We start from the raw sequence: 53,221 nt of genomic DNA, 5'->3' as shown, positions 1-53,221 counted from the left end.
GCCCTTGCCACGAGTATCCTGACGGCGCAAAGCCGGGCTTATATATTGCGCGGCACATCCTAAGCTGGGATGTACCGGATTGTGCGTCGTACCCTATTGACAGGTGTGGCCCCATAAAAGTGTGAGACGGCAGCTTTCCTGCCGTATCGGTATTACTATGGGAGGGCATGACAGCCGATCTTGCAATGGCAATCAGCCCACCACCTCAATGATTCTTATTCGGCCCCTTGCCGGTGGTGAAGCTGCAGGTCTTGATCTTGCAGCTGGGATCGTCGCTCGTCGGAACGCTGGCGCTGCTCATCGCGCCCTGGCCGAGGCATGCCATCGAGTTCGAGACGGTGCGGCTGTACATCATCAGGCCCGGATGATGAGACGGGTACCTCAACACGATCGAGCCTTCCTGTGCCATCTTCTCATGCACGGCTGCACAGGTCATCGATTTGGAATTATAGGCCGACATGGCCATTGCGTTGGTGGACATTAGTCCGATTGCCGCAAGTATGATAATCGTCTTCATGGGGCTTCCTTTGGTGGCACCAAATAGCGCTAGAAAGGATGAGATATCCCTTCATTAGCTTTACATTTATGACAGTGAGCCGACTTCCCTTTGTCAGCTGTATGGGTCGCGATCGTGAGCGATCGCTCGGCAAGCTCGTGGTTCGGATACTCTCGAGCCGAAAGCCGTCTCGCCTTGCATCATGCCGATTGGCAACATGCTGGCGAACTAGGTTTTCCAATCACCTCGGAGTGAGGCAAGCAGGGCCTGATGCGAATACCAGGCCCCATTTCGGAGAAGGTCAAGCCAAGTCGACCGACCTCAGAAGGTCCGCTCGAAGCGCAGGATACCCGAGAAGGTATCATCGCTCGGCAGATCATAGTGAACGTAGGTGAACTCCGGCTCGACCAGCAGGTTCTTGACCGGGTTGAACTTGACGTTGGTCGTTGCCTCGAAAATCTTGGAGTCGGTATAGGCGAGCTGAACGTTCCACTTCAGCTTGTCATTGATCGGAACGCCGACACCGCCCCAGACTGCCCAGTCACCCCAGCCGCACTTTGCACCGTGAACGACGCCGTCGGAGGTCGTGCAGGCCGAGACGTTCTGGTTCGAGCCGGCATACTGGTTGAGCTTGTCGCCATCGGTGTTCCAGCCGCCCATCAGGAAGGCCGTGAGGAAACCGAAGTCGGCGTCGACACGAGCCTTGATGGCGCCTTCTTCGACGATCGAGTCGTAGCCGCCGACGACCTTGAAGCCGAACATGCCGGCCTTGTAGCCGAGACCGGCGACAACGTTCGGAGCGTAGTGATCAGCCTTCGAGAGCTGCCAGCTGCCGCCATAGGCGCTTGTGGTCGTGCCGGAATTGCTGTCTTCGAGCGAGATGACGCCCGTGAAGCCCGTGCCGCTGTCGTAATTATAGGTCAGCTGGTTCAATTCATACGGACCGTCATAGATGACGTCGTCCTGGATCACGTCGCCGGCATAGCCGACGAACTGGTTGTACTGCGAGTCAGTCTTACCGACGGTGAAGCCGCCGAGAGTGATGTAGGCCCACAGCAGGTTCGTAGAGGTCGAGCCGCCGTCGTTCCAGTCCCAGCGAACGATGGTTTCGGTCTTCAGCGGACCATATTCGGTGTCCGTCGCGGTATTGAGGTTGAGTTCGGCGCGGGTATGCCACTTGGTGCCGAAGTTGCTGTCGCGATTGTAAGGATCTTTCCACTGGCCTTCGGTGCGGACCTTGCCGCCAACGCGCAAGCAGGTTTCCGTGCCGGGTATGAAGAAATAGCCGGCGCCGAACGCGTCACAGATGCGCACATATTCCAGCGGCTCCGGTTCGGCGGCGACGATAGCGTCAGCCGCATGAGCGCCAGATACGACGCAGAGGGCCGCAGCCGAGCCGATAAGCAAGCTCTTGATGTTCATTGTAACTCCATTCTTCAAATGAACTTGCGCGAGATACGAACCTGGGGGCCGTCCGACATCAAGTTTCAGTGCCTAACTCGAAGCACAAGGCCTCGCTTCCACATAGTAAGCTGCATTTACTATTTTGCTTTTACAAGGATTTAAGAAGGCTCCCCACATATGTGACAGCACCTACATACGGCGTGTTGCTCAAACGACGCACATGTGTATGAACGATGACAACCAGGTAACAACCAGATGACAAATACAGGCAGCCAAGCCTGATTTGCCATGCTCTACCGAGATGCATTGCTGGACTGGCAGCGATGAGTCTTGTTAGACTTGAAACCGCACAAACAGCATATCCACCCTTGGCAAATCGCAGGCAGGATCATCATGCCGAAGATCGATGTTGCAGCCGTGCCGGAAATCAAGGGCACGCGCTATCCCGCCCCTTTCAATGATCACTCCACCGAGCGCGTCAGGCAGCGACTGGGCGATGCCGGCGGCCTCAGGGATTTCGGCGTCAACCTGATGCGGCTGCCGCCAGGCAACTGGTCGAGCCAGCGGCATTGGCATTCGGAGGAGGATGAATTCGTCTATGTGCTGGAAGGCGAGCTGACGCTGATCGAGGATGATGGCGAGACGGTGCTGCGCGCCGGCGATTGCGCGGCCTTCCCGAAGGGCTCCGGCAACGGCCATCATATGATCAACAAATCGAATAGCACGGCCATCTATCTCGAGGCCGGTACGCGCTCACCGACCGATCTCATCACCTGCTCGGACGTCGACATGATGAGCTCCAGCACGGACGGTCGTTTCGTGCATAAGGATGGCATGCCCTATCCGGACGGCTAGTCCTGTTCGCCGGCGCTCGCCACCGGCAGCTTGAAGGACAGGAGATGAGTCGGCGCTCCATGCAGCATGACCTCCCGCTCGAAGCCGAAACCGCATTTTTCCAGAACGCGCCGAGAGGCAACATTGACGGGCCGCACCAGCCCTATAACGCGTTTCGCCCGCAGATCATGCCGGGCGAAGGCCAATGCCTCCGTCACCAGTTCCGTTGCGTAGCCGCTTCCCCAATAATCGGGGTGCAGGTGATAGGAGAGATTTAGCCCCTCGAATTCCGTAGAGACGGTAACGCCGCCAAAGCCGATCAGCCGCCCTTCCGTTTCGATCGCCCAGCGCCCGAAGCCGTTTACGCGCCAGTGCGCCTGATCCCGAGCGAGCCGCCGGGCACTTTCCGCAGGCGAATCCGGCGTTGGATCGGGCCGATGGGCGACCAGCTCCGGCCGCGCAAACAAAGCCGTGACGAAGTCGAGATCCCGCTCCTCCGGTACGCGCAGGGACAGGCGCGGCGTATGCCGGATCATCGTCCCTCTCCTCGAAGCATCATACCGCCTCGGCAAGTTCAGGCGGATCGTAGCAGCAGGCATCCGTGGAGACGCCCATGCGGCACCCGCTGGCCTCGAGCGCTTCCTTGACGACCTCGACAAAAAGGCGGCGGAACCATACCGAACGGCTGTCAGCCTGATCGACGCGGCGATAGAGCATCGTCACCGGATCGGCCGGCAGCTCGAACGGCGGCTCTGAAATCGTCAGGTCGTGCAATTGTGCCATGCAGCGGGCAATGGCTTCTGGAACCGTAGCAATGGCGGGAATGGCTTGCAGCGTCGACGGAAGGGCAGAAAAGCGGGGAACAGTCGCCACCACCTGCCGGCGATGACCGAGACGAGCGAGCGCGACATCGACACTAGTGGATATGGAGCCTTCAAGCGAAACGGTCACGTGCGGCGCGCTGGCGAAATGCTTCAGGCTCAGCGGCGTCGCGCATTTGAGATGCCGGCCATCATAGATGCAAAGCGAAGCCTGTTCGAACAGCGGCGCGCGAACATGCCAGGAGGCCGGCTCATCATGCACGGAGATGCTGAATTCGAAGGCGCCTTCGTCCAGCAGCCGCACGGCATCACGCCGGTCGAAGGCAACGCTGGTCAGCCGGGCATTCGGCGCGAGCCGGCGCAGCCGCGCCGCCAGCGGCCCGAAGAAGGATGATTCGAGATTGTCGCAGAGTCCGACGCGGAATTCCCCCTGCCAGCTTCCCGGATCGAAGGCTGCCGGTGGACGAATGGCACGCTCGATGCCGGAAAGCGCATCTTCGATTGCCGGCGCGATGGACAGCGCCCGCGGCGTCGGCTGCAAACCGCGCCCGACGCGCACGAACAATTCATCGTCCAGCGTCTCGCGCAGCCGGCGAAGGGCTGCGGAAAGACCAGGCTGGCCGAGCAGCAGCCGCTCGGCCGCGCGGCTCACGTTCCGCTCCTGCATCAGCACGGAGAAGGCGAGCAGCAGATTGAGATCGATCTTTCGAAGCGTCGCATCATTCATCATCGTCAGTAATACCTGACATGGTTACTATCAATTTGCAATAGGGTTTGAAGATGTACATTTTCTCGTTCCCTGCCGTTTTCAACCTCCCAAAAAGGCGGCAGCACAGAAAGGAACGATCCCGATGACTTCTTCCCAAATCCGAAGCGGGGCGGGATTGGCGTTGCTGCTGCTATGCGCCGCCAATTTCCTCGACGCCATGGACGTCTCCACCATTGGGGTGGCCCTGCCCGCAATCCAGAAAGAGCTCGGCATGCAGGCGACCTCGCTGCAATGGGCCGTTAGTGCCTATGTGCTCGGCTATGGCGGCTTTCTGCTGCTCGGCGGCCGCGTAGCCGACCTTTTCGGCCACCGCCGCGTCTTCCTGTGGTCGCTCGGCATCTTCGCCGCCGCCAGCATTGCCGGCGGCTTCGTCGACAGCGCGCCGACCCTGATCGCCGCCCGTCTGATCAAGGGCATCGCGGCCGCCTTCACAGCGCCGGCGGCACTGGCCCTTCTTCTCTCCGTCTTCGGAGACGGCAATGCCCGTGCCAAGGCGCTCGGCGTCTTCTCCTCCACCGGTGCTGCCGGCTTCGTGCTCGGCATGGTGCTGGGTGGAGCGGCAACCCTCATCAGCTGGCGCGCGACCCTCGTCATGGGTGCTCCCATCGCCATCCTGGCGCTGATCGTTGCTCCGCTCGTCCTGCCAGCCGATCACAAACGCGGCGGCCCGCAGGCCCGCTTCGACTGGGCTGGCGCCCTGACGATCACCCCCGGCCTACTGCTCTTCGTCTTCGGCGTCACCAATGCCGCCGCCGATGGCTGGCAGGCCTTCGCGACCTGGGGCTCGCTCCTTGCCGCATTGATCCTGATCCTGCTGTTCCTGGTCGTAGAGTCGCGCCATCATGATCCGATGGTGCCGCTTGCCATGTTCCGCCGCACCAAGCTCAGCCATGCCAATGCCGTCGCCGCGCTGTACCAGGGAGCCTATGTCGGCTTCCAGTTCATTGCGACGCTCTATTACCAGACCGTTGTCGGCTGGTCGGCCTTCGCCACGGGCTTCGCCTTCGCCATCGGCGGCACTTGCGTGATGTTCCTGGCACCGCGCTTTGCGACGATAGGCCAGAACCGCGGTACGACCCTGCTGATGACCTTCGGCGTGGGATTGCAGGCCATCAGCTATCTCTTCTGGGTGCTGTCGGCCGGGCATATCGATACGATGGTACTCGTCGCCATTTCGCAGCTCCTGCTCGGCGTCGGCTACGCCATGACCTATCCGTCGATCCAGGTTGCAGCCCTCTCAGACGTCGGCGACGATGAATCCGGCCTGGCTTCGGGCATGCTGTTTGCCTCCTTCCAGATTGGCGGCGGCATCATCCTGGCGGCGGCATCGGCCGTCTTCAGTGCGGCTCCGAGCTTCGGCTGGAACCCCTATATTGCCGGCATCGGTTTCGTGACGATCCTCGCTGCAGCCATCACGTTGCTCGCCGCCGTCGGCCCGCGCTCATCCGCGGCAAGGGCCACGAACTATCAGGCTGCAGAATAGTTCAAAGCAAGATGACCCGCCTCTCCGGCGGGTCAATCCTTCCCTGTGTCGGCGGCGTCGGCGGCTTCGGCAGCACGGCGCATCAGAAAATCACGCTCTCTCCGATTTTCAGCAAGTGCGGCCGCCGCCTCAAAGGCTTGCCGCGCTTCATCGCATCGGCCAAGCTTGCGGAGAAGATCACCGCGAACGCTCGGCAGAAGATGATAGTCCTTCAGCGCAGGTTCATCGCGGAGACCGTCGATGATGTCTAACGCCACCTCGGGACCCTCGGCCATGCCCACGGCGACAGCGCGATTGAGTTCGACGATCGGGGAAGGAACAAGCTCGGCAAGTTCCGCATAGAGATCGGCAATCCGCCTCCAGTCGGTTTCATCAGCTGTCCTCGCTCTCGCGTGACAGGCGACGATCGCGGCTTGCAAGGCATAAACTCCCCCGGCGCCGCCAAGTTCCTGTACCCGTCGCAAGGCCTGCAGACCTCGCTGGATCTGCAGTCGATCCCAGCGGCCGCGATTTTGATCGAGCAGCAAAATCGGATTGCCGTCGGCATCCGTCCTGGCCGACGCGCGGGATGCGTTCAGCTCCATCAGGGCCAACAATGCATGTGCCTCCGGTTCCTGCGGCGCGACGGACGTCAATATTCGCCCGAGCCGCAGCGCTTCGCTGCACAATTGCAGCCGCATCCAATTCTCGCCGCGCGCGGCCGTATATCCCTCGTTGAAGATCAGATAAACCACCTCCAGCACCGAGGCGAGACGCTGCGACAGCTCCTCGCCGTGTGGCGTTTCATAGGAAAGTCCCGATTCCGACAATGTCTTCTTGGCGCGGACGATGCGCTGCGCGATCGTTGCCTCCGACGCGAGAAACGCCCTGGCGATTTCCTCGGTCGTCAGACCGCAGATCATCCGCAAGGCAAGCGCCACCCGCGCCTCGCGCGAGATCAGCGGATGGCATGCCGTGAAGATCAAGCGCAGCATTTCATCGCCGATGTCGTCATCGAGAGGGGTGTCTAGGTCGGGCATGATCTGCTCTTCCTCCTCCATCTCTCGAACGATCATCTCGTGCTTCTGGTCGAGCATTCGCCGGCGACGCAAATGGTCCAGCGCCCGACGCCTGGCAGTGGTCATAAGCCAAGCGCCGGGGCGCTCGGGGATGCCCGTTTCCGGCCATCGCTCCAAGGCGACAACAAGCGCTTCCTGTGTCAGATCCTCAGCCAGCGGCACGTCGCGCAACAATCGCGCCAAGCTGGTGATGAGCCGCGGTTGTTCGATCCGCCAGACGGCAAGGATCGCTCGGTGGGTGCCGGCGGCTGTCAAGGCCGCCCGCCCCGGTCACGAACCGAAAGCATCATGCCCTTGCTTCGGCGAGCGGGTCACATACACCTTCGGCATTTGGCTCGAAGTAGGCGCGCACCTCACATGTGCCTTCCCAACCGGGCATAAAATCCTTGTGCAATTGCATGAACTCGACTGCCAGTGCCACGGCCTCCTCCTTGCTCTGCAGTTCGAAGATGGCATAACCGCCGACGACCTCCTTGGCCTCCACGAAGGGACCGTCGACGACACTCAGCTTGCAATCCTTGATCGTGACGCGGGCGCCCGTCGCAAGAGGCATCAGTCCCGCCGTATCGATCATGCGGCCGGCCTTGATTTCCCGATCGGCGAGCTTGTGCATGGCCTCGGCAAGCTCCGGCGTCGGATGCATGAAATCGGTGGATGTGACGATAGACATGAAACGCATGGAAATGTCCTCCGGAAGCGAGGCGCCGGCACCATTGCCGCTCAATAAACTCGCTCATATTGACGACGAAGCTGCTCTCCGGAAATCGACAGTCGTTTTGAAAAATTCGTATCGCGGCCGAGCATCGAAAAATCCCCCTCCCAATCCGCTGATCTCACCGGGAGCGGCATCCTTCGACCATTTATAGACGAAACACCCGGGGCAAGCGACTGGACGGCCCATCGCTTCGTTTTGTTGACTTCCCATGACCGTTGCAAGATGGTGAGACGAATTCGACCTGCGGACTTTCGAAAGCCGGCGCTTCTCCAGGGCGTACCTTCCGCAAAGCTCTGCAGACAACACGGCAGGAGCTCGTTTTCATGTTCGACCATATTTCGATCGGCGTCAAAGACCTGACGCGGGCGCAGAAATTTTATGACGCAGCCCTTTCTCCGCTTGGCTACGAGCGCGTCACCAACTTCGATGGCACGGTTGGATATGGGGCGGAGCGTGCCCAGTTCTGGGTCAGTGAGGTGGAACGTCCCGTTCCCGCCGATCGCGGTTCCGGCCTGCATTTCTGTTTCGTGGCGCCAAGCCAGGCAGCCGTCGACGCCTTTCATGCCGCCGGCATCGCCAATGGCGGCGAAGACAATGGCAAGCCGGGCATCCGGCCCGACTACAGCCAGTTCTACTATGCCGCCTTCGTTATCGATCCCGATGGTTACCGGCTGGAAGCCTATTTCAAGACCGGCGAATAACTCACCGCACACAATAGAGAAAGGCACCGTCAACCGCTGCAGTCGCTTTAGCGGGCTACCGAGCCTCAAGAGACTTTCTTAACCGTTTGATCTTTCAGGTTACTGTCAGGCTTCTGTCATAAAAGACGCCCGATAGTGGCCTTTGGGCGTTTGCACAACGCGAACGGGCACTTGTTTTGAACCTGTTCAGACAGTGGCCAGCGTCTACGATGTACGACAACTCCATTGCTTACACAAAACGGACCGCTCCTGTCAGCAGATCCTTTTTTGTGTTTCTCGCGCTCTTCGCGCTCTGGTGGGTGCTGCTGTTCGTCTTCTATCGATTTCCCAATATCGATCTCGTCGTCGCGAAGAGTGTCTTCACTGCTACGCCCTGCGCATCCGCCGTCATTCCGGGTGAAGTCTGCGGCGCCTTTGCGTTGGCCAAGAACCGTATCTTCGAGATCGTGCGAGATGTGACGCTCGCCCTGCCCTATATCGCCGTCGTCGTCCTGATTGCCAACCTAATCTCGTCCTGGCGCAAATTCGGTGCAGGCTGGCGGACGCTGAAAACGGATCGGTACATCGCTGCACTGATATCGCTTGTCATCGGCTGCGGCCTCATCGTCAACACGCTGCTTAAGAGCTACAGCGGCAGGCCGAGACCGCGCAGCACGGATCTTTTCGGCGGCTCGCTGGATTTTGTCCAGGCAGGCTCGTTTGCCGGCCGGTGTCTTGGAAATTGCTCTTTCGTCTCCGGCGAGGCGTCGTCTGCCGGCTGGCTGCTTTGCCTCGTCTTGCTGCTGCCGCCGCGCCTGCGTTTTCCGCTCGGCATTCCCCTGGCTGCCGTCTCGATCATGATGCCGATCATGCGCGTGATGACCGGAGCCCACTATCTGTCCGACGCGGTCCTGGGCTGGCTCTTGTCGTTGGTGGTCTTTGCCGCAACCATCGCTGTGCTCGATCTCCTGCGGTCGGGAACGACAGCCCGGCCCTGAAAGCCGTCGGCTCAGCCAGCGTTGCGCATGCGGATCAAGCGGCGGCGTCTTGCCGCCTTGCGTACGCGAACCGCCATCTCGCTTAGCGCAAAAGGCTTCACGAGATAGTCGACGGCACCGATATTCATGGCCGTCATCTGGTCCGACAGCTGATCATAGGCCGACATGACAATGACTGGGGTCGTTTCCCCGCGCGCTTCCATGAGCTTGAGCAGATCGAGGCCGCTGCCATCGGGCAAGCGAAGATCAAGTAGCATCACGTCGTGGGCTTCGGCCGCGACGGCCCCCCTGGCGGATTCCAAATCCATGGACCAGTCGACCGACCACCCCTCCGCACGCAGATGATCCTGTACGGCATTGCCTATGAGTATATTGTCTTCGACCAATAGAAGCCGCACGATTGCATCCCCAGTTGCAATCAAGCAGCTATGATGCCTATTTCTGACGGCGACCTGAACTCCGGATATGAAGCCGGCAAAAAAGACGACAATCGGAATCAGGTCCGAAATAGCCCTGCACAAAAGCTTGTCATTCAGGTAAATGTCAGGATTGGTAACCATGGTGGCCGGCTTCAACAGCCAAAGCGCCATCCTGCAGTGATGGGTTTACAGGCACCCCGCCGATAGCCCACGCCTCGGAGACAACCATTGACCAGCGAAAACGCATCATCTGGCCGACAGATATTCCGGCCAGCAATCGGCAGTGTCACACTGTGCCTTATAGCCACGCTTTATGTACTTCTTGTGACAAACAAGATGTTCTGGACGAAGTCCTATGGCTATTTTATCGCTGACCCGGCCGCTTTTGCCGCCTTCGTCATCGGTATTTCCGCAGCCATCATGGCGCTCTTCACGCTCTTCTCCGCCAAATACGTCACGAAGCCGGTCCTGATCTTCTTCATTCTGGTGGCATCGGTATCGTCCTGGTTCAACGACCAGTTCGGCGTCATCATCGACAAGGAGATGATCCGCAATGCGGCTGTTTCGACAGGCGCGGAAAGCGGCCATCTGATTACGACGCGCTTCATCACCTATGTTTTGCTGACAGGCATCTTGCCGTCGCTTGTCGTCGCATGGGTCCGGATCGTCCATCGCCCGATCTTCAAGAAACTCGCCTACAATACCGCCGTCATCCTCGCCTGCTCGGCGATCTTCGTCATCGCCGGGACGACCTTCTATAAGACTTATGCTGGCGTCGGCCGCGCTCATCGCGACCTGATGGATACCCTCAATCCGGTGATGCCGATCACAAGTGCGGTGCGTTACGTCATAGATACGCAAAGAAACGCAAACGTCGTCGCACAGCCATTGGGCACGGACGCCCATAGGGTCGGCGTCGTCGACAAGGGCAAGCCGCGCGTCACGATCATAGTCGCCGGAGAGACGGCCCGCGCACAGAACTTCTCGCTCGGCGGCTATGCCAAGATGACCAATCCGGAACTGGCAAAGCGCAATGTCGTCTACTTCCCCAATACCACCAGCTGCGGTACGGCGACAGCAACCTCCATACCCTGCCTCTTCTCGGTCTACACGCGCCAACAATACAGCCATCGCAAGGGGCTAGAGACGGAAAACCTGCTCGATGTCCTGACCCATGCCAAGGTCGACGTAACCTGGCTCGACAATGACACGGGCAGCTACAACGTCACCGATCGCGTTTCCTACACCTTTCTGCCGCACTCTGCCGATCCGCGCTTCTGCCAGGACGGCGAGTGCAAGGACGAGATCCTCGTCGACAAGGTCGACGGCTGGCTGGACAAGGTGAAGGGCGACAGCGTACTGGTGCTGCACCAGCTCGGCAGTCACGGCCCCGCCTACTATCAGCGCTACACGGAAGAATTCCGCCGGTTCCGGCCGGATTGCCGCTCCAACGACTTCAGCTCCTGCTCACAGGAGGAAATCACCAACGCCTATGACAATACGATCCTCTATACGGATCACATCGTCGCCATGGTGATCGACAAGCTGAAGCAGCGCTCCGACTCGATATCCGGCTCCGTGCTCTATTTCTCCGATCACGGCGAGTCGCTCGGTGAAAATGGCATCTATCTGCACGGCACGCCCTATTTCATCGCTCCTTCACAGCAGACGCATGTGCCGATGCTGGTATGGATGGCCGACGATCTCGCCAAGACCGCCGGTTTCGACATGGCCTGCCTAGCCAAGCAGGCCGCCGAGGGCACCTACTCTCACGACAACATCTTCCACAGCGTTCTCGGCATGACGGACGTCTCGACGAAGGTCTATGATCCGAAGCTGGATGTTTTCGCGGCCTGTCGCACGCCGTCGAACAAGCTGGCGCTGAACTGATGGACTGGGCAATGTCCGGCAGCCCTTTTTGACGGGCGGCCGGACCATCGGGATCGTTTAAAGATGCTTGGGCGCGCGGATCGTCCGCTCGTTTTCGACATTGCCGGTATTGAGCGTCGTATTGCGCTCGAACAGCACGACTTCGCAGGTCGGCTCGGCGACCGGACAATGCTCCACCCCATGCGGAACGATGATGTATTCGCCAGGGCCAAGGACGATATCGCCGCCATTTTCCTCGCGCAGCTTCATGCGCAGCGTGCCTTTGACGACCAGAAAGAGCTCGTCCTCTTCCTCATGATGGTGCCAATGGAATGCACCTTCCAGCTTGGTGAGCTTGACTTGGAAATCGTTGATATCGCCGCCGATGCGCGGACTCCAAGTCTCATCGAAGGCTGCAAAGGCTTTGGTAAGGTTCACCTTTTTCAGCGCGACCATATGTTTCCTCCTTGATCCAACTGCGCTCAGGTCGAAGCTAATATTGGCGTGACCGCCACCGATCGCAACGCCGGTATTACCGAATACCGCCGGTTACCATCGGCATATCGAATTCTTCGAAGATTTCAGCCGAAACTTTCCGGGTAGTGGATGGTCGGGAGCGGCACTACATGCTGTCTCAACATTATCATTTCGATAGATGACAGGAAAAATCATGACGACAAACAATGTCGAATTCGGCCTGGACACTTTCGGCGATGTGACCTTCGACGATAAGGGCGCACCGCTGCCGCATGCGCAGGTGCTGCGCAATGTCGTCGAGGAAGGCGTCCTTGCCGATCAGCTCGGCATCGACTTCTTCGGCATCGGCGAGCATCACCGCGAGGATTTTGCGGTCTCCTCGCCCGAAACGATCCTGGCCGCCATCGCCAGCCGTACATCGAAAATCCATCTGGGTTCCGCCGTGACGGTGCTAAGCTCGGACGATCCGATCCGCGTGTTCCAGCGCTTCTCCAGCCTGAACGCGGTTTCGGACGGCCGTGCCGAGGTCATCCTAGGCCGTGGCTCGTTTACGGAGTCCTTCCCGCTGTTCGGTTTCGAGCTGTCGCAATACGAGCAGCTCTTCGAGGAAAAGCTCGATCTGTTCGCGGCTCTTCTTAAAAATGAGCCGGTGAACTGGCAGGGCAGCATCCGCCCGCCGTTGCGCAACCAGAAGGTCTTCCCGACCATCGAGAGCGGCCAGCTGAAGACCTGGATCGGCGTCGGCGGCAGCCCGGAATCGGTGGTGCGTGCGGCTCACTATGATCTGCCGCTGATGCTGGCGATCATTGGCGGCAGCCCCTATCGCTTCCAGCCCTATGTCGACCTCTATCACCGCGCCTACGAGCAGCTCGGCAAACCCGTCAAGCCGATCGGCATCCATTCACCCGGCTATGTCGCCGAGACGGACGAGCAGGCGCGCGAGGAGCTGTGGCCCTGCTTCAAGGCGATGCGCGACCGCATCGGCCGCGAGCGCGGCTGGCCGCCCATGACGCGCGCGGAATTCGACAATGAGATCGAAAAGGGCTCGCTCTATGTCGGTTCGCCGGAAACGGTCGCCGCCAAGCTCGCCCCTGTCGTCAAGACGCTCGGCATCAGCCGCTTCCAGCTGAAATACAGCGCCGGTGCACTCGGCCATGACAAGATGTTACGTTGTATCGAACTCTACGGCCAGAAGGTGATCCCGGCGGTGCGCGCCGCTTTGGCGGAATAGTCGCAGCCTGCTCTCCGCGCTTGCCTTTCAACGCGATCAAAAAGGGCGCTTTGCAACGGTGCGAAGCGCCCTTTGTTTTGCGCTGTCATTCTTTTGCAGTAAATGCTACAGATAATATAATTGGTAGCATTCACTACAAAGATCCGATGGCAGAAGCGACACGGAAACCTCGCACTTTCGAAAACCGCGTTCTCGATGTGATGGAAACGCTGACACCGGCCGAGCAACGCATCGCCCATTTCTTCGTCGATCAGAAGCAGGCCGCACTGTTGAATTCGGCCGCCCAGATCGCGCAGCTCGCCGGCAGCAGCGACGCGACGGTCGTCCGCACCGCCCGCGCCCTCGGTTTCGAAAGTCTGTCGACGCTGCGGGCCGCTCTGCTTGAGGAGTTGACCGGAGCGCCATCCCCCGGAATGCGGATGCAACGCACGCTGGCTGAAACGGGCAGCCAGGCCGGCGATGCGCTTCACCATGTCATCGGCATGCACGAGCAGGCTTTGGATGTTCTGCGACGCGAGGAATTTGCCGCAAGCTTCGAACGTTGCGTCGATAGTCTTGCCAAGGCAGCCCGACGTCATGTCTTCGGCATCGGCCCGTCGGGCGCCATGGCAGATTATGCCAGCCTGCAGTTCAACCGCATCGGTCTGCCGACCAATGCGCTCTCGGCAGCGGGCATTGCCCTGGCGGACCGTCTGCTTGGGATAAGCAAAGGCGACGTCGTGCTGATGATGGCTTATGCCCCGCTCTATCGTGAGGTCGAAGTGCTGCTGGAATACGCCGGCAAGTATGAGGTGCCGGTCATCCTCATCAGCGATGATCTCGGCTTACAGATTGCCGACAAGGTGACGGAAGTCCTGCCCGTGCCGCGCAGCAATGCCGGCCACCTCGCCATGCATGGTGGTACTATGGTGTTGATCGAATCCCTGATCGTCGCGCTAGCCGCCAAGAGAAAGGACGCCGCCATCGATAGCCTCGATCAGCTCAGCCAGCTGCGTGGCGCGCTTGATAAATCATGGAGCAAACGCGGCACGAGGAAACGCAAGTGAATGGTAACCAGATCGCCAAGCCGGAGTGTCTCACGTGCGAGTTCATTCGACACATGAGGAACAGCAGTCCGGAAAATACCGTGTGCACTCAAAGCCCTAACCGAATTTTGGGAATCATCTCATGAACAGCCTCACACCCATTCTATCTACGGTGACGGCGTCGTTCCTCGGCTCCTTCGTCGAAGTCGTCGAAGCCTTCACCATCGTCCTTGCTGTCGGCGTCACACGAAGCTGGCGCCCGGCGCTCACAGGTGCCATGCTTGCCCTTGCGGTGCTGGCAGCTCTCGTTCTCATCTTCGGACCGCTGCTGGCGCTGATCCCGATCGAGATCCTGCAGTTCGTCGTCGGCGTTCTCCTCATCCTGTTCGGCATGCGCTGGTTGCGCAAAGCCATTCTCCGCTCGCTCGGCGTCATCGCCCTGCACGACGAGGAAGCAGCCTTCTCGAAGGAGACGGCCGCGCTGCAGGCGCAGTCGACCGATCGCCGCGCCGATTATCTCGCCGGGCTTGCCGCCTTCAAGGCGGTGCTGCTCGAAGGTGTCGAAGTGGTCTTCATCGTCATCGCCGTCGGCGGCGCGCATGGCCTGACACTCTATGCCGGCCTCGGTGCGCTCGCCGCCTTCGTGCTCGTCATGCTGATCGGGCTGATGGTGCATCGCCCGCTCGCCACCGTGCCGGAAAACACCCTCAAATTCGTCGTCGGCCTCATGCTGACAAGCTTCGGCATCTTCTGGACCGGTGAAGGCATTGGCGCGCATTGGCCGGGCGAGGATCTCGCCCTGATCGCCATCTTCGCGATCGTCTCGCTTGCCTCCTACGCCATCATCCGCGGCCTGCGCGGCAATCCAACAGCAAAGGCAGCCCAATGAATGTCCTGCGTATCGCCCTATCCGAGCTTATCGGCATGTTCATCGATGACGGCAGCCTCGCCACGCTCTGCCTCATCCTCATTCTCGTGATTGCCGGAGCGGTGGAGTTTCTCGCCTTGCCACCGCTCGCGGGTGGGTTTCTCCTATTGGTCGGCTGCCTCGCCATTCTGCTCTACAGCGTTCGCCGCGCCGTGAAACGATGAGATTCACAACCCTCTGCAAGAGCTTGGATTTGCAGAGGGTTGTCGGGTCAGCTGCCAATCCGCTTTAGCTCTCGACAGACGCTTTCGCAGATGCGAAGAATTTCGCACGGCAAATGCAAAGGAGAAACGGCATGAGCAGCGCCTATCCCGAAGTCTATTTGGTACGCCACGGACAGACGGAGTGGAGCCTCTCCGGCCGGCATACCGGCCGCACCGATATTCCCCTGACCGCTGCCGGCGAGGAAGCTGCCCGCAAGCTCGCCGCTCGCCTACCCCAGATCGATTTCGCCGCCGTCTGGTCCAGCCCGTCGCAGCGCGCACAAAACACCTGCGCGCTGGCCGGCTTCGGTGACCGCCGCGTCGTCAAGGAGGATCTGGCGGAGTGGGATTACGGCGCCTATGAGGGTATCACCACCAAGGCGATCCTTGCCGAACGTCCCGGCTGGCAAGTCTTCCGCGACGGCTGCCCGAATGGAGAAACAGCCGCCGATGTCGGCGCGCGTGCCGATCGGATCATCGGGGAACTTCGGGGTATTGAAGGCTCTATCCTGATCTTTTCCAGCGCCCATTTCCTGCGGGTCTTCGCCGCCCGCTGGGTTGGCCTGCAGCCGGAAGGCGGTGAGCATTTCATCCTCGACACCACGAGCATCAGCGTGCTTGGCTACGAGCATGATCTGACCGAGCCGGTCATCCGCCGCTGGAACGAAATCTGACGGCCTGCGCCTGCCCGCCAATCTCCACAAACGCTTCGAGCGGCCCAAGGCCGCTCGATGTCTTTTAGAAAATCAGCCTTCCGCTGCTTACCAAGGCTTGAGGCCCAACAGCTTTTCACCGAGCGGCGTCAATTTGGCCGTCGTCGCATTGTGCTTTTCCCATTCGCGAGGATCGCCCGGAAAGGCGTCGCGCTTCGGGGAATCCAGTTCCCTCCACAGGCGGATCCGTTCCTCGCGCTCGGCGATATTGTCGTATTCCGCCGGATGCATGGAGATATATTGCGCCATGCGAACGCGGTTCTCCGAATGGTTCGGACGAACGCCGTGCGCGAGCAGCGAGTTGAAGATCATCAGGTCGCCGGGCTCCATCTCGATATTGACGACCGAGAGACCCGTCATGTCAGGATGCATAGGATCGCGATCCGCCGGCTGCGTCTTTTCCCATTCCTCGAAATGCTCGAAGAGTTCCGGCACGCACTGGAATCCGCCGACATCGCCATCCTGTTTCTTCAGACTCAGGACACCCTGAACGCCGATCGGCAGCGGCCGGATCGAAGTATCGACATCCCAATGGATGAAGCCGTTCGGGTTGCCTTTCACCTTCTTCGGCGGGTTGAGATTGGCGCGATCGATGGTGACCCAAAGGTCTTCGCGATCCCAGATGTCGACGAAGACATCGTAGATCCGCTTTTCCATTCGGTTATCCCAGAGATACTGGTGATTATAGATCTCCAGCATGCCGGTATTGTTGAGCTCCTTCATCTTGTGCTCGCGCCGCTGTGGCGCATACCAGGTGGAGGGGTCGTTCGGATCCTTCTCGTCAAAACGCCACAAAAGCTCGACAAGCCGCTCGACATTCGCAGCCGGCACAGCCTGCCGCACGATCACATAGCCTTTCGTGATCCAGTGCTGCCAATCGTCCTTCGACAGCACTCTGAGCGGCAATGTCTTCTGAATATCCTTCAATTGCGTGGTGACCGCTGATGCGGTCGGGTGCGCGTCTCGTTTCAAGGCAGGCTGCATCGGTTTCCTCCATATCGCTGGCCCCTTTGGTTTCGGGTGACAGGGAAGATGTAGCTTCCATCGGCGAGGCAATGTTGCCCGGCTCTGGCCAAATCTGATACTATTCTGGCTTATATCTCACTATGGACGCCCAATGAGGCCTTATCTCGAAGTTTTACCCCGTTCGCCGGAAGCATCCTGGAGCATGCTGAACCGCAGGCTTGACGACTGCATTCCGTTCCAATGGCATCATCATCCGGAATTCGAACTGACGCTGACGCTGAATTCCATCGGCCAGCGCTTCATCGGCGACCATAGCGGCGACTATGGTGACGGCGATCTCGTTCTCGTCGGCCCCAATCTGCCGCATAGCTGGGTTTCGCGCGCCAAGATCGAGGAAGAAAAGCCGCATATTGCCTTGGTTCTTTGGTTCAATCGCGACTGGCTCTTGCAGATGACGGGGGGCGCTATCGAATTCCGGTCGATCGAAACGATACTGCAGCGTGGAGATAATGGCCTCCGCTTTTCGCAGACAACCTCCACCGCCGTTCGTCCCGCCTTCGAAACCATTTTCGAAAAGCCGCCCGTCGAGCGCCTTCTGGCTTTGCTCGGCATTCTGGTGAAAGTCGCGGAAGACCGGCAGGCGACGCCGCTTGCAAGCGCGCCGGCGCAGGCACCGGACCTGAAGGAAAGCCGCGAGCGCATCGACCGCGTACTGACGCATATGCATCTTCATTATGCCCGCGCGATCAGCCTCGATGAGCTGGCCGATATCGCGGCGCTCAGCGTCTCCGGCCTGCACCGCATGTTTCGCCGCCATACCGGCGGGACGATATCGGATTACCTGATGCGCATGCGCATCGGCGATGCCTGTGCCCGCCTCTCTTCCACGGATCAGGCCATCCACCATATCAGCGATGCCGTCGGCTATGCCTCGCTTGCCAATTTCAACAGGCAGTTCAGGGCGCTGAAAGGCGTGACACCGCGCGAGTATCGGGCGATGTTCCTCAGGCGCTGAGAAGCGCCACTTCGAGCAGCCTCGCAATTTTCGCCGCCGCCGCATCCGCCGCGGACGCCTCCATGCGGGCAATGCCGAGCAGCAGCCCGGGTCGCGCGGAGCCGAGATACAGCGCCGATATCGGCCGCACAGCAAAGCCATTGGCATTGATGATCCGGGCGACGGCGATATCATCGGTCTCTGCATCGCGGAACCAGCTGGCAAGCTGCAACCCGCCGCCACCAGCTCCGACTTGGAGTTCAGCGCCGCAATGGCGACTAAGCGCCTCGACGGTTGCTGCCATGCGTTCCGCATAAATACCGTTCATATGCCTCAGATGCGCACGAAACCGCCCCTCACGCATGAAATCGGCAAGGGCGGCCTGGATGTGGACGGGCACGATGGCGCCTCTCAGCCGTTGAGCCGCTTCGGTCGCCGCCAGAAGCCGTGAGGGAATGACGGCATAAGCGACGCGCAGACCAGGCGCGAGCGTCTTCGAGAAGGTGCCGATATAAGCGACCACCTCGCCGTGATCGATGCCTTGCAGGGCGGCAATCGGGCGCGACGCATATTGAAATTCGCTGTCATAATCGTCTTCCAGCACGATCGCACCATTAGCGCGGGCAAACTCCAGCAAAGCGAGACGGCGCGGCAGGCTCATGGTGGCGCCGGTCGGATATTGATGCGAGGGCGTGACATAGATCAGCCGCGGCGATGGCCCGGCCCCTTGCGCGATATCGATGCCCTCGGCATCGCAGGGCACCGGCACGAGGCTCGCCCCGGCCATGCGCAGAATTGCTTGCGCGCTGGCATAGCCGGGGTCCTCCATCCAGACGACATCACCCGGATGATCCGGTTGAAGCAACACACTCGCAAGCAGCCCGATCGCCGCCCCCGTCGATGGCACGATCACGATCTGCTCGGGACGCGCAACCACGCCGCGCGTCGCCGAGATATGCTCAAGGATCGCCTCGCGCAATTCGCGAACGCCGCCATGATCGCTGTAGCCGAGATCATGCACCCGCAATGAACGACCGCGGGCGCCGAGACAACGCGCCCAGGCGGCATGGGGAAAGCTGAAGACATCAGGCACCCCCGGCTCGAACAAGCCTCCCCTTTTGAATTCCGTAACCCGTGGCAGATTTGGCGGCGGCGGTGCGACCTGACCCGGCATTGGCGTCGCCGGGAACGCTGCAACGCGTGTCGCCGCACCCGATGCCGAGCGCAGGTAGCCTTCAGCCTTGAGCCGATCATAGGCATTGACCACGGTCGACCGCGCAACGCCGAGCGAGACGGCCATCGCCCGCGTCGACGGCACGCGCTGCCCTGCGGGCATCTGACCACGAAGAATGCGGTCGCGCATCAGGCGATAGACTTGCCCTTCCAGATCGCCCGAAATCCGGTCCAGTGCCGGCCACTGCGCCACCTCTGTCATGAAACCTCAACTGGTCTGCTAAAAATCAAAAAACTGGCCGTTTATAGCCTACCTCTTTGCTGACACAGATCAACGCCCGATCTGTGAGGAAGACATGGCCGATCACTATCCACCTAATAGCGCCACCTACCCGACCACCGAGCGTACTCGCGTGCGGCGCAGCCCGAAGCGTGGCAGTCACGCTCATGCCGATGTCCACGCCATTCTGGATGCGGCTCCGCTCTGTCATGTCGGTTATATCATCAACGGCGCCCCCTATGTGACACCGACCCTGCATTGGCGCGAGGGCGACTACATCTATTGGCACGGCTCATCCGCCAGCCGCTTCCTGCGCGCTGCTGAGGACATGCCGGTCTGCCTGACCTGCAGCATGATCGATGGCTATGTGCTCGCCCGCTCGGCTTTTAACCATTCCGTCAACTATCGCTCAGCCATGGTCTTCGGCACGGCTCGGCTGGTCGACGACATCGAGGAAAAGACGGATGCACTGCGTCGCTTCGTCGAAGACCTGTTCCCCGGCCGCTGGGACAGCCTCAGGCCGATGACAAAGCAGGAGGTCAAGGCGACTTCGGTGATGCGAATGAAAATCGACGAGGCCTCGGCTAAAATCCGCAACGGCCCGCCCGGCGACATGGACGAGGCAGATCATCCCGTCTGGGCCGGCATCCTGCCCATCGAAAGCCGCCTTTTGCCGCCGCAACCGGCGCCGGGCATGCCAGACGGGATAGAGCTGCCACAATCCCTCGCAGACCTGATACAATCGGGCCGGCTTCGCTGAACCGCATTTGATGACCAAGGACTTTGATATGGATCTCACGAACTGGAAGGGCGTCGCCCGCCCCGAGCGCATTACCCTTGAAGGCCGCTACACCCGGATCGAGCCGCTCGAGCCGGCCAGACACGGCGAGGACCTTTACGCTTCTGCTCGAGCCCCCGGCGCCGAAGATCGTTTCCGCTACCTTTTCGAAGACGCGCCGGCCAATCACGCCGCCTTCTCTCCCTGGCTCGAGAAAGCCGCTTCCGGCACCGATCCGCTCTTCTTCGCGACGATCGACAAGCGCACGGGACGCGCCGAGGGCCGGCAGGCTCTGATGCGCATCGACAACACGCATGGCGTTATCGAGATCGGCAGTATCCTCTGGGGACCCGCCATCGCGCGCAGCCGCGTGACGACCGAAACGCTCTATCTGTTTGCATCATACGTTTTCGATACCCTTGGCTATCGTCGCTTCGAATGGAAGTGCAATAATCTCAATGAGCCGTCGAAGCGAGCAGCCGAACGCTTTGGTTTCGTTTTCGAAGGCATCTTCCGCCAGCACATGGTCGCGAAGGGCAAGAACCGTGACACCGCCTGGTTTGCCATGATCGACGCCGACTGGCTGCGGCTGAAGGCCGGCTACGAACGCTGGCTGGCCTTGGAGAACTTCGATGAGGCTGGCCAGCAGAAGACCAAGCTGACGTTCGCATAAAGCAGCCTGTGCCAACCCCGGCTATAGAAGCTTGCGAAAATAAACCACGCGCCTGGTTTCGATAAAGCCGAGCGCCGCATGGAAGGCATGGCTCGCAAGATTGTCGATCAGCGCATCCGAGGCGAACTCCGTGCAACCGGCGGCCCGATCCCACGTACCAACTGCATCGCAGAGCGCCCGCGCCACCCCTCCGCGCCGATGTTCAGGGCGCACATAGATGCCTTCGAGGAAGAGAACCGGTGACGTCTTGCAGCCATTGACGTAATCGTGCCGCAATGTCGCTTCAGCAAAACCGGCGACATGACCGGCAGAATCGATCGCAAGATACGCAACAGCATTTTCATTGGCGCGAAATTGTGCCAGCTCCGCGCGATGATGTTCGTACGAACTATCTGGCCAAAGCTTGGCGCGCAATCGCGTCCACTCCTCCAGATATTCGTCTGCTGCCTGCTCTATCCGCATGTTTCGATCTCCTGTCCAACTACCTGTTGCTGGCGAACGGAAAAATTTCGCTTTCGACTCCACAATCATCGCGCTACATATCCCGCATACTCACGCGTAAATTTTTCGCTGATCAGAATCTGAGGATGATGGAATGACATTTCAAAGCAGTTCGCGTCTTTACGCTGCTGTTTCCTCCCTGCTGTGGCCCGCCATCTTCTGTGCCGGATTGACCGGTGCATATTTCGCCTTCGAATCGAATATGCATCTGCTCTGGTTCAACGTCGTCTATCTGTCGACAGTGGCGGTGATTGCCCTCTTCGAGCGACTGATGCCTTACGAGAAGACCTGGCAGAAGCGCGATGGTGAGACGTTCAACGATATTGCCCACACGCTGCTGAACAAGGGGGGCGTACAGATCGCCGCTGCGATCGGCACCTCCTTCCCGATGGCGGTCGCGACGGTCGCGCAGCCGGCGTTGAGCTACCATTCGCATTTCTGGCCGGATCAATGGCCCATGGCGTTCCAGGTAGTACTCGGCCTCGTCATTGCGGAGTTCGGCCTCTATATGGCGCATCGCCTGGCGCATGAGCATCTGTCGCTCTGGCGCTTTCATGCGCTACATCACAGCGTCGAACGGCTATGGGTCATCAACACAGGCCGTTTTCACGTCATCGATACGCTGTTCAAGATCGCGCTCGGTCAAATTCCGCTCTATCTGCTCGGCGCGCCGTTGCCTGTCTTCCTCTGGATCGGAGCGGTTACGGCTTTCATCGGTCTGCTCACGCATTGTAACGTCGACATGCGCACCGGCCCGCTCGACCTCATATTTTCGACTCCACGCCTCCATCGCTGGCATCATTCCAAGATTCTTGCCGAGGGAAATACGAATTATGGGGAAAACCTCGTGATCTGGGATCAGCTTCTCGGCACTTTCTACAACCCGCCACGTCCGTCCTCGACCGATATCGGCATCACCGGCAAGGTGGCCAAGGGTTTCCTCGCTCAGCTCATCCAACCCTTCTCCCGAAAAGGCCGCAGGGAAATTATCGGCAAGAAGCCCAAAGAGCTGATTCTCAAGGAAGAACAGGCCGCAAAGGCCGCCGCCGAAAGACAACGTGCCGCCGCCTCGATGCGCAAATCAGGCTGACGAGATGCACGAAAGGCGCACCCGTTTCGCGTTTGGGCGGGTGCATTGTCGCGCATGCCTTGTGAACAGAAACATCGTGAAAAATTGCAGCCCCGCAATATACGTATTTCGGTTTCAAACCGAGAAGATCTTGTCATTTAACGTGTATTGAAAAAGGCAGGCTGGGGGTTTACCTAACTCCCAGCATTTATTTGAGACGAAAGATCAGGAAAATCATTGAGATGGAAGGGAGGTTTGCAACAGAATACCTTAAGCAACTTCACAGAATATTTTTCATTTCCAGAGAAATAGACCGGCTCGAGCGAGAATTCATCAAGCAGGGCATAGCACATTTTCACGTTTCCGGCGCCGGCCACGAGTCCACAGCGCTTCTCAACGAATTCCTTCAGGACGACGACTGGCTGCATCTCCATTATCGCGACAAGGCCCTGATGCTGGCGCGCGGCATGCCCATTCGTGAGTTCTTTTCCAGTCTGCTTGCGACAGCCAATTCTCATTCCGCCGGCCGGCAGATGAGTGCGCATCTGTCTTCCCGCGCGCTCAACATCACGTCGATCGTCGGCCCCGTCGGCAACAATGCCCTGCACGCCGTCGGCGTCGCGGCATCCCTGAAGCACAGGCCCGGCATGCCGATCGCCATCTGTTGTGTCGGCGATGGCACCACGCAGCAGGGCGAATTCCTCGAAGCGGTCGCCGAGGCCGTGCGCAGCCAATATCCCGTCGTCTTCGTCATCGAGGACAACAGCTTCTCCATCTCGACCCGCACAAGCAAACAGACTTTCTTCGATCTGCCCGCCGGCCCCTCCTCCTCTTTCTACGGCATCGATATCATCCGCACGGATGGCGACGATCTCACCGCATCGCGCGACGCTTTCCGCAAGGCCGTCCGTCACAGCCGCAACAACCGCACGCCAAGCATCGTGCTTTTGAATGTCGAGCGCCTTTCCGACCACACCAATGCCGACGATCAGAAGACCTATCGCACCCTGCTCGAAATCGAGGCGGGCTCCTCGCGCGACCCGCTGCCAAATCTGCGGGCGATGCTGCAGAAGGCCGGCATCGATGCCGATGCTCTACAAAAGATCGAACGGGAATTGATTGCGGAAGTGCAGGCGGAAGCCGCCCTTGCCCGCAAGGAAGACGCCCCGAAGGTTGAGCCGGAAGCCAAAGCTCCCTACCCCGCTTCCTTCGATAAGAAGGCAGAATATCGCGGCAACGAGAATGCTTCGACGCTGACGATGCGCGAGGCGCTGAATGTCGTTCTCGACAAGCAGCTGGCCGCCAACCCCGAAGTCGTCCTATTCGGGCAGGATATTGAAGATCCGAAAGGCGACGTTTTCGGCGTCACCCGCGGCCTCAGCACGAAATATCCCGACCGCGTTCGCAACGCCGCCCTCACCGAATCGACAATCGTCGGCACCGCCGTTGGCCGCTCGCTGGCCGGCCAGCGCCCCGTCGCCTTCCTGCAATTCGCCGATTTCCTGCCGCTGGCCTATAATCAGATCGTCTCGGAAATGGGCAGCATGTTCTGGCGCAGCAATGGCGCCTGGGAAGCACCCGTCATCCTGATGGTGAGCTGCGGCGGCTATAAGCCCGGCCTTGGCCCGTTCCACGCCCAGAGCTTCGAGGGGATGCTGGCGCACACACCGGGCATCGACGTCGTCATGCCCTCCAGCGCCGGCGATGCGGCCGGTCTGCTGAATGCTGCCTTCGAGTCGCGGCGCCCCACGGTTTTCCTTTATCCGAAGGCCGTGCTCAATAATTCCGACGGCCGCACCTCCGAGGATATCGACAAGCATTTCGTCCATCCCGGCCTGTCGCGCCATGTCGCCCGTGGCCGCGACATCACGCTCGTCAGCTACGGCAACACGGTTTCGCTCTGCGCCAATGCTGCAAGCGCCTTCGAGGCACAGGGCTTCTCCGTCGAGGTGATCGATCTGCGCTCGATCTCACCCTGGGACGAGAAGGAAGTGCTGGCGAGCGCACGGCGCACCCGCCGCCTGATCGTCGTCCATGAGGACAATCGCACCGTTGGCATGGGCGCGGAAATCATCGCGACCGTCACCGAAAAGACCGATGTGCCGGTCGTCGTGCGCAGGCTGGCCCGCTCGGACGCTCACATTCCCTTTAACTTCCGCAATCAGCTCGAGACACTGCCCTCCTATCGCAAGCTGGTCGATCTGATGGCCGAAGTCCTCGAATGCGAAGTGACCTGGCACGAAGAGGACGACAGCGGCCCGACGGCGGCGATCAAGGCAATCGGCTCCGGCCCCGCCGACGAGAACGTCCTCGTGACCGATATGCTCGTCAAGCCCGGCGACAAGATCGAAGTCGGCCAGCTCGTTGCCGTCGTCGAGGCGACGAAAGCCTCGGTCGAAATCTGCGCCAATATCGGCGGTGTCGTGCAGGAAGTCTTCGCCAAGATCGGCGATCAGATCGCCACGGACAGCCCGCTTCTGACCGTCGACGCCAACCGTGATCTCAGCGAACAGAATTTTGCGCTGGCCTCCGAGATCCAGAACAAATTCGTGCTGCGGCGGCTGAAGTCGCATGTCATCCCGACGCTGCGCCGCCATACCGGCAGCTTCTCGGAAGTCGTCATCAACGGCATTGGCATCGCGACCGGCGCCCGCCGCGTCACCAACGAAGAGATCATCCATAATTGGCCGAACCGCCGCGCTGACGAGATTCTGGCGCTGACGGGCATCAAGAGCCGCTTCTGGGTCGGCCCTGAAGAGGGCACGCTGAGCCTTGCCGCCAAGGCGACGCGCGATCTTCTCAAGCAGAACCAGATGTCGATCCACGATGTCGACCTGGTGATCGCCGCCACGGGCACGCCTGACATCGCCACGCCGTCGCTCGCAAGCCGCGTCGCGGTTGCCGTCGCCGAAGACGGTGTGCGGCCGTCGCTGGCCGCCTATGACATGGGTGCCGCTTGCTCCGGCTATCTCTACGCCCTGCAGCAGGCCTATGATTTCATCGCCCAGCAGAACGACGCCAAGGTGCTCATCATCACCTCGGAAGTTCTGTCGCCGCTGCTCGACATGAACGATTTCTCCACCGCGATCCTGTTCGGCGATGCCGCAACCGCCAGCCTCGTGACCAGCCGCGACATGGCGCGCAACCCGCTCTTCACCGCAAGCCGCCCGATCGTCAGCGGCCGGCCGGAACCGGGCGATCTACTCTATGTTCCGCTGCCGGATGATGGCGTCATTGCCATGAACGGCCGCTCGGTCTTCACCGAGGCCGTGCATTCGATGACCCGCTCGATCGAAAACGCCTGTGTCGATGCCGGCATCGAACTTGCCAATCTCGATCTGCTGGTGCCGCACCAGGCCAACCAGCGTATCATCGACACCATCGCCAAGCGCAGCGGCCGCCCGGCCCTCAGCGTCATCGAAACCTATGGCAACACCAGCTCATCAAGCATTCCACTCGCCATGCTGCATGTCGCCAACGAATATTCCGAGCCGCTCAATCTCGGCCTCGTGGCCTTCGGCGGCGGCATGACGGCGGGCGCGGCAATCGTCAGAACCGTGAAGTAATCGTCAAACGGTTGCAGGACCAAAAGAAGACCCCGAAATCCTTGAGGATTCCGGGGTTTTCTGTTGGGCAACTCCAGGAAAAGCGCACAGCGGTTTCCATCCGGAATTTGCTGGGAAACAAAGAGGTAGCGCGGTCCAAGGTTTCCGTGAAAAGCCGAACCGCTCCGCATCCACCAACCGGCCCGGTCAGGGCTTCGGGCGGTTTCTGAACGCCTCGGCTTCGGCGTAGAATTTCTTTTCCCATTCCTTGTGATTGTCGAGGCCTTCCTTGATGAAAGGTGTGAAGATCGCGAGGTTCATCAGGGCCCAATTGACGATGCGGGCCGGGAACTTCAGCGGCTTGACGAAATCGACGAAGAGCACCACGCGGGTCTTATCGGTATGGTTCCAGGCTTCATGCTCATAGGCATCGTCGAAGATCAGCGCTTTGCCTTCCTGCCAATGGCATACCTGCCTGTCGACGCGGATGGCGAGCTTCTCGTTTGGCTCCGGCACGATGAGGCCGAGATGCAGGCGCAGCACGCCGTTATAGGGGCCGCGATGGGCGGGAAGATGCTTGCCCGGCTCGAAGATCGAGAACATCGCCGTCGTCAGGCCTGGGATCTTCTGCACGGCCGCCCAGGTATTCGGGCACGCCTTGATGTTCTGCTCCGATTTCACCCCGAAGCCGAGGAGGAAGAAGGTCTTCCAACGCGTATCGGTGGAAATGGTCTTCACGTCGGTGGAGATGTCCTGGAAGGTCGGTAGCTCGCTCTGGCGCAGCAGCACCTTTTCGAGCTCGGCGCGGATCGCCGGATAATCCTTCTCGATCTCGGCCGCCCAGGGGAAAGTCGCGGTGTCATAGACGGGCGGATTGCCGAGCTTGGCATATTTCAGATTGAGGCGTTCTGCCCAGGCGACGATGCCCATGAAAAAGCGCGTCATGGCGCTGGCGCGGTCCATCGGCGCAATGCCAGCGGTGCCAAAGGTCTGTTCGGGAGCGGGAGATTGGTTGGAAGTGGGAGCAGGTGCGCTCAAGGGACTCTCCGTCATGTCTGTCTTTTGGGGCGGTGCAGTCCAGGAGGAGAAATCTTTGCCCGGGGATTCTGCATTGCGAATCCCGACGCGAGAACAGGCTTGTCATTGGGAATGCCTGCCTGCTCTTTCCTGATCGACGCCCGACTCCTTGTGTTATGCGGTGATCTTAATAGGCGATTATATGAGTTGATTGGTCGAATTTCGCAAGAGAGTCCCTTCGCAACGAGCGGTGGTTTATCCGAGAAGGAATCTCCGGCGATTCTCGAGAGGGATTCACCCCAGAACCGGCAAAAATGCGGCGAAATCCGCCGGCCTCCAATCACTAGGCAGTTTGAGCCTGAATTATTAGCCGGACAATTGCAAGTCCCGCCATCAGAGCGCCGATCGACAGGAAAACGGATAGGGCGACATAGGCGATGGACGGCATCCACTGGCCGCGCTCCCAAAGCAAGACACTCTCCAGCGCAAAGGTCGAAAACGTCGTGAAACCGCCCAGAACGCCGGTTGTGAGAAACAGTCGCACCTCCTGCGACATACCGCCGCGAAAAGCGAAATATTCCGTCAACAGCCCCATGACGAAGGCCCCGAGGATATTGATGATGAGGGTGCCGAACGGAAACTCGACACCGACCGCACGCGCGGCGAGTTCATTCACGCCGAGACGGAATGCACCGCCGAGTCCGGCACCGAGAAAAACAATAAGATAGATCACGGCAATCTCCCGCTGTGTTTAATGATCATCATTCGCAACATGCCCGATCGAAAGACCCGAATTGGCGCCGCCGCGATATCGGCTATCGCAAATGCCGACGCCAAGATCCGCTCGCCAACCCGGCCGCCCCTAGGCCAGTTAAGGTGGTGACTGCAAAAACTGCATGGAATAACGGCAAGAAAACAGGACACGACTCTACCCCTTCGCCCTTCAGGCGCGTTGAGTAGGAGTCATCAGCTTCCCTGGGAAAATCAGAGCAGCGGTTCGGCCACGATGGCCCGGCAGAAATCCATTACCGTTGAATTTCCAATACAGAAACAGGCCCGTCGCTGTCAATGCGCTGCAGCAAAAGCGGTCGCGTCCATCATATCGCTCTGGCGATCATCTCGATCGGCGCGAGCAGGCCGCCTTCAACCGACATGTTGACGTTGCCGATTCGCTCCCCTGCCCGCGGTCCCATCAGCGTCCGGACCCCCTGGTCTCGCAGCTCGCCCGCAGCGGCCCTGGCGCGCGCTTCGTGAGCCAGCCGGATCGCGAGAGCGCTGCGATCCTGTTCCAGCTCCACCACGAAGCCGGCTTCGTCGAGCAGATTTCGATAGGTGTCGGGAGAACAGACGAAACTCGTCTCCGGCTCCATCGCCCAGGGCATCGGATAGGGCAGCGCTCCCTCCCGCATCTGCATGATTTCATAGAGACCGAAACTGCCGCCCGGCTTGAGAATGCGCCGAATTTCGGAAAACAGTCTCGCCTTGTCCTCGATGTTCATGCCGACATGAATGAGCGTCGCCCGATCGAAGCCGCCGCTCTCGAGGGGCAACGCCAAAGCGCTCCCCTGCTGAAAGGAGACTTGCTCCGTCAGGCCGCAGCGAGCCGTGAGCGAATTGGCGACTTGAACGAATTCCTCGGTAAGATCGACGCCCGATACGAGGCATCCGTAGGAGTCGGCAAAATGGCGGGCCGGCCCGCCGAGCCCCGATCCGATATCGGCAACCCGTAAGCCGGCGGAAAGATCGAGATCCCGTGCGAAATCCACCGTTGCGGCATGTCGCCCCAAATGGAATTCATCGACACCAGCCAGGTCGCGGATGCGCAGGTTTTCGATATCCGCGCCATCGGCGGCAAGCGTTTGCAGGATCGCCGTTTCCAGCGATCCATGCGTATAGTGGCTGGCAACTTTTTCCTCGGTAGACATGCATGCACTCCCAAGGCTTTGCCTGAAGATGGTCTCAAGGATTAGACCTTCAGTTCGCGCCGTTCGACTTCAGTCACCATGGCAAGATCCAGCACGCGCTGCAAGTTGGCCGCGTGGCGGAAGCTTGGGTCCTGGCTACTGCCGGTCATGACAGCCTCGGCAAAGCGCTGATAGTTGGTCGGCACCGGCGGTACTTCGAGGACACGCCACGTCGCCGTTTCCGTATCATCGCCAAGGCAGCCGCGCAATTCCGAGCCGTTCGGGCTGTGGGATACTTCGAGGCCGCCGCGCTCGCCATAGATGCGCAGCTTCAGCTCGTTCAGATGGCCCGTTGCCCAGCGGCTCGCGTGCACGACGCCGAGAGCACCGTTGGCGAAATCGACCGACATCGAGAAACTGTCGTTCGCGTCGAGCGTATATTCGCCGATACGTTCGCCAGGTGCCTTGGCAAAGGTCTTCAGGCGCGCGAAGACGTGATCGATATCGGTCGCGGCGCCATAGGCGGCGAAGTCGAGGATATGGATGCCGATATCGCCGAGAACGCCGTTCGAACCATGCCCGGTCGACAGACGCCATAGCCACTTGGACTCGCTGCGCCAGTCGCCCCAGGCCTTGGAGACGAGCCAGCTCTGCAGGTAGGACGCCTCCACATGCTTGACCGTGCCGATCTCGCCCGAGATCACCATCTCGCGCGCCTTCTGCAGCTGCGCGACATTGCGATAGGTCAGGTTGACCATGTTGACGACCCCAGCCCTTTCGGCGGCTTCCGTCATCTCGAGCGCTTTTTCATAATTCTCCGCGAGCGGCTTCTCGCAGAGAACGTGCTTGCCCGCGGCAAGCAGCGGAAGCGTCGTCGGATTATGAGCCTTGTCCGGCGTGACGTTGGTCACCGAATCAAACTCACCCCAGGCCAGCGCCTCGTCCAAAGACAAAAAGCGCTTCTTGATATCGAACGTATCGCAGAAGGCGGTGAGCCTCGTCGCATCCGTATCGACGGCGCCGACGATTTCGACGCCAGGAATGCGGGCGAAATGCTCCACATGGTTCTTCGCCATGCCGCCCGTGCCAACTACTATGAGACGCATCTGATACCTCAGCGATAACCGGCTTCGCCGGCCTGGTGCAGTTTCGGGCCGCGTTCGACGATCGGCTCCAGTGCCTTTTCGACCGGCACATTTGGCGCATCATGGATGCTGGCCTGGGTGCCGAGCGGGTTATAGGCCCATTTCACGGAATTGATCAGAACCTTCTGAACCGTACCGTTATGATAGGTCGGATAGGTCTCGTGACCGGGACGGAAATAGAAGATGTTGCCGGCGCCGCGGCGCCAGGTCATGCCCGAGCGGAAGACTTCGCCGCCCTGGAACCAGGAGATGAACACAGTTTCCAGGGGCTCCGGAACGGAGAACTGCTCGCCGTACATTTCCTCATTCTCCAGCTCGAAATGCTCACCGAGGCCAGCTGCGATCGGGTGGCGGGGATTGATGACCCAGAGGCGCTCACGCTCACCGGCTTCGCGCCACTTCAGCGCGCAGGGCGTACCCATCAGGCGCTTGAAGACCTTGGAGAAATGGCCCGAATGCAGCACGATGAGGCCCATGCCTTCCCACACACGCTTTGCCACGCGCTCGACGATTTCGTCCTTGACGGCGCCGTGGTCCTTGTGCCCCCACCACAGAAGGACGTCGGTGTCTTTCAGGCGGGCTTCGCTGAGACCATGCTCCGGCTCCTGCAACGTTGCAGTGGTAGCCTCGATGCCTGCATCGGCATTCAGCGCCTTGGCGATGGTGTTATGCATGCCTTCCGGATAGATCTCGGCGACGACCTTGCTTGTTTGCTCATGAATGTTCTCGCCCCAAACGACGGCACGAATAGTCATTACGGTACTCCTCTAATACCATTAGGATTGAATAGGTTATGCGATCCAAAGCGCTTTGGAAAAGCGCCGTATTTCAAGCCTCCATCAGCCTATCCAGCGCAAGACATAATGCGTTCAAAGCGATTTGACAAAGCCAAAAACAACCATGAACAACACCTCTGTTTTCAGTGCGACACGGATTTTGAAAAGAGGTTCACGACGAGCACGCCGACGATGATCAATGCGAGACCGATGATCGCGGCGAGATCGAGTTTCTGCCGGAAAAGCACCACGCCCACCATCGAAATCAGCACGATGCCAAGCGCGCTCCAGATGGCGTAGGCGATGCCCACCGGGATGACCCGCAACGTTACCGAAAGGCAATAGAACGCTGCCGCGTAGCAGACCACGAGAACGACCGTCGGGCCGAGGCGCGTAAACTGCTGCGACATCTGCAATGCCGTCGTGCCGATCACTTCAAGCACGATCGCGACCAGCAGCATTGCATAGACCGATGCGTTCGCCATTCCATTATCTCCGATAGGGCTAGAGCTGAGTGAGCTCGATCAGCCGGTCGATTAGCCTTTGACGGGCACTCTCGTCCATGTCGTGGCTGCCGAGCAGGTCGGCAAGCCAGATCCCGTCGGCCGCCAATCTGACGATTGCCGCGTCCACCGAGGAGTCCGTGCCGACATATTCCTCGCTGCGCTCGCGCACCCACTGATGCCACCGCTGCCGCAATTGCGGCTCGGTGAGCAGCACCATCGTCACCTGTGCCCAATCCTTGGTGCCCTGCGGCTGATCGCGCAGCGCCAGACAGGCATGCAGGTAACCGCGGGTAAAGCGGCCGTGCGGCAGCGGATCGGCGCGCATCGCCTCCTCAATCGCAGCGTCCAGCCGTTCCAGCAGGCTGTCGAACAGTGCTTCCAGAAGCATGTTCTTGCTGGGGAAGTGATGCAGCAAGCCGCCCTTGCTGACACCGGAAGCGCCGGAAACGGCATCCAGCGTCACCGCCGTCATCCCCTTTTCGGAAGCAAGCCGCGCCGCCACCTCCAGCAACTGCTGGCGGACGAACAAGGGCTGCTTCTTTCTATGGTGGGCGGTGGACATGGCGACATAACATACCAGTTGGACGGTTTCGTCAACGCTCTAATCGGCAGTGTCTAGGCCTAATTGCTTGTGGATGATCTCGTGTTGTTTCCTCCTCAGTTTACGGAATGATGTGCCGCATCCTTCTCGTCGAAGATGCTGACCTTGGTTGCCTCCACAGCGAAGGCGATCGGCGAGCCGGTCGTAATCGTCGTCATGCCGGGATCCGTGCCGATGATCTTCGATCCATCCTTGAGCCGGACATGAACGAGCGAACGGTCGCCCAGGCGCTCCACAGTCTCGACCTGGCCGCCGATATCACCCTTCTCTGCCGTCGTCACGACCAGATGCTCCGGGCGGATTCCGAGCGTCAGCCCGGAATTCGCAAGGCCGTTAAGCGCGATAGCGGTTTTGATGACCGAGCCATCCGGCAAGGTCGCCGTTGCCAGCCCGCCCGCTTCATCCAGGCCGGCTATGTTGATAAAGTTCATGCCGGGCGAGCCGACGAACTGGGCGACATAGCGCGTCGCCGGGCGCGTGTAGATCTCGACGGGGGTTGCCACCTGCTCGATCTTCTTGTTGTTGAGCAACACGATGCGGTCGGCGAGGGTCATCGCTTCCACCTGGTCGTGCGTCACAAACACCATCGTCGCGCCCAACCGCTCATGCAGCTGCGCCAGTTCCACGCGCGTACGTGTGCGTAGGCCGGCATCGAGGTTGGAAAGCGGCTCGTCGAAAAGGAAGACGTCAGGCTCGCGCACGATGGCGCGGCCGATCGCGACGCGCTGGCGCTGACCGCCGGAGAGTGCCGAGGGTTTGCGATCCAATAGATGCGGCATTTCCAGGATCTTCGCAGCCTCTTCAATGCGCCTTGCAATCTCGTGCTTGGGCGTTTTGATATTTTTTAAGCCGAAGGACATGTTCTCGCGAACCGTCATGTGCGGATAGAGCGCGTAGGACTGAAAGACCATCGATACGCCGCGCTCGCCGGGCGGCAGTTGGTCGACCCGCTTTCCGCCGATCCAGATTTCGCCGCTGGTGATCGTCTCCAGACCAGCGATCATGCGCAGCAAGGTCGACTTGCCGCAGCCCGAACCGCCGAGGAAGACGACGAACTCGCCGCGCTCGATCGTCAGATCGATGTCGTTCAGAACCTGCACGGCACCGAAATGCTTGGTGAGGGATTTGATATTGATACCTGCCACTTTACGCCTCCTGCGGAAAAATCGAATTCATCGAGCTTGCCATTCATCGCGCCCGCCCGGCGGCTGTCGCCGAACGGGGCTTCCGCATTGGTTATTTGACGGCACCTACCGCGACACCGCGCGTCAGGGTCCGCTGGAAAATCAGGAAGAAGATGATCGTAGGAGTTATGCCGAGCAGTGAAGCCGCGGCAATTGCCGTCGGGTCCTGCGTATTGGCGCCCGACAGCACGCCCATGGCGACGGAGACCGTCTGGTTGTTATTGGAAACGAGGAATACCAGCGGGATCAGAAACTCGTTCCAAGTCCAGATGAAGAAGAAGGTCGCAAGCACTGCAAGCGTCGGCCTGAGCACCGGCACGATCACCATCCAGAGGATCTGCCAGCGGCTGGCATTGTCGATCTGCGCCGCCTCGATGATCTCCCGCGGGAAGGTCGCCAGCACCGAAGACAGAAGATAGGTCCCGAATGCGGTGTGCAGCACACCGATGATCAGGATAACCGAGAGCATCGAGTCGAACAGTCCGACCTGCTTTGACATATAGTAGAGCGGATAGACCAATGCCTCCTGCGGCGCCATGATTGAAATCAGCAGCAGGACGAGAACCCCTTGCCCGCCTCGTACGCGCCCTATGCCGATGGCATAGGCATTCAGCAGACTGAGGACGACGGCCAGAATGGCGGTGCATCCGCTGATGAGAACGCTGTTGAAGAGCTTCCGGGGGAAATCGACGGTCGCCCAGAAGTTCTTGAGCGCCGTCAGATCGAAGCTGTGCGGAAGTGCAAGCGGACCATTGGCGGCATAGTCGGAGGGCGTCTTGATGGCGTTGACTGCCGCAAGAAAGAACGGAAAGAGGGTGCCCGCCAGGAAAACCAGCAGGATACCCAGAACGACCCACCGGCCGAAGCCCCTTCTTACGCGATGTTCCGCCGAAGCGACATGCGTGGAAATCGAGGATGCCGTTGCCATCTCAATGCCCTCCTTCGGCCTGCTTCGACTGCATACGCAGGAAAACGATGCCGAGTATGATGGTCATGACCGTCTGCAACGTCGCGATGGCTGCCGCGTATCCGACGCGGTTCGTCGTAAAGAAATGGTAATATGACAGATAGGATGGAACCGTCGTCGCATTGTCCGGTCCGCCTGACGTCAGAACATAGATCGGCGCGAAGACCTTGAGGGCTGCAATCAGCGTCGTCAGCGCGACGACGAAAATTTCAGGCATCAGCATCGGAATGGTGATGGCGCGGAAACGCGCGAACCAGCTCGCATTGTCGAGCTCGGCGGCCTCGTAGAGCGAAGGATCGACACGCGCCAATCCGGACATGAACACGACAAGGCAATAGCCCACCTGGACCCAGACGATGACGGCCGAAACCGCCCAGAGCGCATAGCTTGCATCCCCCAGCCAGTTCTTCGCCATGAAATCGAGGCCCATCGCCTTCAGCACGGCATTGATGATGCCGATGGGGTTGAGAATCCAGGCCCACAACACGCCGGCAGCGGTGAGCGGCAGGATCTGCGGCAGGTAGAAGCCTGCCCGAAAGAAGCTCGACCATGTCTCGCCGAATTGCGCGCTGATATAATCGAACAGCACTGCCGCCAGCAGCAGCCCCAAAAGGATGGGCACGATCGTCATCGAGATGATGAACAGAAGCGTATGCTGGATAGAGCCCCAGAAAGCGGTATCCTGAAGCAGCCTGGCATAGTTTTCCAGACCGACATAACGCGGCGGGATGACGCCGCCCTTCCACGTGGTGAAGCTGATCGCGAAATTGGCAATCAGCGGAACAAGCACGATAAGAACAAACCCCAGCACGCCGGGGATCATATAGAGATAGTACCCCGCCCTGCCGGCGCTCTTCGACTTATCCATCGAAATCCTCCAGTCCGATACGGCAAGGCGGCATGAAAGCCGTCTTGCCGTTGTGATTGTCGCCGATGGTGTTACTGTGCTGCCTGCACGTCGTCATAGGCCTTCTTCAGGCGCGCCACGAACTGATCAGGCGTGGTCGAACCGTTGACCAGGCCGGTCGTGGCCTGGATGAGCAGTTCGTAATAGCCGGGCACCGGCCAGTCCGGGTAGAAGCCGAGGCCGCCCTTGCTGGAGATCTGGTTGAAGAGCTCGACGTTGCGCTTGCCGACCTCATCGGTAACCGAGGCCGGATCGGCAGCGATGGCAACGCCACCGAGATTGGCCTGCATGTTCTGGTTTTCCTTGCTCAGGACGAGATCGATGAACTCGTAGGAAAGATCCTTGTTCTTGGCGCTCTTCGGCACCATGAACAGGTTACCAGTCGAACCCACGCTGTACTTCGGAGTCGGGAAGATGAACTGGCTCCACTTGAAGGTCTTGATCGAGCTCGCGAAATTGCCGTTGTTCCAGGTGCCGCTGACAAACATCGGAGCTGTGCCGGACGAGAAGAGATTGTCGGCGCCGCCGGTACCCTTGAGGCCGGTCGAATCCTTCGAAATGTAACCCTTGCTCACCCAGTCGGCGATCTTCTGAGCAGCAAACAGGAAGGGTTTGGTATCGAGCGGTGCCTTGAGCCCCTGATAGTTCTTGACCCAGGTGTCGTCGGCCTGCGTCAGAGCAAGCGTATAGACGAGATGCTGTGCGTTGGAATCCACCGTACCATAGGCAAGCGGCGTAATGCCCTTCTTCTTGAAAGTGTCCAGCGCTGCGTCGAACTCGTCCAGCGTGGTCGGCACTTTCACGCCGTTGGCCTGGAACATGTCGATATTGTAGAAAACCGAAACGAATTCGCCATAGACGGGGATGCCAATAATCGGACCGGAACCGTAGATGCCGTTGCCATCGTATTTGCTGAGCTGGCTATTGGTTTCATTGAGGATCTTGTCCCAGCCGCGCGATTTGAATTGATCGTCGAGCGGCGTCAGCAGCCCCTGCGAGGCAACGAGACCTGCGGTGGCATTACCCTTGTTGTATTCAAGCACATCCGGCGCCTGATCCGAATTGAGGATGAGGCTGCCAGCCTTCTGCAATTGCTCGAATGTCTTCTGTTCGAAATTGATCGTGACGTCGGGATGCTTGGCTTTCAGCTCTTCGAGCGCCTTGGTCCATGCCTTGGCCTGCGAAGTGTCCGGCAGTTCGAACCACCAGACGTTAAATGTCTTGCTCTGGGCTTGCGCTACACCGGCAGCCAACAGAAGCGACATGCCGGCTGTGATCGCCAGCTTCGAAAAAATATTCATATATTCTCCTCCACCATGCGAACCGTGACGGTATCTGTCCGATGACATGGCCCGCGCTGCCATCGGCGTTTTCCTCTTATCTGCACCAAGCGCCCGCCTGTCACATGGGACAAGGAGCGGACGCTCGCAGTTCCTCCGTTTGGGTACCCGTCTTGCCCGAAACATCAGACGCTCCGGGCACTTCATTAACGCACAACTCGCCTCCTAAATCGATGCAGATTCGCAAATGCGCGCTTTACTCGACGAAATCACCACCCCGGCTTCTCTTGAGATAGTTCAGGCCGTGAACCTGGCCAGTCATTTCGAGCGCATCGCGATAAACCGGGTCATGCCAGCCCTCGATATCGATGGAGCCGGACCAGCCGGCCAAGCGAAGCTCGGAAATAATGTCGGTCCAGTTGCTGTCACCAAAGCCCGGCGTGCGCATGAAGACGAACTTCTCCTTGCCGAAGATGCCGTGTTCCTTGATGACATCCCAACGGATCGTCGCGTCCTTGCCATGGACGTGGAAAATCTTTTTCGCCCATTTGCGGATCTGCGGCAGCGGCTCGATCAGATAGACCATCTGATGGCAAGGCTCCCATTCCAGGCCGAGATTGTCGTCCGGAGTCTCGTTGAACATCAGTTCCCAAGCATCCGGATTATGCGCGATGTTCCAATCGCCGGTCGCCCAGTTGCCGTCCATGGCGCAATTCTCGAAAGCGATCTTGATGCCCTTGTCGGCGGCACGCTTGGCAAGCTCGCTCCAGACCTGCTTATAGCGCGGCAGGCTGTCGGTGAGCGGCTGATTGCGGATGCGGCCGGTGAAGCCGGCAACGCAGGTCGCGCCAAAATGATGGGCATTGTCGATGCAATCCTTCCAGCCCTGGAGAGTCTGCAGGTCCATCTCGCGCTCTTCGAGCGGATTGCCGAACATGCCGAGAGTCGAAATCGTGATGTCGCGGTCGCCGATGGCCTCGCGGCAGCGCTTGCCGAGATCAGCAAGGTTCTGGCCGTTGGTCGTCTGCCAGAAGAAGGGCTCGAAGCTCTCGAAGCCGAGATCAGCGATCTTGGCGATGTTCTGGGCGGCATCCTCGTTCGTCGCCCTGATCATCGTGCCGATGCGGATGGCCTTTGCCGGATTTGTCATGATGTCATTGTCCTTGTGCTGAAATGTCGACGCGGCAGCCAGTCTTGGCGCTCTCGATCGCGCCTAAGACCATGGCGAGGCTGCGAATGTTGTCAGAGCTCGCCGTTTCCGGCGGCTTGCCCGTTTTGATCGCTTCGATGAAGGAGGCGATAACGCTGGCATGGCCATGCGTCTCCTCCTCATGCTTCGGTCCGGGAACCTCGACCGGCGTAAAGCCATGCAGCAAACCAGGCTCGTTGCCGGCGACAGCGGCCTCGAAATTCTCTTCGCCGTCCCAGGTCAGCATGCCCTCGCTGCCGGTGAGCCGCCATTGGCTCTCCCAGCTCGTACGCCGGCCCTCGGCGCACCAGGAACCGCGATAGCTGAAGACGACATCATCGGAAAAATCGAAGAGCGCATGCGCCGAGGCGCCATGTTTGTACCAGGAGCCCACCGGATTCTTTTCGATGCAATAGACTGAGAGCGGCACCTTACCTGAGACGAAGCGGGCGGCATCGAAGGTATGGATCGCCATATCGAGCAGCAGTACATTGTCCATTTCCTCGCGGAAACCGCCGAAATGCGGACCCAGGAAGAAATCGCAATGAACGCCAGTCAGCGCGCCGATCGCCCCCTCCTCCACAAAGCGTCGCATGCGACGGATGCCGGAGATGAAGCGGCGGTTCTGGATGATGGCATGGACCTTGCCAGCTTTGGCGGCGAGATCGATCAGCGCTGCACCCTCGGCGAGCGACGTCGCCATCGGCTTTTCGCTCAACACATGGCAGCCGGCCTTCAACGCTGTCGAAACCACGCCGAAACGCGCAGCCGGAATAACGATATCAAAGACCAGATCCGCCTTGGTCGCAGCAATGACCTCGGCGAGATCGGAGCCGATGACGGCACCGTCGAGAGAGAATTCTTTCGCAAGGCTTTCGGCGGTTACCCGATTGAGATCGACCAGACCGACAATCTGAATGGATTCGGCAAGCTCCGGCGTCGAGGTGATAGCCCTGAGCCAGCCCTTGGACATAGCTCCGCACCCGCACAAAATGGCATTAAATTTCACGATGTCCTCCTGCGGGCCGTGCATTACCCCTCATGACACGCGCTCCGTAAACGTTTACGATACTATGCGAAAAGATTTTCCTGTGTCAATAGAGGAGGACTCTGGAAAATGGCGCATGGAGGAAAACTGCGGCCGATGAAGGGAATTCGTCAGCTTGCCGAGCATCTCGATATTTCGATCGGCACAGTATCACGCGCATTGAACGGCAAGCGCGATGTCAACGAGGAAACCCGCAAGCGCGTACTCGCCGCTGCCGAGCAGCTCGGCTATGTCGCCAACCAATCCGGACGCAGCCTGCGGCAGGGCACCACCAACGTCATCGGCCTGATGATCCAGTCTAGCCGGGAAACCGTTGAAAACAGCGACAATTTCTTTCTGACCGTGACGGGCGGGCTGCAGAGCGTCTTCTCGCGGCATAACCTCGATTTGATCATGCTCCCCTGTCCGCATGACGAAGACCCTTATGAATATCTGAAACGTATGGTTGCGCGGCGTATTGCCGATGCGATGATCATCTCGGAGACGCAGCGTGTCGACAAGCGCTTCGATCTGCTCGCCAAGGCAAAGATCCCGTTTGCAGCGCTCGGCCGCAGTCTTTCCGGCGCACAGCATGCTTGGGCCGACCTCGATTTTGCCGGCGTCGCCAATGCCGCCGTCGACCGGCTCGTCGCACACGGACATCGCCGCATCGCCATCAGCGCGCCGGCAAGCGATATCAATCTCGGCTTCGTCTTCGTGGAAGGCTATCGCCGGGCGCTGGAGCGGCACGGCATCGCTTATGACCCTGCACTGGTCCTTCGCGCCAAATCGAGCGAACAGGGCGGTTACCAAGTCGGCGACGAACTGCTGAAGCTGCAAGACAGGCCGACCGCAGTGATCCTGATCTACGAATTGATGGCGATCGGCCTCTATCGTCGCCTCATGGAAGCCGGCATCGTTCCGGGCCGCGACATTGCCGTCGTCAGCTTCCGCGAGGCGCCCCGCGCCAAATTCCTGCAGCCGGCGCTGACCTGCTTTCGCACCTCGGTGCACGATCTTGGCGTCGAGTTGGCGGAAATCCTGCTTTCCAGCATGCCCGCCTATAGTCAGGAATACCCCGGGAAGGCACGCCAGACGGTGTGGCCGCTCGAACTCATTCCCGGCGAAAGCGACGCGTTCCAGCTGACAACAGTAAAATAACCAGCGCCGAAACGCCGCACCGACCGCTTCCACAGTTGCGGCAGCGTCTCTGAGTTGCCATCTAGGACATCGCAAACAGGGGCCTGGGCTTGAGCGAAGAAACCATCACACTTTACGAAGCGATCGGCGGTGACCGCGCGGTGCGGGCGCTGACGTCACGGTTTTACGAACTGATGGATACGCTGCCGGAGGCCGCCAATTGCCGTGCCGTGCATCCGCCGAGCCTCGAAGGCTCGCAAGAGAAATTCTACGAATATCTGACCGGCTATCTCGGCGGGCCGCAGCTCTATATCGAGAAGCGCGGGCATCCTCGCCTGCGCAGTCGCCACTTCGTTGCCGCCATCGGCCCGAAGGAGCGCGATGAATGGCTGCTATGCTTCCGCCGAGCCATGGATGAAACCATCGAGAATGAAAAGCTGCGGGCGATCATCTGGGAGCCGATCGAGCGCTTGGCTTTTCACATGCAGAACAGGCAATGAGGAAACCATGAGCATCGGCGCCATAATCCGTCCGACTACCCTGTTTATCGCCGGCATCCTCGGGGGCGGCGGTGTGGCGCTGGCCGCAGCAGCGACTCATGGCGGCGACACGCATTTCCTCGGCGCGGCCTCCACCATGAGCCTTGCCCACGCCCCTGCCCTCCTGGCGCTTTATGCCGGTTATGACCGTATCCGCACCGCACCGATCGCGGCTGTCCTGCTGGGATTGGGAACACTGATCTTCGCCGGTGATCTCATCAACAGGCATTTCGGCGGCAGCTCGCTGTTTCCGATGGCCGCTCCGACGGGCGGAATGGGCATGATCGCCGGCTGGGCGGCGATAGCGCTTGGCGCTTTCTTCAGAACCGGTGCGACCAAGGCCTGAAAGAAGCTATTTTACCGAGGTAGGTGACGCTGTCTCAAATCCCCGGAACGACAGCGAAGCCTTCGAATTGCGGCGGCCCCCAATAGAGGCGCTTGTTATCGGCCGCATTGCGGTGCGCCATCCGAAAATGCTCGGATTTCGTCCAGTTGATGAAAGCTTCTTCGCTATGCCAGGTCGTGTGCGAGGAAAATAGCGTATAGCCCTCCTCCAAGCTCGATTTCCCGCGCAGGAGACGGAACTCGAGAAAACCAGGCACTTCCGATAGGCGAGAATCGCGGCCTCTCCAGACCTCTTCGAATTCGCCCTCCAAACCGATGACGACCTTGAAGCGGTTCATGGCGATGTACATGGCAACCTCGTTCGACAATCAGACCTTCTTGCGATGGGCAACAGTCTTATCTACGGCAGGCGCAAAGGCAACGACATTTGCGCCATCGCGGCTTGCTTCATGGAGCGGCTGCTCCGGCGCCTCTCCCGGCTGCCGCGTCCTCCAGGCTGGAAATGTCGCGACATTGGCGGCCCGCCGTTGTTCCTCGGCGCGGCGCATCAGCAATTCATAAAGTTCGGGCACCAACCCATCGCCGTTCTGTGCGGCCAGCTTATGGAGGCCGATCAGCATAAACCCGTCAGGGCCGTTATCGATCATCTTGATGCGTCTCGTTCTTTCATGGTCTGCAACGCCCGCTCGAGGCTGGATTTGCTGCCGTTGCGCAAGGGAATGAAGGCCTTGCCAAACTTCTTACAGCCCGTCTTCACCCGCAGGCAGGCATCATGGCTGATGCAATCGATCGGGCAGAACACACAGTCGACCGACGGCAGCACGGTATCGATACGCGAGACCGCCTCGCGCAGGCCGCCATCATGGTGGATCAGTTCGGCACCGAAATTGCTGGCGATCTGGCGAAGATGCGCCACCTGGCAATCACGGCCGCCCACATAGAGGAAGCTGCGGCCATCGAGAGTGGATTTCCCGGAAACCTGCGCCGTTGTCTGCGTCTCACGGCTCTCACGGCCAGAATCCCTCTTCCCCTTACGCGCCATACATCACCCGTTTGCTGGTTGCTCTTCCACGCTCGATTCCACCAAGCGTGAGGCGACCTTAATAAACATGAGTTTTAGAGTAAAGTATAAAGTTGATGATTTTTATCATATTTTAAGGCACTCGGCGGATGTCCGGCATTTGCCCCTTCCAGAACCGGTAAACGGCATCTGGTTACACCTAACGGACGGGCCTCGGACCTATCGTCCCGTCACTTGCACTTCTTGCGTGAAAGACCAACTCGGCTTGCCCCATTCCGAAGGCAACGGCGGGAACGGTGCCGCCCGGCGGATACCGCTGGTAACTGCTTCGTCCAACTCCGGGAAGCCCGAGCTCCGCGCGATTGACAGGGAGGTCAGGTCACCGCTCGAACCAATCGTGAGGCGGACACGCACAGTAATACCGGGCTCGTACTTGGATGAGAGGCGCACAGCTCGCCGGATGCGCGATTGCACCTTACCAGGATAATTGGCGACAGCTGCACTACCCGCACCGGTCCGACGAGCATTTGCCTGTGAATTGTTATCGGATTGCGCTGCCTCGGTGCCATCGGCGGACCCTCGCTTGGAATCCTGCTCGCTCTCACCGCGAGATCCCGACTTCACCTTCGCGACCTTTGCGACAGGCTTCTTCATTTCCTTCGGCCGTTCAACTGGCTTCGGCTTCTCCACCGGCGTTACAATCTCGGGCGGAGGCTCTGTCGGCTGAGCTTTGGCAACCTGGCTATCAACAGGCTGCACCGGTTCGGCGGGCTGGATGACCGTCGTCTCGGCCGGTACCTGCGTCGCCAAAATCTGCGGCTGCTCGGGTGCGACTGCCATAGGCTGGACCTGCTCCACGGGCTCAACGGGCTCGGCTGCTTGCGCCTGTTGCGTTTCCTCTGTCTGCGGCTGGACGACGTCAGGCTGCAGCGGCTGCGTCTGTTCCGGCGCCATTTCAGTCGGCTGCACCATCTGCGGCTGCACGGCCTCGGCGGTCACTTGCTCCGGCTCCGTCTGCGGGTTTTCCTCGCCCGTAGCCATCTTATCGGCATCGGAATTGCCGATCATGATGACGCTGACGGTATCGCCCGCCTCTTCCTGCGCGTCCTCGGGGGTGGCGACGAAGGTAAAAAGCAGCACGACAACGATAACGGCATGAAACAGGCAGGATCCCACGCCGGAGAAGACCAGCGACGTCTTGCGCCCGGCAACTGTTTCTCGCGCCCTCTCAGGCAGCGCGTCCATCGGCAGATGCTCCGCCATCTCAACCGGGGCAGCCTCGCTCGGATGCTCCGGATAGGAACTGATCTGCGTGAAACGGCTGTAATGCGCCACGGCTTCGGCAGCCGGCGGTCGCGGCACGCCCTCGAGGCCCGCCAATTCATGGCCGGGCAGCACGCTCGGATAGTTGTCATTCATGCCGCCATCCGCGCGGCGTGCGATGGAAACTTTCGCCGAGCGCATCGCCATGGCTTCAGCCTTCGAAAGGAACAGATGTCTGCGAGCGCGTGATTAGAGCGGCCTTGCATTCGCCGGCCGCCGGACCATCACAGACCGGCGTGTCATTGATGATGATGCGGGAGACCGTTTCGCACTTGACGCCCGGCATGTCGAATTGCCGCACTCGCTTCTTGCCGAGCGGCAGGTCGCGGAAATCAAGCACGGTAACCCGGTCGACGGCATTTTTGTCGTTGAAGAAAGCCAGTTCGAAGGAGATCTTGTTGATCGGGGTTGCCATGTCGTTTTCGGCAACAAAGGTCATCATGCATCCCTTCTGCGAAGGAGCCAGCGCATTCAACTCGACATTAAGCTTATGGGACGCCGTTGGAGCAGGCGCCGCCGCTGTCGCATCCTGGGCGAAAGCAGGAGCGGAAGATGCCGCGGCGAACACACCCGCAGCAGCGAGCGCCAAGATGGTTTTCGTCAGCATCGACATCTCTCCTGAATATGTTTGACGCGTGTCCGCTCGGCCAACGGCCCTAGCGTGTAGCGTCGAAATTTTTAAACTTGACTTTAGCAGTCTCCTATTGCGTCTTTATGAAACCATGAGTATGAGAGTCAAGATAAATTTGGCCGCACGACGGTTCGGCCCCCGATGAATTTTCAGGCAAAACTAAACAGGATGATTGCTGAGAAGACCCCTACGCCGCCGGTGCAGTGCACGGCCGCACCGCAGGTAAGAATTGTCGAGAGCACGGATATTTTCCGGGGCCAGACCGAAATCATGATCAAGCACGAGGGCGTCATCTACCGCATGAAGATTACGCGCCAAGGCAAGCTGATACTCAACAAATAGGCATGACAGATGAATAAGACGACTCGCCCGACCCCTGCCGAAATTCGCGCTTTTCGCGCCGAGAACCCGAAGATGCGCGAGCGCGACATCGCTGCCCGCCTCGAGATTTCCGAAGCGGCGCTCGTGGCCGCCGAGGTCGGCATTTCGGCCATCCGCATCGATGCCAGCGTCGATCGCTTCCTGGAGCGGATCGCCTCGCTCGGCGAAATCATGGCGCTGTCGCGCAACGAAAGCGCCGTGCATGAGAAAATCGGCGTCTATGAGAACATGAAATTCGGCGCGCAGGCGGCGATCGTGCTTGGCGAGAACATCGACCTGCGCATCTTTCCGAAGCGCTGGGTTCATGGCTTTGCCGTCACCAAGACCGATGGCGATCAGAAGAGGCTCAGCCTGCAGTTCTTCGACAAGGCCGGCGATGCCGTCCACAAGGTGCATCTGCGCCCAGAATCGAATGTGGAGGCCTATCACGCCATGGTCGCCGAGCTGCGCATCGAAGACCAGTCACAGGAATTTATCGAAGACCGTTCCGGCTATGACAATGGCGCAACCGATGGCGACGTCAGCCGCGACGAGCTGCGCGACCATTGGAGCCGCATGACCGATACGCACGAATTCTTCGGCATGCTGAAGAAGCTGAAAATCGGCCGCCAGGATGCGATCCGCACCGTCGGCGACGATTATGCGTGGAAGCTGGATGCGGGTGCCGTCGCGGAAATGATGCATGCCTGCGTGCGCGAGGGCCTCCCGATCATGTGCTTCGTCGCCAATGAAGGAACGGTGCAGATCCACTCCGGCCCGATCTACAACGTGCAGGCCATGGGTCCCTGGATCAATGTCATGGACCCGACCTTCCATCTGCACCTGCGGCTGGATCACATCGCCGAGGCATGGGTCGTGCGCAAGCCGACCAAGGATGGCCATGTCACCTCGCTCGAAGCCTATAACGCCAGGGGCGAGATGATTATCCAGTTCTTCGGCAAGCGGAAAGAAGGCTTCGATGAGCGCCCTGATTGGCGCGCCATCATCGAAAGCCTGACAAGGGCCGGTACCAACGTTGCCGCATGAGGATGGTCATGACGATGTTCAAGAACTTCAAGCGCATCAGGCCGTGGGAAGTCGCCCTGACCGTGATGGTAATGGCCCTACCGCTCGTGCCGGCCAACCCGATCGCGGGCCTTGGCAGTTTCGTGCGCCATGCGCACGCCACCGAAACGGCCAAGACGCCGGATACCTCGCGCCTCGTCGCCATCGGCGGCGATGTGACAGAGATCGTCTATGCGCTCGGCGAGGAAAAGCGGCTCATCGCCCGCGATTCCACCAGCCTTTATCCGAAGGAAGCGACCAAGCTCCCCGATGTCGGCTATATGCGCGCGCTGTCGCCGGAAGGCATTCTGGCCGTCAATCCGACCGCCATCATTGCCGTCGAAGGCTCCGGCCCGCCGGAAGCACTGGCCGTGTTGCGCAATGCCAGCCTGCCCTTCGAGACCGTGCCGCAACACTACGATCGCGACGGCATTCTGAAGAAGATCGAAGTCGTCGGTGCGCTGCTTGGCGTGCCAGACAAAGCCAAGGCCCTGGAAGCCAAGGTCGCCGCCGATCTCGATGCGGCCATCAATGAATCAGCCAAGCGCCCAGAGGCCGAGCGTAAGCGCGTCCTTTTCGTGCTCAGCAACCAGAACGGCAAGATCATGGCCTCGGGCACCAATACGGCTGCCGACGGCATCATCAAGCTTACCGGCGCAACCAACGCGATCAGCGGCTTCTCCGGCTACAAATCGGTGACGGATGAAGCCATCATCGAAGCCAAGCCGGACGTCATCCTGATCATGGATCGCGAAGGGCCGCTGTCGATGTCGAACGAAGACCTCCTGAAGCAGCCGGCCATTTCGCTGACGCCGGCCGCGAGCCACAAGGCGATCGTGCGCATGGATGGCCTGCACCTCCTCGGCTTCGGACCACGCACGGCCAGCGCCATTCGCGAGCTGAACGCGGCGATCTACGGAGGCTGACGTGGCATTCAACGATGCCATGGCCGGGCTGAAGCAGATGTCGCAAACCACGGCACGCCGACGCGAGGGGGATCGCAGCACGCTTGCGATCTTCGTTATCGCCAGCCTCTTAGTGGTTTCGGCAGCCGCCTTTCTGTTTTCGATCACGACAGGCGCATCGAATGCTTCGGTCATCGATGTCGTAAAGGGCATACTGACCGGCAGCACGGAAAGCACGCTTAGCATCCGCGACCGCATCGTCATTTTCGAGATCCGCCTGCCCCGCGCGGTCCTCGGCTTCCTGATCGGCGGCGGGCTGGCGGTTTCGGGTGCTGTCATGCAGGGCCTTTTCCGCAATCCGCTGGCCGATCCCGGCCTGATCGGCGTATCTGCCGGTTCCAGCCTCGGTGCGGTTGCCATGATCGTCCTCGGCGGCGGCGTGCTTGCCCCGGTTGCGCATATCCTCGGCGTCTTCGCTCTTCCCATCGCCGCCTTCATCAGCGGTCTGGCAACGACGATATTGCTTTATAAAGTCGCAACCCGGTACGGGCAGACCTCCATCGCGACCATGCTGCTGGCCGGCATCGCGCTCGGTTCGCTGGCGCTGGCGGCAACGGGAATCCTCATCTACATGGCCGACGACCGGCAATTGCGCGACCTGACCTTCTGGAGCATGGGATCGCTGGCGGGTTCGACCTGGAGCAAGGTCGCAGGTGCCGGCCCGATCATCGTCCTTTCGCTTCTGCCCCTTCCCTTCATGGCGCGCGGGCTGAACGCGCTGACGCTCGGCGAGGCGGCCGCTTTCCACATGGGGATATCGGTGCAGCGGCTGAAGAGTATCGCCATCGTCAGCGTTGCTGCGGCGGTCGGCGCCTCCGTCGCCGTCAGCGGCGGTATAGGCTTCGTCGGCATCGTCGTCCCGCATATCCTGCGCATGGTCATCGGCCCTGACCATCGTTTCCTGCTGCCGGCCTCGGCACTGCTGGGCGGCTCGTTGCTGGTCGCTGCCGATGTGGTCGCCCGCACCATCGTTTCTCCGGCCGAGCTACCGATCGGCATTCTGACGGCTGGCGTTGGCGGTCCCTTCTTCCTGTGGATGCTGCTCAGGCAGCGCTCGCGTCTCAACCTGTGAGTTCGGGATGATCGATGTTTCCAATCTGAGCATCCGGCTTGCCGGCAAACCGGTCGTGCAGGATATATCCTTCACGGCCGAGGCCGGCACGCTGACCGCCATTTGCGGGCCGAACGGCTCCGGCAAAACCACGACGATGAAAGCCATCTCAGGCGAGCTCGCCTATAGCGGCGGCATCCATATGAACGGTGTTGAAATCAAGGCCCTGGAGCCATGGCAGCTTGCTGAAATGCGCGGCGTCCTGCCCCAAGCAAGCTCGATATCCTTCCCCTTCACCGTCCGCGAGATCGTGCGCATGGGCCTGACCAGCGGCCGCAATAGCCATCCGGAGCAAGCCGATCGTATCGCGATGGAGGCGCTTGCTGCCGTCGATCTCGGCGGCTTCGAAGGCCGCTTCTACCAGGAGCTTTCCGGCGGCGAACAGCAGCGTGTCCAGCTCGCGCGCGTGCTCTGCCAGATTTCCGAGCCCGTCATTGACGGCAAGCCTTGCTGGCTGCTGCTCGACGAACCTGTTTCCAGCCTCGACATCAGCCATCAGCTCACCATCATGACGCTTGCACGGCAATTCTGCCGGCGTGGCGGCGGCGTCATCGCCGTCATGCACGATCTCAACCTGACCGCGCTTTTTGCCGACCGGATGGTCCTGCTCAAGAACGGTCGGCTGCAGGCCACGGGATCGATCAAGAACGTGTTGACGGACCAGCACCTGCAGCAAGTCTTCGGTTGCAACCTGCGCGTCAACCGCGTTCCCTCCGACGGTGCTCCCTTCGTTCTCGCCCACAGCGCACTGGCCGACTGACGCCCGCACATCCGGAACTTTTTGTTGCATCCGCGCGTTGAGATGACGCGGTCGGAATCGATGTTCCGAGCGTAGAATGTTCTGGTGTGTCGGAAAATTCCGATCATCACGAAAACAGGTGCCTCCAGGGGCGCCCTAAGCGAAAGGGAGCTGAACATGGCCACATCCTTCCTCCATTCGACGCGCGGCAAGCGCAATGGCAGCAGCCTGCATGATGTCGAAGCAACCATCGAAGAACAGATCGACTCGCTGCGCGAAGAAGTTGCGGCCTTTGCCAAGCTGATCGGCGAGAATGGCGCAAAGCAAAGCAAGAAATGGCGCGCAAATGCCGAGTCGGGACTTGATGATCTCGCGGTCCGCGGTGAAGAATTGCTGCACGATTTGCAGCGCGGCTATGCAAGGGGCTCGCGTGAAGTGCGCAGAACCGTACGCCAGCATCCCGTCGCCACCATCGGCGCGGCTGCCGCCTTCGGCCTTGCCGTCGCCCTGCTTTTGTCTCGCCGCTAGGGTGGCGGGATGATCGCTCCGATCCTCGGCCTACTTCTGTCAGGCACGTTCAACCGTACCGTTGCGCGGACCAAGCGCAACGGTATTTTCATTGCCATTGCCGTCCTCCTGCTGCTGACGGCCTATGCCTTCGCCCTGATCGCGGCTGCCATCTGGCTTGCGACGATCTACGGTGCTGCGGTTTCGGCGCTGCTGATAGCGGCAGGCGCGCTCTTGCTTGGCCTGATCGTGCTCGTCATCATGGCAATCATCGACAAGCAGGAACAGCGCAGAGTCCGCGAACGCCGACTGGCAATGGAATCGATGGCAGCCGCTGTCGTCGGCCTCGTACGCAAGCAGCCGCTGATGACCGCCGCCGTTGCTGCTGCCCTCCTCCTCGGCAACCTGTTTTCATCGAGCGACGAAGACGATTGAGCCGCCGGGCGCGTCACGCACGGAAGCGCCGCGACTGAAAAAAGAGAAGCTGCACGGATTGTTAAATGAAAAGCCCGGTCGGAGTGAACTGACCCCCGAAAGTTGGACACAACCTTCAGGGGTCAGTTCAGAGGACCGGGCTTTTGTCAGAAGGCGAATGCCTTGGAAGTCAGCGGCGCCGATGTGGCGTCCGGGCCGAAATCGGCCTCACCGGAAATATCCAACAATTCCTGCAGCCGCTGGCGCGCGCGGTTGACGCGGCTCTTGATGGTGCCGACTGCGCAGCCGCAAATCTCGGCCGCCTCCTCATAGGAAAATCCGGATGCGCCCACCAGGATGATGGCTTCGCGCTGATCGGGCGGCAGCTGGTCCAATGCCTTGCGGAAGTCCTGCAGGTCGACGGCGCCATATTGCGAGGGATGTGTCGCCATCGATTCGGTGAATACGCCGTCGCTGTCCTGCACTTCACGGCCGCTCTTGCGCATCTGGCTGTAGAGTTCGTTGCGCAGGATGGTGAAGAGCCAGGCCTTCATATTGGTGCCCATCTCGAAATGGTCCTGCTTCGCCCAGGCCTTCATGATCGTGTCTTGAACGAGATCGTCGGCTCGATCGTGGCGGCCGGTCAGAGAAATGGCAAAGGCTCGGAGACTCGGGAGGGCGGCGAGAAGTTCGCGCTTGAAGCTCGTTTGCGTTTCCATGGCGCCACCTCCTATTCGGAGACCTTTGCGGAGGCCAAGCGTTCGGCTTGATCGAGCTTCTCCAAAAGATCCAGGAAGCGATCAGGAATGGCTTCGTCCTGCATGGCGGCATAGAACGAACGGAGCCGGTTGCCGATCTGATTGTTGGGGTCGAGGATATCCATCGCACGCAGGTCCGATGCCTTCTTGTCTGCGTCCTCATGATTCTGGATGGTCATTTGGCCTGCTCGCTTCTCAATTGTCTCGCGTTCATGGATAAGGCGCGCCCTTGCCTCCCCGTTTGGGAGAGCGGTTGACCTCATTCAAAACAGTTGCCTAACGAATCGTAAAGGTTGAGGTCATCCGATTGTAAGCATTGTAATGCGACTGCCTAAAAAAAGTTCCGACAAAGAGGAACTTTTTTACTCAACTGACGTTTGTTAGTCATTGCGGCCTCTGGGCTGTATTTAATTAGAATTTGATAAAGGCGGGAGCCATTGATGACACTTTCCACACGCATTGCGCCGCATCTTCCGTATTTGCGGCGTTATTCACGTGCTTTGACCGGAACACAGACGTCGGGGGACGCCTATGTTGCTGCGGTTTTGGAAGCCATCATCGCCGACATATCCATCTTTCCGGACACCGACAGCGACCGCGTCGCACTCTATAAACTGTTCACGAAGCTGTTCGGTTCCGTGACACTTCAGATTCCTGAACCGGCCTCACCTTTCGCCTGGGAACAGCGCGCATCCGTAAACCTTTCCAAGGTCTCGCCACTTGCGCGTCAGGCTTTCCTGCTCGCATCTGTCGAAAGTTTCCGCCTCGGCGAGATCGCCGATATTCTCGATGTCTCTGAAAGCGATGCCATGCACCTGCTCGATACCGCCTCCCAGGAAATCTCGCGCCAGGTGGCAACGGATATCATGATCATCGAGGATGAGCCGCTGATCGCAATGGACATCGAGCAGATGGTGGAGAGCCTCGGACACCGCGTCACCGGCATTGCCCGCACCCACGCCGAAGCCGTCGCTCTTTATAATGCGACGAAGCCGAGCATGGTGCTTGCCGACATCCAGCTCGCCGACGGCAGTTCGGGCATCGATGCAGTCAACGACATCCTCAAGACCGCCAGCATCCCGGTCATCTTCATCACCGCCTTCCCCGAGCGGCTGCTGACCGGCGAGCGGCCGGAGCCGACTTTCCTCGTGACTAAGCCTTTCAATCCAGACATGGTGAAGGCCCTCATCAGCCAGGCACTCTTCTTTAACGAAACCACAAAGGTGGCCGCCTGATCCAAGTGAAAACCCCATGGCGGAACAAAGACCATAACCGGGCGTTTGGGTTCGAAACGGCCGGTTTACCGACTGTTATCCGCGGCGATTCTATAGGTCGGTTCAAGTTGTTACGAGTGAGAATGCCCTATCGGCGGGGTTCTCGAAATGCGTGTGAAAGGCAAGCCGGTGAATACGTCTGAACCATTACCCGGCGCGCCTTTGAGCTTGGAAGGCAAAGCCGCTCTGATGGAGCGGGCGCTTACGAGCGCCAGTGTGTCCATCCTGTTCCAGGATGTAAATCTTTCGATCCGTTATGCCGACAATCTGCCGGACCATCTGCAGTCGTCTGTCGTCATGGGCGGCAATGACTCGCATCTCTTTGGAGAAAAGGATGGCGAGCACCTCTTGCGTTTGAAACGGGGCGTGCTCGAAAGCGGCAAGCCAGCAACCGCCGAGGTTGAGATCGCCAGCGGCGACGGCGCACGGATCTACGAGCTGAAAATGGAACGCATCGGCGGGCGCAAGCCGCAAGGCGTGCTGTCTGTCATTTCCGAAATCACCGAGAGCCGCCACCGCGAAAAAGTGCTGAAGTCGCTGCTGCGCGAACTGTCGCATCGCTCCAAGAACCTGCTCGCCATCATTCAGGGTATCGCCACGCAGACCGCCCGCCACACGCTTTCCGTCGACAATTTCCTCATCAAATTCCGCGGCCGTCTGCAATCCCTGTCGAATTCGCAGGATCTCATCACGGATTCCAGCTGGCGCGGTGCATATTTGTTCGAACTGGCGGAAAAGCAGTTCGCCCCCTATTGGCCCGATGCAGGCGTGCCCATGCCGATCTACGGCATCAACGCACATCTGACGCCCAATGCCGCCGTGCATCTGGGGCTTGCTCTGCACGAGCTCATCGTCAATTCCGCCTCGCATGGCGCCATCTCGACCGGCGCCACCAGCATCACGTTGAATTGCAAGGAAGCCGAGCTCGACGGCAAGAAGGCGATTGAGGTCGCCTGGTCTGAGCGTTTCTACGCGCCCGCTGACCATGAATTCGAGGACAATAGCTTCAGCCGCACGGTGCTTGAACGCGTCGTGCCGACGTCCATGAATGGCCGCGCAGACTTCGCCATTGACGACGGCAGCATCGGCTATCGGCTCACCATTCCCGAAACTGAATATGAAATCCTAAGACGCCGCTAGCGGCCGGCGGGAGCACAATAAAACAGCCAGTGCGAGGGCGGCGCACTGGCTGCTTTGCACTCATCGGGAGGGGACCGTGAGTAGAGTCCTGAGACGTATTGGGCGTGCATCAGGAGATGCGATCATCATCAGGACATCGACATAACGATGCTGCAAAGCCTTGGTTCCACCCAGATCCAAAAAAATTCATCAACTTTTTACATTTCAGCACAGCCTCTGACATGGCGTCCCTCCAATTGCAGACAGGCGCTCGCAGTCATTGTCGTGCCTCAAATCTTTCCGAACCGCGTGCGGAAAAGAAGAAAAACTATTTAAATCATATCTTTAAGATAAAAGCTCCAGTGATCGAAAACGTTCTCGTTCTCCCACAGGAAGGCGTATCGAGGCACGCTTTGCGATCAAAATTTTACCGTTTGATAAATTTTTTAAGCTGAGTTACCGTTCCAGTACTAGCCGTTTACTATAAGAGGGAACTTCAATGGGACGACTGGAAACTGGGATTCATAAAGGCAGGCTCACGCCCGCCGAATATGATGCAAACTTTTCCGATCTTCACCCGCGCCTCACCAAGCATGAGGCGCTGGTCGCATCCGACCGCTGCTATTTCTGCTACGACGCGCCGTGCATGACGGCCTGTCCCACCTCCATCGACATTCCGATGTTCATCCGCCAGATCTCCACGGGCAATCCCATCGGCTCGGCGAAAACGATCTTCGATCAGAACATCCTCGGCGGCATGTGCGCCCGCGTCTGTCCCACCGAACAGCTCTGTGAGCAGGCTTGCGTGCGCAATACTGCCGAGGAGCGCCCGGTCGAGATTGGCCGTCTGCAGCGCTATGCAACCGATACGGCGATGGCTGAGAACAAGCAGTTCTATACGCGCGCCGAATCCACCGGCAAGAAGATCGCCGTCATCGGCGCCGGTCCGGCCGGTCTTGCCTGCGCACACCGTCTTGCGGTCAAGGGTCATGACGTTACCATCTTCGATGCCCGCGAGAAGGCCGGCGGCCTGAATGAATATGGCATCGCAACCTATAAGGCCGTCGACGACTTCGCGCAAAAGGAAGTCGACTATGTGCTCGCCATCGGCGGTATCGAGGTGAAAAACGGCCAGGCACTCGGCCGCGATTTCAGCCTTTCCGACCTCTCTCAGCAATATGACGCCGTCTTCCTCGGCCTCGGCCTTGCCGGCGTCAACGCACTGCGCGCCGAAGGCGAGGATCTCGAGGGCGTCGCTGATGCCGTTGCTTACATCGCCGAACTGCGCCAGGCTGGTAACAAGGC

Annotated in this window: 59 protein-coding genes and 1 riboswitch (1 of these 60 running past the window's edge); of the genes, 28 read left to right on the top strand and 31 right to left on the bottom strand. The window is 59.7% G+C overall.

Annotation, left to right across the window (positions count from 1 at the left end; translation table 11 throughout):
- Positions 1–205: 205 nt before the first annotated feature.
- Both JJQ51_RS19535 and JJQ51_RS19530 read right to left on the bottom strand, forming a co-directional pair.
- A complete protein-coding gene (locus tag JJQ51_RS19535) occupies positions 206–517 on the bottom strand; it encodes a hypothetical protein (RefSeq protein ID WP_269245130.1) in 312 nt (103 codons plus the stop codon).
- Between the two features lie 300 nt (positions 518–817).
- Entirely contained in the window at positions 818–1,918 is a 1,101-nt protein-coding gene (locus JJQ51_RS19530) for a porin (protein WP_075851272.1), read from the bottom strand.
- Positions 1,919–2,293: 375 nt separating this feature from the next.
- On the opposite strand from JJQ51_RS19530, the gene JJQ51_RS19525 reads away from it, so the two are divergent.
- Positions 2,294–2,755, top strand: coding sequence for a cupin domain-containing protein (locus tag JJQ51_RS19525; protein ID WP_112720832.1), 462 nt, complete (start codon positions 2,294–2,296; stop codon positions 2,753–2,755).
- On the opposite strand, the gene JJQ51_RS19520 is transcribed toward JJQ51_RS19525, so the two are convergent.
- The gene (locus JJQ51_RS19520) at positions 2,752–3,270 is read right to left on the bottom strand and encodes a GNAT family N-acetyltransferase (RefSeq protein ID WP_269245129.1); all 519 of its coding nucleotides are present in this window, start codon (positions 3,268–3,270) and stop codon (positions 2,752–2,754) included. The genes JJQ51_RS19525 and JJQ51_RS19520 overlap by 4 nt on opposite strands.
- Positions 3,271–3,289: 19 nt before the next feature.
- Positions 3,290–4,285 (bottom strand): LysR family transcriptional regulator, encoded by a 996-nt coding sequence (locus tag JJQ51_RS19515; RefSeq protein WP_113395420.1) that lies wholly within the window; start codon positions 4,283–4,285, stop codon positions 3,290–3,292.
- A gap of 121 nt (positions 4,286–4,406) precedes the next feature.
- On the opposite strand from JJQ51_RS19515, the gene JJQ51_RS19510 reads away from it, so the two are divergent.
- A complete protein-coding gene (locus JJQ51_RS19510) occupies positions 4,407–5,807 on the top strand; it encodes an MFS transporter (protein ID WP_269245128.1) in 1,401 nt (466 codons plus the stop codon).
- Between the two features lie 32 nt (positions 5,808–5,839).
- Here JJQ51_RS19510 and JJQ51_RS19505 read toward each other — a convergent pair whose 3' ends face one another.
- Together JJQ51_RS19505 and JJQ51_RS19500 are read right to left on the bottom strand one after the other, a co-directional pair.
- Positions 5,840–7,120: an RNA polymerase sigma factor gene (locus JJQ51_RS19505; protein WP_269245127.1), complete on the bottom strand. Its 1,281-nt coding sequence runs from the start codon at positions 7,118–7,120 to the stop codon at positions 5,840–5,842.
- Between the two features lie 31 nt (positions 7,121–7,151).
- Positions 7,152–7,544, bottom strand: a complete 393-nt coding sequence (locus tag JJQ51_RS19500) for a YciI family protein (RefSeq protein WP_113330420.1) — start codon at positions 7,542–7,544, stop codon at positions 7,152–7,154.
- 359 nt (positions 7,545–7,903) lie between these two features.
- On the opposite strand from JJQ51_RS19500, the gene JJQ51_RS19495 reads away from it, so the two are divergent.
- A complete protein-coding gene (locus JJQ51_RS19495; protein ID WP_113330181.1) occupies positions 7,904–8,281 on the top strand; it encodes a VOC family protein in 378 nt (125 codons plus the stop codon).
- A gap of 269 nt (positions 8,282–8,550) precedes the next feature.
- On the top strand, positions 8,551–9,258 hold the full coding sequence (locus JJQ51_RS19490; protein ID WP_269245126.1) for a phosphatase PAP2 family protein: 708 nt from the start codon (positions 8,551–8,553) through the stop codon (positions 9,256–9,258).
- Between the two features lie 11 nt (positions 9,259–9,269).
- Here the strand turns inward: JJQ51_RS19490 and JJQ51_RS19485 are convergent, their stop codons facing one another.
- Positions 9,270–9,656 (bottom strand): response regulator, encoded by a 387-nt coding sequence (locus JJQ51_RS19485; protein ID WP_113330421.1) that lies wholly within the window; start codon positions 9,654–9,656, stop codon positions 9,270–9,272.
- A gap of 249 nt (positions 9,657–9,905) precedes the next feature.
- On the opposite strand from JJQ51_RS19485, the gene JJQ51_RS19480 reads away from it, so the two are divergent.
- On the top strand, positions 9,906–11,567 hold the full coding sequence (locus JJQ51_RS19480) for a phosphoethanolamine transferase (RefSeq protein ID WP_113389017.1): 1,662 nt from the start codon (positions 9,906–9,908) through the stop codon (positions 11,565–11,567).
- Positions 11,568–11,624: 57 nt separating this feature from the next.
- Here JJQ51_RS19480 and JJQ51_RS19475 read toward each other — a convergent pair whose 3' ends face one another.
- Positions 11,625–12,002, bottom strand: coding sequence for a cupin domain-containing protein (locus JJQ51_RS19475; protein WP_113330184.1), 378 nt, complete (start codon positions 12,000–12,002; stop codon positions 11,625–11,627).
- Between the two features lie 214 nt (positions 12,003–12,216).
- Here JJQ51_RS19475 and JJQ51_RS19470 point away from each other — a divergent pair, with 214 nt between their 5' ends.
- The 5 genes from JJQ51_RS19470 to JJQ51_RS19450 all read left to right on the top strand — a co-directional run bounded on the left by JJQ51_RS19470 (position 12,217) and on the right by JJQ51_RS19450 (position 16,084).
- Entirely contained in the window at positions 12,217–13,254 is a 1,038-nt protein-coding gene (locus JJQ51_RS19470; RefSeq protein WP_113330185.1) for an LLM class flavin-dependent oxidoreductase, read from the top strand.
- Between the two features lie 146 nt (positions 13,255–13,400).
- Positions 13,401–14,300 carry a MurR/RpiR family transcriptional regulator gene (locus JJQ51_RS19465; RefSeq protein WP_269245125.1) on the top strand — a complete coding sequence of 300 codons (900 nt, stop codon included), beginning with the start codon at positions 13,401–13,403 and terminating at the stop codon, positions 14,298–14,300.
- Between the two features lie 121 nt (positions 14,301–14,421).
- Positions 14,422–15,168, top strand: coding sequence for a COG4280 domain-containing protein (locus JJQ51_RS19460; RefSeq protein ID WP_113330187.1), 747 nt, complete (start codon positions 14,422–14,424; stop codon positions 15,166–15,168).
- The gene (locus JJQ51_RS19455; protein ID WP_113395429.1) at positions 15,165–15,371 is read left to right on the top strand and encodes a hypothetical protein; all 207 of its coding nucleotides are present in this window, start codon (positions 15,165–15,167) and stop codon (positions 15,369–15,371) included. The genes JJQ51_RS19460 and JJQ51_RS19455 overlap by 4 nt, the downstream gene beginning before the upstream one ends.
- 131 nt (positions 15,372–15,502) lie before the next feature.
- Complete coding sequence (locus JJQ51_RS19450) at positions 15,503–16,084, top strand: histidine phosphatase family protein (protein WP_113330189.1); 582 nt, start codon at positions 15,503–15,505, stop codon at positions 16,082–16,084.
- A gap of 87 nt (positions 16,085–16,171) precedes the next feature.
- Here JJQ51_RS19450 and JJQ51_RS19445 read toward each other — a convergent pair whose 3' ends face one another.
- Positions 16,172–17,107, bottom strand: coding sequence for a phytanoyl-CoA dioxygenase family protein (locus JJQ51_RS19445; protein WP_269245124.1), 936 nt, complete (start codon positions 17,105–17,107; stop codon positions 16,172–16,174).
- Positions 17,108–17,240: 133 nt separating this feature from the next.
- Here JJQ51_RS19445 and JJQ51_RS19440 point away from each other — a divergent pair, with 133 nt between their 5' ends.
- A complete protein-coding gene (locus JJQ51_RS19440) occupies positions 17,241–18,104 on the top strand; it encodes an AraC family transcriptional regulator (RefSeq protein WP_269245123.1) in 864 nt (287 codons plus the stop codon).
- Here JJQ51_RS19440 and pdxR read toward each other — a convergent pair.
- Positions 18,094–19,518: a MocR-like pyridoxine biosynthesis transcription factor PdxR gene (gene pdxR / locus JJQ51_RS19435; RefSeq protein WP_269245122.1), complete on the bottom strand. Its 1,425-nt coding sequence runs from the start codon at positions 19,516–19,518 to the stop codon at positions 18,094–18,096. The two genes, JJQ51_RS19440 and pdxR, sit on opposite strands and share 11 nt — an antisense overlap.
- Before the next feature lie 94 nt (positions 19,519–19,612).
- Between pdxR and JJQ51_RS19430 the strand changes: the two genes are divergently transcribed.
- Positions 19,613–20,296 (top strand): pyridoxamine 5'-phosphate oxidase family protein, encoded by a 684-nt coding sequence (locus JJQ51_RS19430; RefSeq protein ID WP_269245121.1) that lies wholly within the window; start codon positions 19,613–19,615, stop codon positions 20,294–20,296.
- Positions 20,297–20,324: 28 nt separating this feature from the next.
- Complete coding sequence (locus tag JJQ51_RS19425) at positions 20,325–20,987, top strand: GNAT family N-acetyltransferase (protein WP_269245120.1); 663 nt, start codon at positions 20,325–20,327, stop codon at positions 20,985–20,987.
- A gap of 21 nt (positions 20,988–21,008) precedes the next feature.
- Here JJQ51_RS19425 and aac(6') read toward each other — a convergent pair whose 3' ends face one another.
- The gene (gene aac(6') / locus JJQ51_RS19420; RefSeq protein WP_113351734.1) at positions 21,009–21,449 is read right to left on the bottom strand and encodes an aminoglycoside 6'-N-acetyltransferase; all 441 of its coding nucleotides are present in this window, start codon (positions 21,447–21,449) and stop codon (positions 21,009–21,011) included.
- Positions 21,450–21,582: 133 nt separating this feature from the next.
- Between aac(6') and JJQ51_RS19415 the strand changes: the two genes are divergently transcribed.
- Positions 21,583–22,578, top strand: coding sequence for a sterol desaturase family protein (locus tag JJQ51_RS19415; protein WP_113351733.1), 996 nt, complete (start codon positions 21,583–21,585; stop codon positions 22,576–22,578).
- Between the two features lie 221 nt (positions 22,579–22,799).
- Positions 22,800–26,123, top strand: a complete 3,324-nt coding sequence (locus tag JJQ51_RS19410; RefSeq protein WP_113351732.1) for a thiamine pyrophosphate-dependent enzyme — start codon at positions 22,800–22,802, stop codon at positions 26,121–26,123.
- A 186-nt stretch (positions 26,124–26,309) separates the two neighbouring features.
- Here JJQ51_RS19410 and JJQ51_RS19405 read toward each other — a convergent pair whose 3' ends face one another.
- From JJQ51_RS19405 to JJQ51_RS19345, 13 genes are all read right to left on the bottom strand, one after another.
- On the bottom strand, positions 26,310–27,155 hold the full coding sequence (locus JJQ51_RS19405; protein ID WP_113351731.1) for an aspartyl/asparaginyl beta-hydroxylase domain-containing protein: 846 nt from the start codon (positions 27,153–27,155) through the stop codon (positions 26,310–26,312).
- Between the two features lie 307 nt (positions 27,156–27,462).
- Complete coding sequence (gene crcB / locus JJQ51_RS19400; RefSeq protein WP_113351730.1) at positions 27,463–27,852, bottom strand: fluoride efflux transporter CrcB; 390 nt, start codon at positions 27,850–27,852, stop codon at positions 27,463–27,465.
- 217 nt (positions 27,853–28,069) lie between these two features.
- A riboswitch (Fluoride riboswitch) is annotated at positions 28,070–28,158 on the bottom strand.
- 58 nt (positions 28,159–28,216) lie between these two features.
- Positions 28,217–29,044, bottom strand: a complete 828-nt coding sequence (locus tag JJQ51_RS19395; protein WP_113351729.1) for a class I SAM-dependent methyltransferase — start codon at positions 29,042–29,044, stop codon at positions 28,217–28,219.
- 41 nt (positions 29,045–29,085) lie between these two features.
- Complete coding sequence (locus tag JJQ51_RS19390; RefSeq protein WP_113351728.1) at positions 29,086–30,129, bottom strand: Gfo/Idh/MocA family protein; 1,044 nt, start codon at positions 30,127–30,129, stop codon at positions 29,086–29,088.
- An 8-nt stretch (positions 30,130–30,137) separates the two neighbouring features.
- Positions 30,138–30,923: a ThuA domain-containing protein gene (locus JJQ51_RS19385; RefSeq protein WP_113351727.1), complete on the bottom strand. Its 786-nt coding sequence runs from the start codon at positions 30,921–30,923 to the stop codon at positions 30,138–30,140.
- A gap of 164 nt (positions 30,924–31,087) precedes the next feature.
- Positions 31,088–31,429, bottom strand: a complete 342-nt coding sequence (locus JJQ51_RS19380; protein WP_113330205.1) for a DMT family transporter — start codon at positions 31,427–31,429, stop codon at positions 31,088–31,090.
- A gap of 19 nt (positions 31,430–31,448) precedes the next feature.
- Positions 31,449–32,012, bottom strand: a complete 564-nt coding sequence (locus tag JJQ51_RS19375) for a TetR/AcrR family transcriptional regulator (RefSeq protein ID WP_113351726.1) — start codon at positions 32,010–32,012, stop codon at positions 31,449–31,451.
- Positions 32,013–32,107: 95 nt separating this feature from the next.
- Positions 32,108–33,196 carry an ABC transporter ATP-binding protein gene (locus tag JJQ51_RS19370; protein ID WP_269245119.1) on the bottom strand — a complete coding sequence of 363 codons (1,089 nt, stop codon included), beginning with the start codon at positions 33,194–33,196 and terminating at the stop codon, positions 32,108–32,110.
- 91 nt (positions 33,197–33,287) lie between these two features.
- Positions 33,288–34,163 (bottom strand): carbohydrate ABC transporter permease, encoded by an 876-nt coding sequence (locus JJQ51_RS19365; protein ID WP_113330208.1) that lies wholly within the window; start codon positions 34,161–34,163, stop codon positions 33,288–33,290.
- 1 nt (position 34,164) lies between these two features.
- On the bottom strand, positions 34,165–35,070 hold the full coding sequence (locus tag JJQ51_RS19360) for a carbohydrate ABC transporter permease (protein WP_113330209.1): 906 nt from the start codon (positions 35,068–35,070) through the stop codon (positions 34,165–34,167).
- Between the two features lie 71 nt (positions 35,071–35,141).
- On the bottom strand, positions 35,142–36,410 hold the full coding sequence (locus JJQ51_RS19355; protein WP_269245118.1) for an ABC transporter substrate-binding protein: 1,269 nt from the start codon (positions 36,408–36,410) through the stop codon (positions 35,142–35,144).
- Between the two features lie 235 nt (positions 36,411–36,645).
- Positions 36,646–37,539, bottom strand: coding sequence for a sugar phosphate isomerase/epimerase family protein (locus tag JJQ51_RS19350; RefSeq protein ID WP_113351723.1), 894 nt, complete (start codon positions 37,537–37,539; stop codon positions 36,646–36,648).
- 4 nt (positions 37,540–37,543) lie between these two features.
- Positions 37,544–38,587 carry a Gfo/Idh/MocA family protein gene (locus JJQ51_RS19345; RefSeq protein ID WP_269245117.1) on the bottom strand — a complete coding sequence of 348 codons (1,044 nt, stop codon included), beginning with the start codon at positions 38,585–38,587 and terminating at the stop codon, positions 37,544–37,546.
- A 135-nt stretch (positions 38,588–38,722) separates the two neighbouring features.
- Between JJQ51_RS19345 and JJQ51_RS19340 the strand changes: the two genes are divergently transcribed.
- From JJQ51_RS19340 to JJQ51_RS19330, 3 genes are all read left to right on the top strand, one after another.
- Positions 38,723–39,766: a substrate-binding domain-containing protein gene (locus JJQ51_RS19340; RefSeq protein WP_269245116.1), complete on the top strand. Its 1,044-nt coding sequence runs from the start codon at positions 38,723–38,725 to the stop codon at positions 39,764–39,766.
- Positions 39,767–39,855: 89 nt separating this feature from the next.
- A complete protein-coding gene (locus tag JJQ51_RS19335; RefSeq protein ID WP_113330213.1) occupies positions 39,856–40,245 on the top strand; it encodes a group II truncated hemoglobin in 390 nt (129 codons plus the stop codon).
- A 7-nt stretch (positions 40,246–40,252) separates the two neighbouring features.
- Complete coding sequence (locus tag JJQ51_RS19330) at positions 40,253–40,630, top strand: DUF423 domain-containing protein (RefSeq protein WP_269245115.1); 378 nt, start codon at positions 40,253–40,255, stop codon at positions 40,628–40,630.
- A gap of 34 nt (positions 40,631–40,664) precedes the next feature.
- Here JJQ51_RS19330 and JJQ51_RS19325 read toward each other — a convergent pair whose 3' ends face one another.
- From JJQ51_RS19325 to JJQ51_RS19305, 5 genes are all read right to left on the bottom strand, one after another.
- On the bottom strand, positions 40,665–40,979 hold the full coding sequence (locus JJQ51_RS19325; RefSeq protein ID WP_113395443.1) for an antibiotic biosynthesis monooxygenase family protein: 315 nt from the start codon (positions 40,977–40,979) through the stop codon (positions 40,665–40,667).
- Positions 40,980–40,997: 18 nt separating this feature from the next.
- A complete protein-coding gene (locus JJQ51_RS19320; protein ID WP_113330216.1) occupies positions 40,998–41,276 on the bottom strand; it encodes a hypothetical protein in 279 nt (92 codons plus the stop codon).
- On the bottom strand, positions 41,273–41,671 hold the full coding sequence (locus JJQ51_RS19315) for a DUF2325 domain-containing protein (RefSeq protein WP_113330217.1): 399 nt from the start codon (positions 41,669–41,671) through the stop codon (positions 41,273–41,275). The genes JJQ51_RS19320 and JJQ51_RS19315 overlap by 4 nt, the downstream gene beginning before the upstream one ends.
- A gap of 198 nt (positions 41,672–41,869) precedes the next feature.
- Entirely contained in the window at positions 41,870–43,120 is a 1,251-nt protein-coding gene (locus tag JJQ51_RS19310) for a cell envelope integrity protein TolA (protein WP_113395445.1), read from the bottom strand.
- Between the two features lie 4 nt (positions 43,121–43,124).
- Positions 43,125–43,580, bottom strand: a complete 456-nt coding sequence (locus JJQ51_RS19305; RefSeq protein ID WP_113352021.1) for a hypothetical protein — start codon at positions 43,578–43,580, stop codon at positions 43,125–43,127.
- Positions 43,581–43,772: 192 nt separating this feature from the next.
- Here JJQ51_RS19305 and hemP point away from each other — a divergent pair, with 192 nt between their 5' ends.
- The 7 genes from hemP to JJQ51_RS19270 all read left to right on the top strand — a co-directional run bounded on the left by hemP (position 43,773) and on the right by JJQ51_RS19270 (position 48,786).
- Positions 43,773–43,946, top strand: coding sequence for a hemin uptake protein HemP (gene hemP / locus JJQ51_RS19300; RefSeq protein WP_047629363.1), 174 nt, complete (start codon positions 43,773–43,775; stop codon positions 43,944–43,946).
- 9 nt (positions 43,947–43,955) lie between these two features.
- Complete coding sequence (locus JJQ51_RS19295) at positions 43,956–45,011, top strand: hemin-degrading factor (protein ID WP_113330220.1); 1,056 nt, start codon at positions 43,956–43,958, stop codon at positions 45,009–45,011.
- An 8-nt stretch (positions 45,012–45,019) separates the two neighbouring features.
- On the top strand, positions 45,020–45,955 hold the full coding sequence (locus JJQ51_RS19290) for a heme/hemin ABC transporter substrate-binding protein (RefSeq protein WP_269245114.1): 936 nt from the start codon (positions 45,020–45,022) through the stop codon (positions 45,953–45,955).
- Between the two features lie 37 nt (positions 45,956–45,992).
- On the top strand, positions 45,993–47,066 hold the full coding sequence (locus tag JJQ51_RS19285; protein WP_269245136.1) for a FecCD family ABC transporter permease: 1,074 nt from the start codon (positions 45,993–45,995) through the stop codon (positions 47,064–47,066).
- A 7-nt stretch (positions 47,067–47,073) separates the two neighbouring features.
- Positions 47,074–47,865: a heme ABC transporter ATP-binding protein gene (locus JJQ51_RS19280; RefSeq protein WP_269245113.1), complete on the top strand. Its 792-nt coding sequence runs from the start codon at positions 47,074–47,076 to the stop codon at positions 47,863–47,865.
- 156 nt (positions 47,866–48,021) lie between these two features.
- The gene (locus JJQ51_RS19275; RefSeq protein ID WP_113330223.1) at positions 48,022–48,372 is read left to right on the top strand and encodes a glycine zipper domain-containing protein; all 351 of its coding nucleotides are present in this window, start codon (positions 48,022–48,024) and stop codon (positions 48,370–48,372) included.
- 9 nt (positions 48,373–48,381) lie between these two features.
- Positions 48,382–48,786, top strand: a complete 405-nt coding sequence (locus tag JJQ51_RS19270) for a hypothetical protein (RefSeq protein WP_113330224.1) — start codon at positions 48,382–48,384, stop codon at positions 48,784–48,786.
- A gap of 146 nt (positions 48,787–48,932) precedes the next feature.
- Here the strand turns inward: JJQ51_RS19270 and JJQ51_RS19265 are convergent, their stop codons facing one another.
- On the bottom strand, positions 48,933–49,484 hold the full coding sequence (locus JJQ51_RS19265; protein WP_004107036.1) for an RNA polymerase sigma factor: 552 nt from the start codon (positions 49,482–49,484) through the stop codon (positions 48,933–48,935).
- Between the two features lie 11 nt (positions 49,485–49,495).
- Positions 49,496–49,702: a NepR family anti-sigma factor gene (locus JJQ51_RS19260; RefSeq protein WP_069611679.1), complete on the bottom strand. Its 207-nt coding sequence runs from the start codon at positions 49,700–49,702 to the stop codon at positions 49,496–49,498.
- Between the two features lie 261 nt (positions 49,703–49,963).
- On the opposite strand from JJQ51_RS19260, the gene JJQ51_RS19255 reads away from it, so the two are divergent.
- The 3 genes from JJQ51_RS19255 to JJQ51_RS19245 all read left to right on the top strand — a co-directional run.
- Entirely contained in the window at positions 49,964–50,758 is a 795-nt protein-coding gene (locus JJQ51_RS19255; RefSeq protein ID WP_069611680.1) for a response regulator, read from the top strand.
- A gap of 147 nt (positions 50,759–50,905) precedes the next feature.
- The gene (locus JJQ51_RS19250; protein WP_113330226.1) at positions 50,906–51,937 is read left to right on the top strand and encodes a sensor histidine kinase; all 1,032 of its coding nucleotides are present in this window, start codon (positions 50,906–50,908) and stop codon (positions 51,935–51,937) included.
- A 478-nt stretch (positions 51,938–52,415) separates the two neighbouring features.
- Positions 52,416–53,221: the 5' portion of an NAD(P)-dependent oxidoreductase gene (locus JJQ51_RS19245; RefSeq protein ID WP_113351715.1), read on the top strand. The gene runs 553 nt beyond the window's last position; only the first 806 of its 1,359 coding nucleotides appear in the window; the start codon lies at positions 52,416–52,418; the stop codon falls past the right edge of the window.

It is taken from the genome of Rhizobium sp. AG207R (assembly GCF_027109195.1).
Taxonomy (GTDB): domain Bacteria; phylum Pseudomonadota; class Alphaproteobacteria; order Rhizobiales; family Rhizobiaceae; genus Rhizobium; species Rhizobium dioscoreae.
This window is presented reverse-complemented; position numbering and strand designations above follow the sequence as displayed.

What these genes read in the sequence shown, in the direction of transcription:
- JJQ51_RS19330 (WP_269245115.1), top strand. Translation starts at nt 40,253, where the DNA reads ATGAGCATCGGCGCCATAATCCGTCCGACTACCCTGTTTATCGCCGGC.
- JJQ51_RS19270 (WP_113330224.1), top strand. Translation starts at nt 48,382, where the DNA reads ATGATCGCTCCGATCCTCGGCCTACTTCTGTCAGGCACGTTCAACCGT.
- hemP (WP_047629363.1), top strand. Translation starts at nt 43,773, where the DNA reads ATGATTGCTGAGAAGACCCCTACGCCGCCGGTGCAGTGCACGGCCGCA.
- JJQ51_RS19390 (WP_113351728.1), bottom strand. Translation starts at nt 30,129, where the DNA reads ATGCGTCTCATAGTAGTTGGCACGGGCGGCATGGCGAAGAACCATGTG.
- JJQ51_RS19320 (WP_113330216.1), bottom strand. Translation starts at nt 41,276, where the DNA reads ATGATCGATAACGGCCCTGACGGGTTTATGCTGATCGGCCTCCATAAG.
- JJQ51_RS19465 (WP_269245125.1), top strand. Translation starts at nt 13,401, where the DNA reads ATGGCAGAAGCGACACGGAAACCTCGCACTTTCGAAAACCGCGTTCTC.
- JJQ51_RS19275 (WP_113330223.1), top strand. Translation starts at nt 48,022, where the DNA reads ATGGCCACATCCTTCCTCCATTCGACGCGCGGCAAGCGCAATGGCAGC.
- JJQ51_RS19440 (WP_269245123.1), top strand. Translation starts at nt 17,241, where the DNA reads ATGAGGCCTTATCTCGAAGTTTTACCCCGTTCGCCGGAAGCATCCTGG.
- JJQ51_RS19315 (WP_113330217.1), bottom strand. Translation starts at nt 41,671, where the DNA reads ATGGCGCGTAAGGGGAAGAGGGATTCTGGCCGTGAGAGCCGTGAGACG.
- JJQ51_RS19360 (WP_113330209.1), bottom strand. Translation starts at nt 35,070, where the DNA reads ATGGATAAGTCGAAGAGCGCCGGCAGGGCGGGGTACTATCTCTATATG.
- pdxR (WP_269245122.1), bottom strand. Translation starts at nt 19,518, where the DNA reads ATGACAGAGGTGGCGCAGTGGCCGGCACTGGACCGGATTTCGGGCGAT.
- JJQ51_RS19380 (WP_113330205.1), bottom strand. Translation starts at nt 31,429, where the DNA reads ATGGCGAACGCATCGGTCTATGCAATGCTGCTGGTCGCGATCGTGCTT.
- JJQ51_RS19350 (WP_113351723.1), bottom strand. Translation starts at nt 37,539, where the DNA reads ATGACAAATCCGGCAAAGGCCATCCGCATCGGCACGATGATCAGGGCG.
- JJQ51_RS19460 (WP_113330187.1), top strand. Translation starts at nt 14,422, where the DNA reads ATGAACAGCCTCACACCCATTCTATCTACGGTGACGGCGTCGTTCCTC.
- JJQ51_RS19525 (WP_112720832.1), top strand. Translation starts at nt 2,294, where the DNA reads ATGCCGAAGATCGATGTTGCAGCCGTGCCGGAAATCAAGGGCACGCGC.
- JJQ51_RS19455 (WP_113395429.1), top strand. Translation starts at nt 15,165, where the DNA reads ATGAATGTCCTGCGTATCGCCCTATCCGAGCTTATCGGCATGTTCATC.
- JJQ51_RS19260 (WP_069611679.1), bottom strand. Translation starts at nt 49,702, where the DNA reads ATGACCATCCAGAATCATGAGGACGCAGACAAGAAGGCATCGGACCTG.
- JJQ51_RS19255 (WP_069611680.1), top strand. Translation starts at nt 49,964, where the DNA reads ATGACACTTTCCACACGCATTGCGCCGCATCTTCCGTATTTGCGGCGT.
- JJQ51_RS19425 (WP_269245120.1), top strand. Translation starts at nt 20,325, where the DNA reads ATGGATCTCACGAACTGGAAGGGCGTCGCCCGCCCCGAGCGCATTACC.
- JJQ51_RS19375 (WP_113351726.1), bottom strand. Translation starts at nt 32,012, where the DNA reads ATGTCCACCGCCCACCATAGAAAGAAGCAGCCCTTGTTCGTCCGCCAG.
- JJQ51_RS19430 (WP_269245121.1), top strand. Translation starts at nt 19,613, where the DNA reads ATGGCCGATCACTATCCACCTAATAGCGCCACCTACCCGACCACCGAG.
- JJQ51_RS19265 (WP_004107036.1), bottom strand. Translation starts at nt 49,484, where the DNA reads ATGGAAACGCAAACGAGCTTCAAGCGCGAACTTCTCGCCGCCCTCCCG.
- JJQ51_RS19470 (WP_113330185.1), top strand. Translation starts at nt 12,217, where the DNA reads ATGACGACAAACAATGTCGAATTCGGCCTGGACACTTTCGGCGATGTG.
- JJQ51_RS19295 (WP_113330220.1), top strand. Translation starts at nt 43,956, where the DNA reads ATGAATAAGACGACTCGCCCGACCCCTGCCGAAATTCGCGCTTTTCGC.
- JJQ51_RS19520 (WP_269245129.1), bottom strand. Translation starts at nt 3,270, where the DNA reads ATGATCCGGCATACGCCGCGCCTGTCCCTGCGCGTACCGGAGGAGCGG.
- JJQ51_RS19515 (WP_113395420.1), bottom strand. Translation starts at nt 4,285, where the DNA reads ATGATGAATGATGCGACGCTTCGAAAGATCGATCTCAATCTGCTGCTC.
- JJQ51_RS19410 (WP_113351732.1), top strand. Translation starts at nt 22,800, where the DNA reads ATGGAAGGGAGGTTTGCAACAGAATACCTTAAGCAACTTCACAGAATA.
- JJQ51_RS19450 (WP_113330189.1), top strand. Translation starts at nt 15,503, where the DNA reads ATGAGCAGCGCCTATCCCGAAGTCTATTTGGTACGCCACGGACAGACG.
- JJQ51_RS19340 (WP_269245116.1), top strand. Translation starts at nt 38,723, where the DNA reads ATGAAGGGAATTCGTCAGCTTGCCGAGCATCTCGATATTTCGATCGGC.
- JJQ51_RS19535 (WP_269245130.1), bottom strand. Translation starts at nt 517, where the DNA reads ATGAAGACGATTATCATACTTGCGGCAATCGGACTAATGTCCACCAAC.
- JJQ51_RS19510 (WP_269245128.1), top strand. Translation starts at nt 4,407, where the DNA reads ATGACTTCTTCCCAAATCCGAAGCGGGGCGGGATTGGCGTTGCTGCTG.
- JJQ51_RS19395 (WP_113351729.1), bottom strand. Translation starts at nt 29,044, where the DNA reads ATGTCTACCGAGGAAAAAGTTGCCAGCCACTATACGCATGGATCGCTG.
- JJQ51_RS19495 (WP_113330181.1), top strand. Translation starts at nt 7,904, where the DNA reads ATGTTCGACCATATTTCGATCGGCGTCAAAGACCTGACGCGGGCGCAG.
- JJQ51_RS19445 (WP_269245124.1), bottom strand. Translation starts at nt 17,107, where the DNA reads ATGCAGCCTGCCTTGAAACGAGACGCGCACCCGACCGCATCAGCGGTC.
- JJQ51_RS19290 (WP_269245114.1), top strand. Translation starts at nt 45,020, where the DNA reads ATGACGATGTTCAAGAACTTCAAGCGCATCAGGCCGTGGGAAGTCGCC.
- JJQ51_RS19415 (WP_113351733.1), top strand. Translation starts at nt 21,583, where the DNA reads ATGACATTTCAAAGCAGTTCGCGTCTTTACGCTGCTGTTTCCTCCCTG.
- JJQ51_RS19365 (WP_113330208.1), bottom strand. Translation starts at nt 34,163, where the DNA reads ATGGCAACGGCATCCTCGATTTCCACGCATGTCGCTTCGGCGGAACAT.
- JJQ51_RS19305 (WP_113352021.1), bottom strand. Translation starts at nt 43,580, where the DNA reads ATGCTGACGAAAACCATCTTGGCGCTCGCTGCTGCGGGTGTGTTCGCC.
- JJQ51_RS19500 (WP_113330420.1), bottom strand. Translation starts at nt 7,544, where the DNA reads ATGCGTTTCATGTCTATCGTCACATCCACCGATTTCATGCATCCGACG.
- JJQ51_RS19530 (WP_075851272.1), bottom strand. Translation starts at nt 1,918, where the DNA reads ATGAACATCAAGAGCTTGCTTATCGGCTCGGCTGCGGCCCTCTGCGTC.
- JJQ51_RS19405 (WP_113351731.1), bottom strand. Translation starts at nt 27,155, where the DNA reads ATGACGGAGAGTCCCTTGAGCGCACCTGCTCCCACTTCCAACCAATCT.
- JJQ51_RS19475 (WP_113330184.1), bottom strand. Translation starts at nt 12,002, where the DNA reads ATGGTCGCGCTGAAAAAGGTGAACCTTACCAAAGCCTTTGCAGCCTTC.
- JJQ51_RS19310 (WP_113395445.1), bottom strand. Translation starts at nt 43,120, where the DNA reads ATGGCGATGCGCTCGGCGAAAGTTTCCATCGCACGCCGCGCGGATGGC.
- JJQ51_RS19325 (WP_113395443.1), bottom strand. Translation starts at nt 40,979, where the DNA reads ATGTACATCGCCATGAACCGCTTCAAGGTCGTCATCGGTTTGGAGGGC.
- JJQ51_RS19385 (WP_113351727.1), bottom strand. Translation starts at nt 30,923, where the DNA reads ATGACTATTCGTGCCGTCGTTTGGGGCGAGAACATTCATGAGCAAACA.
- JJQ51_RS19250 (WP_113330226.1), top strand. Translation starts at nt 50,906, where the DNA reads ATGCGTGTGAAAGGCAAGCCGGTGAATACGTCTGAACCATTACCCGGC.
- JJQ51_RS19285 (WP_269245136.1), top strand. Translation starts at nt 45,993, where the DNA reads ATGTCGCAAACCACGGCACGCCGACGCGAGGGGGATCGCAGCACGCTT.
- JJQ51_RS19355 (WP_269245118.1), bottom strand. Translation starts at nt 36,410, where the DNA reads ATGAATATTTTTTCGAAGCTGGCGATCACAGCCGGCATGTCGCTTCTG.
- JJQ51_RS19280 (WP_269245113.1), top strand. Translation starts at nt 47,074, where the DNA reads ATGATCGATGTTTCCAATCTGAGCATCCGGCTTGCCGGCAAACCGGTC.